This window comes from Roseateles agri (assembly GCF_034043675.1).
Classification (GTDB): domain Bacteria; phylum Pseudomonadota; class Gammaproteobacteria; order Burkholderiales; family Burkholderiaceae_C; genus KK5.
Window position 1 is genome coordinate 55,094 of the sequence record NZ_JAXCLA010000002.1, and the last position, 56,696, is coordinate 111,789.

Consider the following 56,696-nt stretch of genomic DNA (forward strand, 5'->3'; position numbering starts at 1 on the left):
CGGCGCTGCCGGTGACGGCCATCGCCTTGGCCATGCCGGTGGCCGACGGCTGGGCATCGGCGCTAGCGCCATCGCTGCCGCTGCCGCCACCGCAGGCACTCAAGCCCACGGCCAGGGCGATCGGCAAAAGGCGCAAGCCGGCCTCGCGCATTGCGTTGCTGTTTTTCCTCATCGTTGTTTCCCTCGTCAATGACCTTGTGAACGGTTTGCGTCTATCCTCCGCCGCCTCGCCGCGTCGACAACAGACCAATCCGATGGCCGACCACCAGACCATTCCCCGCCGCGCTTCCATGGATCTCGCACCGCAAGCCGACTTCCTGGCCCTGGGAGAGCCCGCTGCCGGTCTGCCTCTGCAGCAGTGGCTGCACGCGGCCTTGCTCGGCGCCATGCAGGATGGACGCCTGCCGACCGGCAGCCGCCTGCCCCCGTCGCGCAGCCTTGCGCAGGCCCATGGCATCTCGCGCTCGACGGTGACCGCCGTCTACGAGCGGCTTCTTGCAGACGGTTACCTTGTGGGCCAGGTCGGCCGCGGCACATTTGTGGCGCCGCAACGCGGCGGGCCGGAGCCGACAAGAAACAACGGCACCGTCATCAAAGCTTCACTGTCGCAGCGCGGCACCGCGATGGCCGAGGCCGGCGCCGGGCTGCGCGGCTGCACGCGGCTGTTCCAGACCTTCGAGCCTGACCAGATCGACCTCGGCCTGATGCCGGTGGGCATCTGGCAGATGCTGGCCGGCAAACGCGCGCAGTTGCACGAGGCGCGGCTGCTGCAGGACGGCATGCCGCTGCTGGGCTATCCGCCGCTGCGCGAACGGCTGGCCGAGCTGCTCGCGACGACACGCGGCCAGCGCTGCGACCCGGGCCGGATCGTGATCGTCGGCAGCGTCGCCAAGGCCATCGACCTGCTCGGGCGGCTGCTGCTGGATCCGGGCGACAAGGCCTGGGTGGAGGATCCGGGGCCACCGGGAGCGCAGGCCCTGCTGGCCACGGCTGGCGCATCGCTCGTGCATGTGCCGGTCGACGAACAGGGCCTGCGCGTCGACGAAGGATTGCGGCTCGCGCCCGAGGCCCGGCTCGCCTACGTGACGGCAGACGTGCAGATGCCGCTGGGCCACCCGCTCTCGGCCGGACGCCGCGCCGCGCTGCTGCGCTGGGCGGTGCGCGCGCAGGCCTGCGTGATCGCCGAGGAGCGCGACGGGGACTTCATCTTCGGCGGAGCGCCGTCGGTGCCGCCCTCATCGAGCGCCGATGAAGACGACTGGCTGATCCGCATCGGCAACCTGTCCTTCAATGTCTCACCCGGATTGAAGCTCGCCTACATGATGCTGCCGGAGCGCCTGGTCGACCCGATGCGCGCCCTGATCGGCCTGACCGGCGCGATGGCCTCGGTGTTCGACCAGGCGGTGCTGCACGACTTCATCGCCCAGGGCCACTGGGCACGCCACCTGCGGCTGGCGCGAGAGATCTACGGCACGCGCTCAGCCTTGCTGCGCGAACAGCTGGACAAGCACTTTGGCCGCTGGATCGAGATGCCGCCGCAGCAGCGCGGCCTGAGCCTCGTGTTGAAACTGCGCGCCGACGTGCCCGACACCGAGGTCGCTGCGCGGGCCGCGCAGGGCGGCGTCATCGTCGCGCCGCTGTCGCCACTGAGCCGCCAGCAACACCCGCAGCTCAACGGCCTGCGCCTGGGCTTCGCTGCATTCTCCGAAGCCAGCATCCGCGGCGGCGTGGAGAAACTGGTCGCCGCACTGGACCGCCGCGACCGGAATGCTGCCGACAGCAGCACGGGCCCGCGGCGCCGCCAGTCCGACGAATTATTTGGGCGCGGCTTGCCGGCTACAAAAAAGTACGGCTAGAATAGCGGGCTTCACCGCCGGTGTAGCTCAGTTGGTAGAGCAGCGCATTCGTAATGCGAAGGTCGAGGGTTCGACTCCTTTCACCGGCACCAAGACAAGAAGGGCCCGTTCATTCGAACGGGCCCTTTTTCATTGTCCTTGGCGTTGCGCTTCGCATTGGGGAGTCCACCTCTCCCGACACAATCCAGCCAACATTCCCCGTTCAGAATCGTCTAAGCCGGAGCCAAGAGACTGGCTCTCCACTCGATGCAAAGACAGGGACGACGATGAAGATCGAAGATGTTCGCAAGGCCTACGCGATGCCCGCCACCAGCCCGGCCTTCCCGCCCGGCCCCTACCGGTTCGTGAATCGCGAGTTCGTCGTCATCACCTACCGCACCGACATGGACGCGCTGCGCGCCGTGGTGCCGGAACCGCTGGAAGTCGTGGAGCCGCTGGTCAAGTACGAGTTCATCCGCATGCCGGATTCGACCGGCTTCGGCGACTACACCGAATCGGGCCAGGTCATTCCGGTGCAACTGCGCAAGCCCGACGGCTCCGTCGAGCAAGGCGGCTATGTCCACGCGATGTACCTGAACGACCATCCGCCGATCGCCGGCGGCCGGGAGCTGTGGGGCTTCCCGAAGAAGCTGGCCTCGCCGACCTTGGACTACGAGATCGACACCGTCGTCGGCACCCTGGACTACGGCAAGGTGCGCGTCGCCACCGCCACGATGGGCTTCAAGCACAAGACGCTGGACACCGGCCCGATCCTTGCGAGCCTTGCGATGCCCAACTTCCTGCTCAAGGTGGTGCCGCACGTGGACGGCACGCCCCGGATCTGCGAGCTGGTGCGCTACTACATGACCGACATCCACATGAAAGGTGCCTGGACCGGCCCCGCCGCGCTGGAGCTGCATCCGCATGCGCTGGCGCCCGTGGCGGAACTGCCAGTGCTGAAGATCGAATCGGCGGTGCACTACATCGCCGACATGACGCTGGCGCTCGGGACGGTCGAACTCGACTACCTGGCCAGCAAGTAGAGTTGCCCTGCCTCCACATCCCTCCTCTTCAACCTCGACCGCAAGGAAACCCGTCATGCCTCAATTGAAAGACAAAGTCGCCTACGTCACCGGTGCCGCGAGCGGCATCGGCAAGGAGATCGCCACCCTCTTCGCGCAGGAAGGCGCCAAGGTCGTCATCGCCGACCTGAACAAGGCGGCGGCCGATGCGACCGCCGCCGAGCTGAAGGCCACCGGCGCACAGGCGATCGGCGTGGCGGTCGACGTCACGAACGAAGAGCAGGTCAACGCCTCTGTGGAGGAAGCGGTCGCGGCCTTCGGCGGCATCGACGTGCTGGTCAGCAATGCCGGCATCCAGATCGTCCACCCGGTCGAAGAGTTCGAATTCGCCGACTGGAAGAAGCTGCTGGCCATCCACCTCGACGGCGCCTTCCTCACCACCAAGGCCTGCCTGAAGCACATGTATGCCCAGGGCCGCGGCGGCAGCATCATCTACATGGGCTCGGTGCACTCGAAGGAAGCCTCGGTGCTGAAGGCGCCCTACGTCACCGCCAAGCACGGCCTGATCGGCCTGGCCAAGACGGTCGCCAAGGAAGGCGGCAGCAAGGGCGTGCGCGCCAACGTGATCTGCCCCGGCTTCGTGCGCACGCCGCTGGTCGAGAAGCAGATTCCCGAGCAGGCGAAGACCCTGGGCATCAGCGAGGACGACGTCGTGAAGAAGGTCATGCTGAAGGAAACCGTCGACGGCGAGTTCACGACCACCGACGACGTCGCGCGCGTCGCGCTGCTGTTCGCCGCCTTCCCGAGCAATGCCCTGACCGGCCAGTCGCTGATCGTCAGCCACGGCTGGAACATGCAGTGACGGCCAGCAGCGCCGAGAGGCGCGGCAACGCCGCGGCGCGCAAGAAGACCGCGACCCAGCTCGCGCCGCCGCCGCGCGCCTGCCTGAACATGATGGACAGCGCCCGCAAGGCGCTGGTGTTGCAGGGCGGCGGCGCTTTGGGCTCCTACCAGGCCGGCGTCTACGAGGCGCTGAGCCGGCGCGGCCATCATCCGGACTGGGTGGCCGGCGTGTCGATCGGCGCGATCAACGCGGCGCTGATCGCCGGCAATGCCCCGAGCAAGCGCGTCGAACGCCTGCACGAGTTCTGGAACCTCGTCTCCAGCGCCCCGCCGCAGCAGTTGCCGAGCTGGTTCGGCGACCGCGCCATGCAGAACCAGTGGAGCGCCAACGCGGCCACGATGTTCGGCATCCCGGGCTTCTTCCGCCCGCGCGCCTCGCCGCTGCTGCTGATGGGCAATGCGGCGCCGGAGCTGAGCTACTACGACACCTCGCCGCTGCGCGAGACCTTGGAGCGCCTGGTCGACTTCGACCGCATCAACGCGCCGGGCGGCATGCGCCTGTCGGTCGGCGCCGTGGACATCGTCAGCGGCGATTCGCGCTACTTCGACAGCGGCGAGACCAAGATCGGCCCCGAGCACATCATGGCCAGCGGCGCGCTGCCGCCGGGCTTCCCGCCGGTGCAGGTCGGCACGCACTACTTCTGGGATGGCGGCCTGGTCTCCAACACCCCGCTGCAGTACGTGCTCGACGCACAGCCCCATACCGAGCCGCTGATGGTGTGGCAGGTGGACCTGTTCAACGCCCGCGGCGCGATGCCGACGACCCTGTCCGAGGTGATGGAGCGCCAGAAGGACATCACCTACTCCAGCCGCACCCGTCGCAACACCGACGCACTGGCCGCGAACCTGAACCTGCAGCAGGCCATCGCCGACTTGATCGACCGGCTGCCGCCGGCGCTGCGCGAGGACCCCAGCGTGGCCGCCGTGCAGGCGCAGCTGACGCACCAGCCGATCGACGTCTTCCACCTGATCTACCGCGACAAGCCCTACGAGACCGAGTCCAAGGACTACGAGTTCTCGCGCGCCACCGTCGAGGAGCATTGGGCCGCCGGCCTGCGCGACATGAACCAGACCCTGGCCCACCCGGAGGCGCTGCGCAGCGAGGTGCAGACGAACGGCGTGACGACCTTTGACCTGGCCGATCCGTCGAACGAGCGCGTCGAGCGCCCGATCTGATCTGGCGGCTTTGATCGAGCTGTTTAAGCGGGTGCCGAAGCAGCCTTGACGGGCGGTTTCGGCGCAGCCGGCGCCTGGCAATGCTGGGCCAGCCCCACGCCCTTCAGGAACGAGCGCCGCACGGTGCCGGCCGCGATGGCCGCGGCCACTTCCTTCGAATGACGCTCGGCACCGCTGAGCCGGCGCACCCAGCCGCGGAACGGGATCAGGCCCTCGGCGGCGCCGCGCAGCGCGCCCGTGGCAGCGTTCTCCAGCTCGTCGGAGCCGCGTTCGATCAGGCCGGGATTCGCGGCCGTCGGCGGCGTGTCCAGGTCGGCGCCGAGCGCGGCATCCAGCGCCTCGACCTCCGCCTTCAGCGCATCGCAGCCAGCCACCGGCGGCAGTGCATAGGGCGCGGCCCTGGCCGAAAGCAGCGCATCGGGGATCTTGCCGCGGACCAGGTTCAGGTCGTTGAACGGCGACATGGCCGCCTGGCCGACGGCGTTCTCGGCCTTGTTGCCGCCCTTGCCGCCCGTACCGGGTTCGGTGCTCGCGCAGCCGGCGGCGAAGACCACGGGCAGCGCGAGGGTGAGGAGGGTCAGGTGTCTCGTCGTCATGGGGCGCGAGCATAGCCCGGCCCCGGACGCAGCCCGCCCCTTACTTCGACGCCGGCGTGCTTTCCAGCACCATGCCTCGGCGCTCCAGCAGCGGCCCGATCTCCGGCTCATGGCCCACCACGCTGCGGAAAAGGCCCAGCGCATCGGCGCTGCCGCCGCGCGACAGCAGCTTGGCGCGGAACACGTCGCCGTTCTCGCGCTTCAGGCCGCCGTTGGCCTTGAACCACTCGACAGTGTTCGAGTCCAGCACCTCGGCCCACAGATAGGCGTAGTAGCCGGCGGCGTACTCGCCCATGAAGTGGCTGAAGTACGGCGTGCGGTAGCGCGGTGGCACCGGCGCGTAGTCGAAGCCCGATTCGGCCAGCAGCTTCGCCTCACCGGGCATCACGTCGGCCGCCTTGGGCAGTTGCGCGGCCGGCAGCTGGTGCCAGCGCTGGTCCAGCACCGCGGCGCTGATGTAGGAGGTGGTGGAGAAGCCCTGGTTGAACTTCTTCGCCGCCAGCACCTTGTCGACCATCTGCTGCGGGATCTGCTCGCCGGTCTGCCAGTGTTTGGCGTAGTGCTGCAGCACCTGCGGCCAGCTGGCCCACATCTCGTTGACCTGCGACGGGTACTCGACGAAGTCACGCGGCGTGTTGGCTCCGGAGAAGGTCTGGTACTTCACGTTCGAGAACAGGCCGTGCAGCGCGTGGCCGAACTCGTGGAAGGCCGTCGTCACCTCGTCCCAGGTCAGCAGCGTCGGCTTGCCGGCCGGGGGCTTGGGGATGTTCAGGTGGTTCGCGACCACCGGCATCTCGCCGAACATGCCGCTCTGGTCCACGTAGTTGCTCATCCACGCGCCGCCGTTCTTGCTCGGACGGGCGTACATGTCGGCGATGAAGATGCCCAGCTGCTTGCCGTCGGCATCGAAGACGTCGTAGGTGGTGACGTCCTTCTGGTAGACCGGCAGGTCGGTGCGCTGCTTGAAGGTGATGCCGTAGAGCTGGTTGGCCGCGTAGAACACGCCGTTCTCCAGCACGTTCTTCAGCTCCAGGTAGGGCTTGAGCTGCGACTCGTCGAAGCCGTACTTGACCGCGCGGAGCTGCTCGGCCTCGTACTGCCAGTCCCAGGGCTGCAAGGTGAAGCCGGGCTTCTCGTTGGCATCGATGCGGGCCTGCAGCTCGGCGCCCTCCAGGCGCGCGGTGGCCACGGCCGGGCCGGACACCTGCGCCAGGATGCGGTTGACGGCCGGCACGTTCTTCGCCGTCTCATCGGCCAGCGAGTAGTCGGCGAAGGTCGCGAAGCCCAGCAGTTGTGCTTTCTCGGCACGCAGCGCCAGCACGCGCGCGACGACGCCAGTCGTGTCGTTCGCGCCACCGCGGCTGCCGCGGGCGATCGAGGCCTTGAACACGCGCTCGCGCAGCGCGCGGTTCTTCAGCTGGGCCAGCACCGGCTGGTCGGTCGTGTTCAGCAGCACGATGACGAACTTGCCCGCCGGCAGCTTGCGCTCCTCGGCGGCGCTCGCGGCGGCGGTGATCTGCTCGTCGGTGAGGCCGTCCAGCTCCTCGCGCGAATCGACGACGACGGCCGAGTCGTTCACCTCGGCCAGCACGCGGCGCGTGAACTCGGTCTGCAGCGAGGCCAGCTCGCCGTTGATCGCCGTCACCCGCTTCTTCTGCGCGGCCGTCAGCTTCGCGCCGGCCAGCTCCATGTCGCGGTGCCAGCGTTCGATCAGGCGCACGCTTTCGGCGTCCAGGCCCAGTTGCTCACGCTGCTGGTAGAGCGCGTCGACGCGCGCGTAGACCTTGGCGTTCGTGTAGATCGCATCGCCGTGCGCGGAGAGTTTCTCCGCGTAGCCGGCGGCGGTCTTCTGCCGCGCGTCGTTCGAGTCGGCGCCGAGCAGGTTGAAGAACACCAGGTTCACGCGGTGCAGGGTCTGGCCGGACTTCTCCAGCGCCAGCACCGTGTTGTCGAACGTCGGCTTGGCCGGGTTGCGCGCGATCGCGTCGACCTCGCGGCGCTGCTCAGCCATGCCGCGGTCGAAGGCGGGGCCGAAGTCGCTGTCGCGGACCTGGTCGAACGGCGGATAGTGCAGCGGCAGCGGGCTGGGCTTGAGCAGCGGGTTGGCGCGCGGCGCTGCGAGCGCATCGGCCGCGAGCATCGGGAAGGCCAGCGCCGCGGTGGCGATCAGCAGGCTCAGCTTCATCTTCTTGGTCGTCGTCATCATCACTTCTTGCCCTCGGTCGTCAGCACCATGCCGCGGCGTTCCAGCAGCGGCTCGATGTCCGGCTCATGGCCGACCAGGTTGCGGAACAGGTCCATCGCATCGACGCTGCCGCCGCGCGACAGCAGCTTGGCGCGGAAGGTGTCGCCGTTGGCGCGCTTCAGGCCGCCGTTGGCCTTGAACCACTCGACGGTGTCGGCGTCCAGCACCTCAGCCCAGATGTAGCCGTAGTAGCCGGCCGCGTAGCCGCTCATGATGTGGCTGAAGTACGGCGTGCGATAGCGCGGCCACACGGCGGCGTAGTCATAGCCTTCCTCCTTCAGCACCTGCGCTTCGAAGGCCATGGCCTTGTCGCCGGCGGGCACCTTGCCGGCCGGGATCTGGTGCCAGCGCTGATCCAGCATCGAGGCGCTCAGGTACTCGGTCGTCATGAAGCCCTGGTTGAACTTCTTGCCGGCCATCAGCTTGTCCAGCAGTTGCTGCGGCATCGCCTCGCCGGTCTGGTAGTGCTTGGCGTAGTTGGCCAGCACGCTGGGCCAGGCGGCCCACATCTCGTTGACCTGCGAGGGGTACTCGACGTAGTCGCGCGGCACGGCCGTGCCGGCCTGGCTCGGGTACTGCACGTTCGAGAACATGCCGTGCAGCGCATGGCCGAACTCGTGGAACATCGTGTTCACCTCATCCCAGGTCAGCAGCGTCGGCTTGCCATCGGGCGGCTTCGGGATGTTCAGGTGGTTGGCCACGACCGGCATCTCGCCGAGCAGGCCGCTCTGCGAGACGTAGGCATTCATCCAGGCACCGCCGCGCTTGCTGGGCCGCGCGTACATGTCGGAGATGAAGATCGCCAGCTGCTTGCCGTCGGCGTTGAACACGTCGAAGACCTTGACGTCCGGGTGATAGACCGGCAGGTCCTTGCGTTCCTTGAAGGTCAGGCCGTAGAGCTGGCCGGCGGCGTAGAACACGCCGTTGCGCTGCACATTGTTCAGCTCCAGGTAGGGCTTCAGCTGCGATTCGTCGAAGCCGTACTTCGCTGCGCGCAGCTTCTCGCTGTAGTAGGACCAGTCCCAGGCTTCCAGCGTGAACGTCGGCTGCTTCTTCGCGGCCTGCTCGGCGTCGACCAGCTTCTGCATCTCGCCGCCCTCGCGGCGCGCGGTGGCCACGGCCGCCGGCGCCAGCTGGCGCAGCATCTTGTTGACGGCTTCCTTGTTCTTCGCCGTCTGGTCGCTCAGCGCGAAGTCGGCGTAGGTGGCGAAGCCCAGCAGCTGCGCGCGCTCGGCACGCAGCGCCATCGTGCGGGCGACGATGCCCGTCGTGTCATGCGCATTGCCGCGGCTGCCGCGGGCGATCGAGGCCTTGAAGATGCGCTCGCGCAGCGCGCGGTTCTCCAGCTGCGCCAGCGGCGGCTGGCCGGTGGTGTTCAGCAACGCGATCAGGTACTTGCCGTCCAGGCCGCGGGCCTTGGCGGCCGCGGCGGCACCGGCGATCTGCTCATCGGTAAAGCCGGCCAGCTCTTCCTTGGTGTCGACGACGACGGCCGAGTCGTTGACCTCGGCCAGCACCTCGGTCGTGAACTTGGCCGACAGCGCGGCCAGCTCGGCGTTGATCGCCTTCATCCGCGTCTTCTGCGCCTCGTTGAGCTGCGCGCCGGCGCGCACGAAGTTCAGGCGGTAGCGCTCGATCAGGCGCACGGCGTCAGGCTGCAGGCCCAGCTTGTCGCGCTGCTGGTAGAGCGTGTCGATGCGGGCGAACAGCTTGTCGTTCAGGCTGATCGCATCGCGGTGCGCGGCCAGCTTGGCGGCGTAGTCGGCCTGCACCTTGCGGCGGGCGTCGTTCGAATCGGCGCCGAGCAGGCTGAACAGCACGGTGCTCGTGCGGTCCAGCAGGCGGCCGGACTTCTCCAGCGCGACGATGGTGTTCTCGAAAGTCGGCTCGGCCGGATTGCCGGTGATCGCGCCCACCTCGGCCAGCTGCTCGGCCATGCCGCGCTCCAGTGCCGGGCCGAAGTCGCCGTCCTGGATCTTGTCGAACGGCGGGTAGTGCAGCGGCAGCGGGCTCTGCGTCAGCAGCGGGTTGACGTGCGCCGCGTCCTGCGCAAAGGCGGGTAGCGTCAGCACGGCAGCCAGGATCAGGGAGATCTTCATCGTGGAATCCGTCGGAATTCGAAAGGCCGCAAGCGTAGCCGACGCGATGGCCCCGGGCCATTCGTCATCGCCCGAAGCACCCCTGCGGCGCCGGGCGCTGCTCGCCCATAATCGCGCCGCCTATGAACAAGCTCCTGAATTCCGCCCTCTTCGGCACCCGGCTGGCGCCGCTGCGTGCGCTGGTCTTCGTCGCGCTGGTGATCGTCATCAGCTGGCTGGCCTTCAGCCCGGCGCCGCCGCCGGGCGCCAGCCTCGGCTGGGACAAGGCCAACCACGCCAGCGCCTTCGCCGCGCTGATGGTCAGCGGCCGGCTCGCCTGGCCCCGGCTGTCTTGGCGCACGCTGATCATCGGGCTGCTCGCCTACGGCGGGGCGATCGAGCTGATCCAGACTCAGCTCCCGCCCCGCGAGGGCGACTGGCTGGATCTGCTGGCCGACACGGTGGGCCTGGGGCTGGGCACCCTCGTCTTCCTCGGCCTGCGGCGCGGGCTTGGCGCGAAGTAGGCGTCTGCTGACACACCGGTGGCGGCAATTTGCGCTACCGTTGACGGATGGATGCAGCCCCACACCCATCCCCGGCGCTTGCCGCACGCTACCGCGCGGTCCGCGCTCACACCGAGAAGCTGGTCGCCACGCTGTCGGCCGAAGACCAGGCGCTGCAGTCGATGCCCGACGCCAGCCCGGCCAAGTGGCACCAGGCTCACACGACCTGGTTCTTCGAGACGCTGATCCTGCAGCCGCTGTTGCGTGGCTACCAGGCCTTCGATCCGAGCTTCCAGTACCTGTTCAATTCCTACTACGAGGCGCTGGGCCCGCGCCATCCGCGGCCGCAGCGCGGCATGCTGAGCCGGCCCTCGCTGGACGAGGTGCGTGCCTACCGGCGCCACGTCGACGCCGCGATGCTGGATCTGCTCGGCAGCGCCGGTACTGGGCAAGACTTGACCCTCGTGGAGTTGGGCCTGCAGCACGAGCAGCAGCACCAGGAGCTGCTGCTGACCGACATCCTGCATGCCTTCTCCTGCAACCCGCTGCTGCCGGCCTGGCGCGCAGAGCCACCGCATCGCTTCCCCGAACAGCCGCTGCGCTGGCTTCCGCACGCCGGTGGCGAAGTGCCGATCGGCCACGAAGAAGGCGCCGGCTTCGCCTTCGACAACGAAACCCCGCGCCACAGCGCGCTGCTGCAACCCTTCGAGATCGCGAACCGGCTGGTGAATTGCGGCGAGTTCGCCGACTTCATCGCCGACGGCGGCTACCGCCGGCCCGGCCTGTGGCTGTCCGACGGCTGGGCGACGGCGCAGGCCCAGGGCTGGCAGCACCCGCCCTACTGGCTGGCGCCCGGCGACCCGCGCGCGCCGTCCGAGCACTGGCAGGTGTTCGGCCTGCACGGGGTGCAGCCGCTGGACCGCGCGGCACCGGTGACGCAGCTGAGCTTCTACGAGGCCGCCGCCTATGCCGAGTGGGCCGGCGCGCGCCTGCCCACCGAGTTCGAATGGGAGGCGGCATGCCGCTTGCCAGGATTCGCGCCATGCAGCGATCAAGCCTGGCAATGGACCCGCTCCGCCTACCACCCCTACCCCGGCTTCCGGCCGATGGCGGGCGCCGTCGGTGAGTACAACGGCAAGTTCATGGTGGGCCAGCTGGTGCTTCGCGGCGGCAGCGTCGCCACGCCCCCGGGACATGCGCGGCCCAGCTATCGCAACTTCTTCCCGCCAGCCGCGCGCTGGCAGTTCAGCGGCCTGAGACTGGCCAGGGACAGCTCCAAATGAACATGCCCATCTCCGCCCGCCAGCAATTCGCCGCCGATCTCCACGCCGCGCTGAGCAGCCGCCCTCGCAACATCTCGCCCAAGTACTTCTACGACGAGATCGGCTCGCGCCTGTTCGAGCAGATCTGCGAGTTGCCCGAGTACTACCCGACCCGCACCGAGCTGGCACTGCTGCAGAAGTACGGCCGCGAGATGGCCGAGTGCATCGGCCCGCATGCGCAGCTCGTCGAGTACGGCGCCGGCGCGCTGCGAAAGGTGCGCCTGCTGCTGGATCACCTGCGCGAGCCCGAGGCCTTCGTACCGGTGGACATCTCCGGCGCGCACCTGCTGGCCGCCAGCGCCGAGCTGGGCCGCGCCTATCCGGGCCTGAAGATCGCGCCGCTGGTGGCCGATTTCACGCAGCCGCACGACCTGCCCCCGCGGCGTGAGAGCGGCCGCCGCGTCGGCTTCTTCCCCGGCTCCAGCATCGGCAACTTCACGCCCGCCGAAGCGCGCGACTTCCTGCGCATGGCGGCGCAGGAACTGCGCGGCGGCGGCCTGCTGATCGGCATCGACCGGATCAAGGAACCGGCGCTGCTGCACGCCGCCTACAACGACTCTGCCGGCGTCACCGCCGCCTTCAATCTGAACCTGCTGGAGCGGGCGCGGCGCGAGCTGGGCGCGGAGTTCGATCCCGACGGCTTCCTGCACAGCGCGTTCTACAACGCGCCGCTGCAGCGCATCGAGATGCACCTGCAGAGCCGCCGTGCGCAGACGATCCGCATCGGCGAGACGAGCTACGACTTCGCCGGCGGCGAGACCCTGCACACCGAGAACTCGCACAAGTACAGCGTGGACGGTTTCCAGGCGCTGGCCGCCGGCTGCGGCTTCTCGGCCGGCCCCGTCTGGAGCGATGAGCGTGATTGGTTCACGCTCCTGTGGCTCCAAGCACCCGATTGAAGGGGCGCGCCGCCCGGGGGTGACCCCTAGCTTCGGCCTAGACTCCGCGGTTGTTACCAGGAGTCCGCCGATGCGAATCGCCGTTGCCGCCGCCGTACTGGGCGTCACCCTTCTCTCCACGGCCGTCCATGCCGACGAGCCGGCCGCGATCGGCCGCGTCAAGCGGGTCAGCGGCAGTGTGCTGCTCGACCGCGCCGGCAAGACCGTGCCGGTCACGCCCGGCATGGCGCTGCAGGCCGGCGACCAGATCCGAACCGGCGCGGACGGCCTCGTCGGCGTCACCCTGGCGGACGACACCCTGCTGTCCGCCGGCAAGGGCAGCCGGCTGCTGATCAACGATTTCCGTTTCGACGCGACGACGCACGACGGCGGCATGCTCGCCACGCTCTCGCAGGGCAGCCTGCACGTGGTCACCGGCCTGATCGCGAAGAAGGCGCCGGAGAAGGTCAACTTCAAGACCCCCAGCACCGTGCTGGGCGTGCGCGGCACCGATTTCGTCGTCGAAGTGCCTGAAGCGGGCGCCTTGTGAGCGCGCCCGTCTTTCGCTGGCTTCTTCGCGGGCTGTTGGCCCTGCTCGCCGTCCTCGCGTTGCAGGGCTGCGCTTCGCGCCCCGAGCGGGTGATCCTGCTGCCCGGCTCCGAAGGCCACGCCACCGGTGCGCTGCTGGTCCAGCGCGGCACCGATTCGCTGCGCCTGGCCCAGCCCTATGCCCAGGCGCAGACCTCGGCCCAGGGGACGCCGCAGGCGAGCGTCAGCGATGCGGCGACGGTGCAGCGCGACTTCGGCTCGCTGCTGGCCATCACGCCGCCGTTCCCCCGCTCCTTCATCGTCACCTTCCTGCCCAACTCCAACACGCTGACGCCCGCCACCCTGCCCGTGCTGAAGCAGGTGCGAGAGGCACTGGACGCGCAGCCGGCCGGCGAACTGGTCGTGATCGGCCATACCGACAACGTCGGCACCGCGGAGCTGAACGACCGCCTCTCGCTGGACCGCGCGCAGAAGGTCGCCGACCTGCTGGCCGGCATGGGCGTGGCGCGCGAGCTGATCAGCGTGCAGGCACGCGGCATGCGCGAGCCGCTGGTCGAGGTGCCGCCGCAGACGGACGAGCCACGCAACCGTCGTGTCGAAATCAAGCTTCGCTGAGCGGCTGCTGCTGCGCTGGGCGCTGCCCGGCCTGCTGCTCGCGGCGCTGCTGGGCCAGGCCACGCGCTACTGGGAGCTGCCCGGGCTGGCGACGCTCGAGCGCCAGCTATTCGACCTGCGCGTGCGCCTGACCGCGCCGGCCGAGCCCGACCCGCGCATCGTCATCATCGACATCGACGAGCGCTCCCTCGCCGCGCTGGGCCGCTGGCCCTGGAAGCGCAGCCTGCTGGCCGACCTGCTGGAGAAGGTCTTCGACCGCCAGGGCGCACTGCTGGCCGGCATGGACCTGATCCTGGCCGAACCCGACGACAGCTCCGGCCTCGCCAGCCTCGACGCGCTGGCCCGCGGCCCGCTGCACGACGACGAGCGCTTCGCGGCGCAACTGCAGCGCCTGCGCCCGGCGCTGGACCACGACACGCGGCTGGCCCAGGTGCTGCAGACTCACCCGGTCGTGCTCGGCTTCCACGGCTCCAACCGGCGCGGCGCGGTCGCCAGCGGCGCGCTGCCGGCGCCGGCGAGTTCGGCCGCCGGCTTCGGCCAGCCGCAGGCGGACAAGCTGCCGAACTGGTCGGGCTACGGCGCCAGCCTGCCGCAGCTGCAGCAGGCTGCCACCGGCGCCGGCTTTCTCAACGTGCCCAACGATCCCGATGGCGTCGCCCGCCGCGCGCCCCTGCTCAGCGTGATCGGCGACCAGGTCTACGCCTCGCTGCCGCTGGCGCTGATGCAGACGCTCAGCGGCGCGACGGGGCTGCAGCCCCGCCTCGGTGCCGTCGCCGGTGGGGTTGCCGCGCCCCTGGTCGGCCTGGCGCTGCAGACGCCGCACGGCGAGCTGCGCGTCGCCACCGACGCCCAGAGCGCGGTGCTTCTGCCCTACCGAAGGGATCGCGACGCGTACCAGCACGTCTCGGCCGTCGACGTGCTGCAGGACAAGATCGCTCCCGACGCACTGCGCCGCCGCATCGTGCTGCTGGGGGCCTCGGCACCGGGCCTGCAAGACCGGCACACGACGCCGCTGGGCGACGACTTCCCCGGCCTCACGCTGCACGCCAGCGTGCTGAGCGGGCTACTGGACGGCCGCCTCGCCAGCGTGCCCGCCTACACGCCCGCGCTCGAAGCGGGGCAGCTGCTGGCCGTGGCGCTGGTGTTGACGCTGGCCCTGCCGCGCCTGAGCCTGGGCCGAGGCCTGCTGCTCGGCGGCGCCCTGGCCGCAGCGCTCGTCGCGGTCAACTTCCTCGCCTACACACAGGCCCGCGAAGCCTGGCCGCTGGCCTCCGCCCTGCTGCTGGTGGCCGCGCTGCTGGGCCTGCACCTGCTGTACGCCTACTTCGTCGAGCACCGCACCCTGCGACAGCTCAGCGCGCTGTTCGGCCAGTACGTGCCGGCCGAACTGGTGCAGCAGATGAGCCGGCAGCCGGAGCGGTACACGATGGCCAGCCGCAATGCCGAGCTGAGCGTGTTGTTCGCCGACGTGCACGCGTTCACCGGCATCGCCGAGCGCCTGACACCGGAAGAGCTGTCGCTGCTGATGCACGAGTTCTTCACCAGCATGACCGAGATCGTGCAGGCGCACGGCGGCACGCTGGACAAGTACATGGGCGACGCCTTGATGGCCTTCTGGGGCGCGCCGGTCGCCGCACCCGGCCACGCGCTGCAGGCGACCGGGGCGGCGCTGGCGATGCAGCGAGCGCTGGAGGCGCTGAACCGCCGCTTCGTCGCACGGGGCTGGCCCGCGCTGTCGGTCAACATCGGCATCAACAGCGGCACGATGGTCGTCGGCGATCTCGGCTCGCGCCAGCGCCGCGCCTACACGGTGCTCGGCGACGCGGTCAACCTCGCCGCGCGCCTGCAGCAGCTGTGCAGCGAGCGCGAACTGGGCCTGCTGATCAGCGAGACCACGCGCGAGCGCATCGGCACGGCGCTGCCCTGCGAGGAACTGGGGGAGCTGCAGCTGCGCGGCCGGGCAGCGCCGGTGCGTGTCTTCCGCATCGCCACGACAAGCCCGCGCAACCTCGCAATAGCCCTGCCATAACCCCTCAATTGAGCGGAAGTCGCTGATTCAAGGGTATTTTCTTACCCCCCTAATTCAACTTAGTCCCCGTAGACTCCGCGCATGGATCCCAACCAGCACCGCATTCGCGCGCGAATGGTCGAGGCCCTGCACGGCAGCGCCGTCTTCGGTTCACTCGCCGATGGCGTGATCGCCGAGCTGGCCGACGCCGTGCAATGGCGGCGGGTCGAAAGCGGCGAAACCGTTTTCAGCGAAGGCGACCGGGCCGACAGCACGATCTTCGTCATCAGCGGCGGGCTGCGCGTTTCCCGCCGCGGGCGCGACGGCAAGCTGCTGGTCTACAACCAGATCCAGCCCGGCCAGAGCATCGGCGAGATGGCGATGATCCTGCAGCAGCCGCGCTCGCAGGACGTCACCGCGGTGCGCGACTCCACCCTGGCCCAGCTCGACCGCAGCGCCTTCGAGGCCCTGCTGACGCGCCATCCGGTCGAGCTGAACCGCGTCTTCCTGAAGGCCGTGCACGATCAGTTCCGTGTCGGCAGCGAGGTGCAGGAGAAGTACCTGGCGCAGACGATCGCCATCGTGCCGCTGGACGCCAAGGCCGGCGCCGATACCTTGACGCCCTCGCTGGTCGCCGCCCTGAGCGAGCTGGCCGGCCGCGGCGGGCAGCGGGTGGGCCACCTGCGCGGCGGCTCGCCGGAGGCGCTGCGCCTGATGCAGGGCGACTCGATCGACGGCGGCGTGGACATCGGCGATGGTGGCCGCGAGCGCCTCGAGGAAAGCTACGAGGTGCTGGTCTTCGAGGCCGGCATTGCCGACGACGCCTGGGCCCGCTTCGCGATCCGGCAGGCCGACCAGGTGGTCTTCGTCAGCTCGGCCGATCGCTCGCCGGCGCTGACGCCACTGGAGCGCCAGTTCCAGGCCGTGCCCGGCTACGCCCTCAAGCGCAAGCACCTGGTGCTGATGCACGCGGCGAACGCGTCGCGGCCGACATCGCCGCTGCCCTGGATCGAGGGCCGCGACCTGGAGCGCATCTACTCGCTGCGCTCGGGCCTGCGTGCCGACGCCGAACACCTCGCGCGCTTCCTCACCGGCAATGCCGTCGGCGTCGTGCTGGGCGGCGGCGGCGCGCGCGGCTTCGCGCACCTGGGCGTGCTGCGGGCGCTGTCGGAATCCGGCGTGCCGGTGGACCTGATCGGCGGCAACAGCATGGGCGCGCTGATCGGCGCGCAGCTCGCCTGCGGCCACTCGCTGGAGCAGATCCTCGAGCAGACCCGGCGTTTCGCCAAGGGCGGCGAACGCCTCACCGTGCCGCTGGTCTCCATCGTCGCGGGCCGCCGCGTCGAGCGCGACCTGCAGCGCATGTTCGGCGACCTGATGATCGAGCAGCTCTGGCGGCCCTACTTCGCCGCGGCCTGCAACCTCACCCGCGGCTGCACCACCGTGCAGGCGCAGGGCCCGCTGTGGCGCGCCGTGCTCGCCAGCAACTCGCCGGCCGGCCTGTTCCCGCCGGTCGTCATCGACGGCGAGCTGATGGTGGACGGCGCCATCCTGGAGAACGTCCCGGTGCAGCCGATGCGACTGCGCCTGGGCACGCCGCTGGAACGCCGGCGCGGCAACGGCACGATCATCGCGGTGGACGTGGACGTACCCGAGAACCTGCGCGCCCACCCTAGCCTCACCCGCGTCACGCCGATGAGCACGCTCAAGCGCAAGTTCATCGCCAGCGCGCCCGCTTCGCCGAGCATCGCCGGCATCCTCTACAGCGCCGGCCACGTCGGCAGCTTGAACCAGCGGCCGCGCACGATCGCGCAGGCCGATCACTACCTCGAACCTCCCGTTGGCAACTTTCCTTTAATGGCCTATCAGAACGGCGCAGAGATCGCCGCAGTCGGCTACCGCTATGCGATGGAGAAGATCGCGTCATGGGACAAGCAACTGAAAATGGTGCCGGCGTCCTGACCCCAGGGGCGCTGGAGCTGGCGGCTGACGCCGCACTGCCGCTGGCGATGAGCCAGCGCGAGGTCTGGCTCGACCACTGCGCCTGGCCCGGCAGCGCGCACCTGAACATCGGCGGCGGCTGCTTCCTCGTCGGCCCGCTCGACCTGGGCTTGTTCCGCCGCGCATTGCGCGATCTGGTGGCCGAATGCGAGGCGCTGCGCCTGGTGCCGCAGCCCGACGGCACGCAGCGCCTGCTGGCGCAGTACGAGCCCCCGCTGGAGGAAGCCGACCTCAGCCACGCCCCCGACCCACGCCGCGCAATGCGCGACTGGGGCTCGCGCCGCATCCGTGCCGAGTACACCTTGGGCACGACCCCGCCCTGGCGCTTCGCGCTGCTGACGGCCGGTCCCGAGCTGCACGGCGTGACCATCCTGTTCCACCACACGATCATGGACGGCTGGGGCACGACCCTGGTGCTGCGACGCTGGGCCGAGCACTACAACGCGCTGCTCGCTGGCACGGCGCCACCGGCGCGCGGGGCCGACTACCTGCAGTTCGTCACCGACACGCAGAAGTACCAGGCGGGCCCCGGCTACCAGCGCGACGCCGATTACTGGCTGAAGCAGCTCGGACCCACGCCGCCCGACTCCGTCACCGAGCGCCGCCACCACGCCGCCGCTGCCCATGGCCTGCCGCCGGCACACCTGATCAGCCACGGCATGGAGCGCGCGCGCTACGCGCGGCTCAGCGCCTCCGCCACCGCGCGGGGGCTGACGCCCTTCGTCTGCTTCCTGGCCGGCCTGGCGTTGTACCTGTCGCGCAGCTCCGGCCGGCAGGACCTGCTGATCGGCGTGCCCTGCCTGAACCGGCTGGGCCAGCGCTTCAAGCAGACGCTGGGCATGTTCGTCGGCGTGATGCCACTGCGCATCACGGTCGGCGCCGACATGAGCGCCAGCGAGTTGCTGGCCCATGTCGCCCACCAGCTGCAGGAAGGCCTGCGCCATTCCCGCTACCCGCTGAGCGAGCTGGGCCGCCAGCTGCAGCTGATGCGCCTGGGCCGCGACAGCCTGCTCGAAGTGATGATCTCCTTCGAGCGCCAGGACTACGACCTGCATTACGGCGAGGCCCGGCTGACCGACCCCTACCAGCTCTTCAACGGCTGGGCCCGCTACCCGCTGGCCATCACCGTCTGCGAATTCGCCGCCGACGACGCCGAGCTGGCCCGCGATCCGGCGCTGGTGATCGAGGCCAGCGCCGCCTGCTTCACGCTGGACGAGACGGCCATGCTGGCGCACCGCCTGTGGTGGACCGCGCAGCAGCTGATCGACGGGTCGGCCGAGCGAGCACTGGCCGACATCGTCGTGATGCCGCCCGCCGAGGCCGCCGCGCTGGTGAACGGCCTGCACAAGGACCTGGCCCAGATCGCCTCGCCGCAAACCTACATCGAGCAGTTCGAGCAGCAGGCCGCGCTGCGCCCGCATGCGCCGGCTCTGATCTGGGACGAGGGCGAGCTGAGCTATGCCGAGCTGAACCAGCGCGCCGACCGCGTCGCCATCGCGCTGCACGCGGCCGGAGCCGGGCCGGAGCGCATCGTCGCCGCGGCGCTGCCGCGATCGCCGGAGCTGGTCGTGGCGCTGCTGGCCATCGCCAAGGCCGGTGCCGCCTTCCTGCCGATGAATCCGGAGACGCCGCCCGCGCGGCTGCGCGAGATCCTGCAGGACAGCGGCGCGCTGGCACTGATGCTGCCGCTGCACAGCGACGCGGCGCTGAACGAGCTGCATCCGCTCACCCTGCGCGTGCGGCCCGTGCTGATGCCGGCCGAGACGCCGTCGACGACCGGCGCCAGCGCCGCGCCGGTGGCCGAGCCCGCCTGGCGCCGCGCGGCGCCGCACGAGTTGGCCTACGTGCTCTACACCTCCGGTTCCACCGGCGGGCCCAAGGGCGTGCTGATGCCGCATGCGAGCCTGTCGCGGCGGCTGGCCTGGCTCGCGCGCACCTGGGGCATTGACTCGCGCGACCGCGCCGCGCAGACCACGCAGCCCAGCTTCGACCCTGCGCTGATCGAGCTGCTGCTGCCGCTGACCGTCGGCGCCAGCGTCGCGTTGCCGCCCGCCGGCCGGCTGCATCCGCGCCGCCTGGCTGAGTTCATCCTGCGCCACGGCGCCACCTTCTGCGCGCTGGTGCCGTCCACGCTGTCGGGCCTGCTCAGCGGCATCCAGAGCCGCGAGGGGCGCGAGAGCCTGAAGCTGCGGGTCTGCTGCTGCGGCGGCGAGGTGCTGCCCGCCGAGCTGGCGAACCGCTTCATCGCCGAGACCGGCGCGCGGCTCTACAACGTCTACGGCCCGACCGAAGCCGCCATCTTCGCCACCGCCTGGCCCTGCGCCAGCAACAGCCCCACCGATGCCGCGCTGCCGCTCGGCCGCCCGATCGACGACACACGCATCTACGTGCTCGACGAGGCGCTGCGCCCGCAGCCCTTCGGCGTCGGCGGCGAGATCTACATCGGCGGCGGCGCGCTGGCGCGCGGCTACCTGGGCCGCCCGGAGCTGGACCGCGATGCCTTCGTCGCCGATCCTTTCGTGCCCGGCGCGCGCATGTACCGCAGCGGCGACCGCGGCTGGCTCGATGCCCAGGGCCTCTTGCACTTCGCCGGCCGCGCCGACCGCCAGATCAAGCTGCGCGGCTACCGGATCGAGCCGGGCGACATCGAACTCGCCTGCCTGGCCGTGCCGGGCGTCGAGCAGGCCTTCGTGCGCAAGGTGGAGCGCAACGGCGCGCCGCGCCTGCACGCCTGGGTGGCCGCCAGCCGCTCGCTGACGCAGGCGACCCTGCTGACCGCGCTACACCAGCGCCTGCCCGACTACATGGTGCCCGCCGGTGTCACCGTGCTGCCCGATCTGCCGCTGACCGCCACCGGCAAGATCGACGCCCGCGCGCTGCCCGAGCCGCTGGCGATGAGCCTGGTCGCGCCGCCCTCGCGCGCGGTGCTGAGCACCCTGGAGCAGCAGCTGCGCGAACTCTGGCAGCAAGCGCTGGGCCGGCCCGAGATCGGTCCGCACGATAACTTCTTCGACCTCGGCGGCGACTCTCTGGCGGCGCTGGAGATCCTCGGCACGATGGAGCAGAAGCTGGGCCGCAGCCTCTCGCTGCAGCTCGTCACCCAGCACCCGACGATCGAGGAAATGGCCCGGGCGCTCGGCCACCCCGAGCCGCTGCCCGGCATGATCCAGGCGCTCGGTTCCGGCAGCGCCACCACGCCGCTGTACATCTGCGCCTCCGGCTATGGCGACGTGATGCGCTTCCAGACCCTGGCGCGCGCGCTGCACGGCCTGCTCGACGTCCACATGCTGCAGCCCGCGCGCGACCACGCCGCGCGTACGCCGCGCGAGCTGGCCGAGCGCTATGCCGACTGCATCGCCTCGCGCGGCCTGCCGCCCGGCTGGCTGGCCGGCTTCTCGGTCGGCGGCATCGCCGCGCTGGAGACCAGCCGCGTGCTGCAGGAGCGCGGCCAGGGGCCGCTGGGCCTGCTGCTGCTGGACACGATCCACCCCGACGCCGTGCTGGGCGGCACCAGCTCCTGGCGCACGCTCGGCTGGCTGGTCCACCGCCTGCACGTCGAAGACCTCAGCATGAACGGCCGGCGCCTCGGCGCCATGTTCAGCGACCCCGGCCTGGTCGCGCAGGTGATGGCGCTGCGCGGCTACCGCTGTGCGGGTGTCACCGGGCCGACCCTGCTGGTCAAGTCCAGCGGGCTGGACGGCTGGGGCGGCCTCTTCTTCCGCACCTGGCACCGGCTGCTGCCGCAGCTGAAGACCACCGAGGTGCGCGGCCTGCACGGTTCGATCTTCGAGGCCGCACGCGTCGGCGAACTGGCCCGCGCGATCCAGCAATTCACCTTGGCACGGGCCGTCATCAGCGGTGAGAAGTCATGAGCCCCTCGCCCAGTCTCGCCCCGCTGAACGCGGGCAAGCCTGGTCGGCCCCCCGAGGGGGCGGCGATGCTTGCGGCATCGAGCCGCAAGCACATCGCCATCGCGGGCCGGCTTGGGGCGGCCCGGCGCTCGGCCCGAAATGCCGAATGCGGGCAATGAAGAAAAGTTTCGCCGAGCCGCGCCTGATCGGCCTGGGCCTGCTGATCGCGCTGCTGCTGGGCCTCTCCGCCGCGTGGCAATGGTCGCCGCTGCGCGAATACCTGACGCCCGAGCGGCTGATCGACACCCTGCGGGGCATGGGCGACGCGATCGGTCCCTGGGGCGCCGTCGTGGCGCTGGCGCTCGCGCTGACGGTGGCCGTGCCGCTGGGCCTGCTGATACTGGTCAGCCAGCTCGCGCTCGGCCCCTGGGTCGGCAGTGCCTGCGTGCTGGCCGGCGCGCTGCTGTCGGCGCTGGCGAGCCAGATGATCGGCCGCCAGCTCGGCCACGCGGTGCTGCTGCGCATGGCCGGCCCCAAGATCGTGAAGGTCAGCGAGAGCCTGGAACGCCGCGGCCTGGTGGCGGTGATCGCGCTGCGCCTGGTGCCGGCACTGCCCTTCGCCATCGTCAACATGATCGCCGGCAGCACCCACCTGCGCCGGCGCGACATGCTGCTCGGCTCCGCCCTCGGCATGCTGCCCGGCATCGTGCTGATCGCCGTTTTCACCGACCGGATACTTGACGCGTTGCAGAACCCCGGGCCGGAGCGCTACCTGCTGATCGGGCTGATCGCGGCGCTGGTGATCGTCGGCAGCTGGGCGCTGAAACGCTGGCTGGGCGCGCAGGCGCGCTGAACTTCCGCCGCTGCGAACCACCCACGCGACTTTCGGTACTCACGTCAGAATCGTGCGCATCGACACCCATGCCCGGAGGCTTCCCATGCAAGTCCGCTCAAGCGCCCTCGCCCTGATCTACCTGCTGGCTTCGGCCGCCACGGCCGCCGAGATCACGCTGCCGCTGAAGGAGGCCTGGTACGAAGGCAAGCAGGTGCACTACATCAGCACCGATGTCTCCGACCAGAACCTCGCCCGCAAGCAGGGCCTGAACTACGTGCCCGCGCTGGCCGATGCGCTGAAGGCCGGCCCGGTCGAGAAGGCCTACAAGTTCCCGGGCGAAGAGCAGGGCTCGGTGCTGCCCTCGATCCCGCAGCCGGTGGGTGCCGAGAACACCGACCGCAACTACCACCCGCTGTGGGTGCTGGTGATGGTGCGCTGGAAGCCCGGCGTTGCGCAGCACGTGCTCAAGTCCGAGGAGGCGGTGCTGGCTGCCGAGGAAAAAGGCGAGGTCGAGCTGACGCGCACGAAGATCGTCGTCAACTGGCCCGTCGTGCGTGTCGAAGGCACCGCCTTGCCGGGCGTCCGCTGAGCCCTTCAGGTGTCAAATCGCTGCGCTACAGTCGCGGCGCAATTACCCTCCCCCGACACTTCTCCCTAGCGCGACATGGCCCAGCGTCCCACCGGATCCTCTCCCGCCCGCCCGAACCGCCGCTCCGCGAGCAAGAAGACGCCAGCGGTCGCGGCAATCTCGGTGTCCGCCGTGCTGGCGCGGCTGCGCACCTTGCGGCCCACGCTCGGGCCAGCGGTCCAGCGCATCGCCGACTTCATCGTCGAGCATCCGCAGGAGGTGGTGCACATGTCGGTCAGCGAGGTGGCCGAGCGCACCGGTGCCAGCGAGGGCAGCGTCGTGGGCCTGTGCAAGAGCGTCGGCGCCACCGGTTTCCAGCAGCTGAAGATCGTGCTCGCGCAGGAGATCGTGCAGCCGGTGCAGCTGATCCACGAGGACCTGGAGGAGAAGGATCCGGTCGCCGACGTGATGGCCAAGATCTTCCACAGCAATGTGCAGACGCTGGAGGACACGCAGTCCACGCTCAGCGCCGCGAGCGTGGAGAAGGCCGTCAAGCTGATCCGTGCGGCCAAGCGCATCGAGATCTATGGCATCGGCAGCGCCGCGCCGATCGCCGAGGATGCGCACTACCGGATGCTGCGCATCGGGCTCAACGCCAAGTCGGTGCTGGACTCGCACGTGCAGGTCATCAGCGCCGCGCTGACCGGGCCGGACGTCGTCGTCATCACCGTGACGCACTCGGGCAGCACGCACGAGACCGTGACGGCGACGCGGCTGGCCAAGGAGGCCGGCGCCAAGACGATCTGCATCACCAACTTCGGGCGCTCGCCGATCCAGCAGTACGCCGACGTGCTGCTGCTGACGATGGCCCGCGAGACGCAGTTCCGCACCGAGGCGATGACGAGCCGGCTGGCGCAGCTGGCGATCATCGACGTGCTGATCGCCTGCCTCGCGCTGGCGGACTACAGCCGCGCGGTGAAGACCATCCGCAAGACCTTCGACGTGCTCTCGCTCAAACGTTATTGATCCATTACTTTTGATATTCGCTCAATCCATAGAGCGAACGGACTGAACAAACTTCACCTCCCTGTCACGCGCCGGGCCTAGTCTGGGGCTACCGCGGCATTCGTCCCTGCCGCGGACCATCCCCACCTGGAGTGACACCATGAAGACCCCGTTCCTCGCCCTGGCCCTCGCCGCATCGGCCTTGCTCTCCTCCCAAGCCAACGCCACGGTCTACGCCGGCGTGAACTTCCCGGCCGGCTCGATCTCGTTCGCCGACGAGTTCGTCTCGCGCTCGTATCCGACGGCCGCTCAAGCCCCGGACCAGTACAACAACCACCCCGAAGCCAGCCTCGGCGTGCCGAACTACGTCTCCGGCGGCGGCTGCACCGCCAAGACCCAGCCTTGCACCTTCATGTCGCTGGGCAACGGCGGCAGCGCCATCTGGCGCTTCACCGACAACGTGCTGGTGCCGGACGGCACTTCGAACTACGACCTGGCCGTGTTCGAAGTGGGCCCCTCGGTCGAACCGATGTACGTGGCCGTCAGCAAGGACGGCGTGAACTGGTCCAACGTCGGTGCGCTGGGCGGCTCGACCTCGGCCGTCGACCTCGACTCCTACGGCTTCACCGCGGCCGACCACTTCTCGTATGTGCGCCTGACGGACGCGAACCCGAACCACCTGACGACCGGCGGCGGCTCCTCGGGCGCCGACATCGACGCCATCGGCGCGATCTCCACGCTGCCCGTGGCCGCCGTGCCGGAACCCGCCACCGTCGCGCTGATGCTGGCCGGCCTGGTCGGCATCGGCTTCAGCGCTCGCCGCAAGGCACGCTGATGCGTGGGCCGCGCTGCGGCCCTGCCTTCAAGGTAGACGCAGCATTCAGGGCAGGCGCAGCAGCGCGGCCGGCGTGAGGGCGCGGGCCTGCGGGTCGCGCCCCAGCAGCAGGAAGCGCATGCCCAGCCGGGCGGCGCCCAGGGCATCGGTCAGCGGGTTGTCGCCGATCACCAGCGTGTCCGCAGCCCGGGCGCCCAGCCGGCGCAGGCCTTCTTCAAAGAGGCCGCCCTCGGGCTTGCCGATGACATGGGCCGGCTCGATGCCGGCGCACGCGGCCAGCGCGCGCATCAGCGCGCCGGTCTCGGGCACCACCGCGCCGTGCGGTGCCGGATGAGTGAGGTCCGGATTGGTGACGACCAGGCGCGCACCCAGGCGCAAGTCGTTGGCCGCGGCGGAGAGGGTCGCGTAGTCGAAGCGTTCGTCACGAGCGAGCACGACGAAATGCGGCGATGCCTCGACCAGGTGGCAGCCCAGCGCCTGCGCATGGCGCCGCAGGGCCGCGCTGGCGAGCAGTCGGATGCGCGCGCCGGGATGCTGCTCGGCCATGAAGCGCAGGGTCTGTTCGCCGGCCAGCACGAGGCGTTCGGCCGACAGCGGCAGGCCGCGTGCGCGCAGCGCACGGGCGAGTGCCTCAGCGGTATGCGTCGAGTTGTTGGACACGACCACATAGCGCCCGGCCAGCAGTTCGAGCAGTTCGATGGCGCCGTCCAGCGGCTCGCTCTGCGAGTGCACCAGCGTGCCGTCGAGGTCGATCAGGAAGTGCTGCGCCTGCCGCCAGTGCAGCGGCGCGAGAGGGAGATCGGCAAGGAGTGCGCTCATGGCGCCGATCGTAGATTGAATTTAGTTCAAATGTTTTGACAAATATTCGTGAATTCATTTCACGCACCTGTCACTTGGCGTTCCTAGCATGGACGCATCCATCCCAACGAGGTGATCTGCAATGAACAAGCTTTTCTTCGCCGCGGCGCTGGGCGCCGCACTGACCATCGGCGCATCGGCGGCGCAGGCCTCCACCGTGCTGAACTTCGACGACATCGGTGCCGGCGGCGCCGTGCCGGCGAACTACGGCGGCCTCGACTGGTCGGCCGGTGGCTGGTCCTACTACGCCGGCGACAACGCGCCCTACACGCCGCACTCGGGCGATTTCCGCGCCGCGCTCGGTTGGTATGACGACAGCGAGGCCGCCGCCGGCCAGGCCAGCAGCGCCGTGCGCTTCAACACGCCCAGCGTATTCGACGGCGCCTGGTTCTCCGGCCTGCAGGGCGCGACCGTCAGCGTCGACCTCTACCTGAACGGCAGCAAGGTCTGGAGCTCCAGCACCCTGGACCCGAGCGCGACGCCCAGCTTCCTGTCCAGCGGCTACGCCGGCCTGGTGGACCAGGTGGTGTTCCGCGGCCCGGCGCTGTACGCCGCCACGATGGACGACTTCACCTTCACCGCCGCCGTGCCCGAGCCCGCCGAGTACGCGCTGCTGGCCGCCGGCCTCGGCGTCGTGAGCTTCGTCGCGCGCCGCCGTCGCCAGCGCTGAGCAAGCGCTCACCCCAGATTTCCCCGATCCAGGAGATTCCCATGACCCAGCAAGACCGCCGCAGCTTCCTGCGCAACCTCGCCACCACCGCCGCCGCCGGTGCCGCCACCAGCGCGATGCCACCCGCCATCGCCCGCGCATTGGCCACCAAGGCGTTCAACGCCACCGGCACGATCCAGGACATCCAGCACGTCGTGATCCTGATGCAGGAGAACCGCGGCTTCGACCACTACTTCGGCACGATGCGCGGCGTCCGCGGCTTCGGCGACCGCTTCCCGATCCCGCTGGAAAGCGGCAAGCCCGTCTGGTTCCAGTCCGACGGCACCAAGGAGATCCCGCCGTACCACCTCGACAGCACGAAGAACAACGCGCTGCTGATGCCGGACACGCCGCACTCGTTCTCCGACATGCAGGCCGCCTGGAACCAGGGCAAGATGGGCTTCTGGCCCAAGTACAAGACCCAGTATTCGATGGGCCACTACGAGCGCGCCGACGTGCCCTTCCAGTTCGCGCTGGCCGAGGCCTTCACGCTCTGCGACGCCTACCACTGCTCCGTCACCACCGGCACCGACCCGAACCGCATCGTCTTCTGGTCGGGCAGCAACTTCGATCCGAAGCTCGGCGCCCAGGGCATCAACTGCCAGTCCGACAACAGCGAGCCGAACAACCTGCGCTGCTGGCCCAACCCGTCGAACTGGGTGCCCAACGCCTGGCCGCAGACCTACGTCTACCCGGGCAGCTCGTTCACCTGGGACACGATCCCCGACGTGCTGCAGCGCTCCGGCGTGAGCTGGCGCTTCTACCAGAACATGAACGACAACTGGACGGGCGCGATGAACGGCTGCCTGGCCTTCGCCAGCTTCCGCACCGCCCAGCCGGGCTCGCCGATCTACGTGAACGGCATGACCGATCGCAGCCTGGACGACCTGAAGAAGGACGTGCAGAACAACACGCTGGCCCAGGTGTCCTGGATCATTACCACCTCGTCCAACTCCGAGCACCCGGGCGCCAGCTCCAGCCCGACGCACGGCGGCTACTACATCTCCCAGATCCTGGACGCGCTGACCTCCAACCCGGACGTCTGGAGCAAGACCGCCTTCTTCATCACCTATGACGAGAACGACGGCCTCTTCGACCACCTGCCCGCCCCTGCGCTGCCCTCGTACAAGGCCGACGGCACGCTGGCCGGCAAGTCCACGACCAGCCTGGCGGGCGAGTACTTCTACGACCCCAAGCGCAGCTACCTGAACGCCGCCGACACCATCAGCGGCACCACCCGCCCCTGGGGCATGGGCCCGCGCGTGCCGATGTATGTGATCTCGCCGTGGAGCAAGGGCGGCTGGGTCAACTCGCAGGTCTTCGACCACACCTCGATGGCGATGTTCCTCGAGAAGCGCTTCGGCATCACGATCAACACGATCAGCCCCTGGCACCGCGCCGTGGCCGGCGACCTGACGAGCTGCTTCGACTTCGTCAACCCGAATGACCCGACCCTGCCCACGCTGCCGGACCAGAGCAACTACGGCCTGTCCGACGCGCACCAGCGCTCGCTGCCGGCCGCCACCGCACCGGCGACGCCGCAGCCGCTGTTCCAGGAGACGGGCACCCGCTTCTCGCGCGCCCTGCCCTACGAGCTGCACGTGACCAGCCAGATCACGCCCAACACCGTGACGCTGGGCGGCACGCAGGTCTCGCTGGTGTTCGCCAACACCGGCGCCAAGGCCGCCGTGTTCCACGTCTACGACCGGCTGAACCTGGCACAGATTCCGCGCCGCTACACGGTGGAGCCGGGCAAGCAGCTGAGCGATGTCTGGACGCCCGCCACCAGCGGCGCCTACGACCTGTGGGTGCTGGGCCCGAACGGCTTCCACCGCCATTTCATCGGCAACGCCAAGCGCGTGGCCGCGGCGGCCCAGCCCAACCCGGAGATCAGCATCAGCTACAGCCCCGCGGCCGAGCAGCTCAGCATCACGCTGGGCAACACCGGCGCGACGCCTTGCAACTTCACGATCACGCCCAACGCCTACAGCAGTGCGGCACCGCTGAACGTGAGCGTCGCGCCGCACGGCCAGAGCAAGATCGACATCGCGCTGCACGACACGGGCCGCTGGTACGACTTCAACGTGACCGTCGCCGGCGCGCCGGAGTACCTGCGCCGCATCGCCGGCCGCGTCGAGAACGGCCAGCCCTCGGTCAGCGACCCGGCGATGGGCATCGCGCGCTGATCCCATTCCACCGCCTCCAGGAGCACGACATGATCCGTCGCCACACCCTCGCCCTGCTGACCGGCCTGCTGGGCCTCGTCTCGACGGTGGCCCACGCACAGACCCGGGAAATCAGCTTCGGCTTCATTTCCACGGAGTCCTCGGGCAACCTCAGGACGGCCTGGCAGCCGCTGCTGCAGGACATGGAGAAGGCGACGGGTCTCACCGTCAAATCCTTCTTCGCCACCGACTACGCCGGCATCATCGAAGCGATGCGCTTCAACAAGATCCAGGTCGCCTGGATGGGCAACAAGTCGGCGATGGAGGCGGTGGACCGCTCCAACGGCGAGGTCTTCGCCAAGACCGTGGGCAAGGACGGCACCGAGGGCTACTACTCGCTGCTGATCGTGCACAAGGACAGCCCGCTGAAGTCGCTGGACGACGTGCTGCGCCAGCACGCCGCCCTGTCGCTGGGCTTCGGCGACCCGAACTCCACCAGCGGCACAGCCGTGCCGGGCCTGTTCGCCTTCGGCCAGAACAAGCTCGACCCGCTGCGCGACTTCAAGCGCACGATCCGCGCCAGCCATGAGGCCAACCTGCTGGCCATCGTGAACCGCCAGGTCGACGTGGCCACCAACAACACCGAGAACACCAGCCGCTTCGAGAAGACCCATCCCGAAGAGGCGAAGGTGGTGCGCGAGATCTGGCGCTCGCCGCTGATCCCGAGCGATCCGCTGGTGTGGCGCAAGGACCTGGACGCCGTGACGAAGAAGCAGATCCGCGACTTTCTCGTGGCCTATGGCCGCGACGCCCGTGAGAAGGCCATCCTGGCCAACATCGAGTACAGCGCCATCCGCCCGTCCAGCGACGCGCAGCTGGTGCCGATCCGCCAGATCGAGCTGGCCCGCGAGCGCGCCCGCGTCGAGACGGACTCGACGCTGGACGCCGAGGAGAAGACCCGCAAGCTCAAGGAGCTGGACAGCCGTCTCGCCGAGCTCAGCCGCGCCTCGCAGGGCTGAGTTCAGACCTGTGCCATGCCGCCATCGACGAACAATTCAATGCCGGTGACGAAGGAAGCATCGTCCGAGGCCAGGAACACCGCGGCCTTGGCGATGTCCTCCGGCTGCCCGATGCGGCCGATGGGCACCTGCGCCGTCAGGTAGTCCAGCAGGCCCTGCTGGTTCGCTGCGTCCGGCCCGGCAAGATCGACCAGGCCCGGCGTGTGGATCGGGCCCGGCGACAGCGTGTTGACGCGGATGGCGCGGCCCTTGAGGTCCAGCGCCCAGCTGCGCACCAGGTTGCGCACGGCGGCCTTGGTGGCGCTGTAGATGCTGAAGTTCGCCGTGCCCATGATGCTGGTCGTCGAGCCCGCGAGGATCACCGACGCGCCACTCGATGCCTTGTCCAGCAGCGGCAAGGCCTTCTGCACCGTGAACACCACGCCCTTGACGTTGCGGTTGAAGGTGTCGTCGAAGTGCTCCTCGGTGATCGCACCGAGCGGCAGCATCGAGCCGCCGCCGGCATTCGCGTACAGCACGTCGATGCGGCCGTGACGGGCCTGGATCGTGTCGTAGAGGCGGTCGAGGTCCGTCAGGCGGGACGAGTCGGCCTGCACGCCGGTGGCATTCGGCCCGATGGCCGCCACGGCGGCGTCCAGCTCGGCCTGGCGGCGGCCGGTGATGTAGACGAACGCGCCTTCCGACGCGAAGGCCTTGGCGGCCGCGAGACCGATGCCCGTGCTGCCGCCGGTGACGACCGCGACCTTGCCTGCGAGTTTGTTGCTGTTGCCCATGTCTTTGCTCCGTTGATGAAAGGGTGAGCGAAGCTTAAAAAATTCATGGGAATGAATAAATATTCATTCCACTGCTTCTTATTTCATGCTGGTGAATAATCGGGGCGATGGACCAACTGCTTGCCCTGCGCGTGTTCGTGCGCATCGCCGAGACCGGCGCCTTCTCCCGCGCCGCGGACTCGATGAACATTCCGCGGCCGACCGTCACCAAGCTGGTCCAGGACCTCGAGCGGCACCTGGGCGCCAAGCTGCTGCAGCGGACGACGCGCAGGGTCAGCGTGACGCCGGAAGGCGCCGCCTACTACGAGCGCGCCACCCGGCTGATCGCCGAGCTGGAGGACATGGACGAGAGCACGATGCAGGCGCGCGCCCAGCCGCGCGGCCGCATCCGCGTGGACATCGGCTCGGTGCTGGCGAACATGATCCTGCTGCCCGCCCTGCCGGGCTTTCGCGCGCGCTACCCGGAGCTGCAGGTGGACCTGGGTGTCAGCGATCGCCCGCTGGACCTGATCGGTGAGGGCGTCGACTGCGTGATCCGCGGCGGCGAACTGGCCGACACCTCGCTGGTGGCGCGGCGCATCGCGGAGCTGGACTGGGTCACCTGCGCGAGCCCCGTGTACCTGGGCGCCCGGGGAACGCCGAAGCACCCGCTGGACCTGCTCCCCGGTGAGCCCAAGCCGGGCGACAAGGCCCGCGTGCCGGGCCATGCCATCGCCGGCTATTTCTCCTCGCTCACCGGCCGGGCCTTCCCGCTGGAGTTCCACAAGGCGGGCGAACGACTGCTGGTGCCAGGACAGTCGGACGTGGCCGTCAACGAGAGCACGGCCCACCTGAGCACGCTGCTGGCCGGCCTGGGCATCGGGCAGACCTTCAAGTTCGCGGTGGCGCCCCATCTGGCCAGCGGCCGGCTGCGCACCGTGCTCGACGACTGGACGCGGCCGCGCCATCCGCTGCACTTGGTCTATCCCAGCAATCGGCACCTGAGTGCGAAGGTGCGGGCCTTCGCGGACTGGGTCGCGGAGGTGTTCGCGCCCTTCGACGACCGTTGAGCAGCCGCCCGCCCCCTCAGTGCACCGCCGCGCCTTCCGGCCGGTGGCTGCGCACGCGGTTGCGGCCGGCCCGCTTGGCCTCGTAGCAGGCCGCGTCGGCGGCGGCCATCACCGCGGCGATGTCGGGCAAGCTGTCGTCCATCTCGACCACGCCGATGCTGGCGCCCACCTGCAGGGTCAGGTCTCGCCAGGGCAGGCGGAAGGCCGCAATGCGGCTGCGGATCTGCTCGGCCACCGCCTCGGCGGTGGCGCGGTCGCAGCCGGCCAGCAGCACGGCGAACTCGTCGCCGCCCAGCCGCGCCACCGTGTCGCCATCGCGCACGCGGCTGCCCAGCAAGGTGGCGACGTGCTGCAGCATCGCATCGCCGGCGGCATGGCCGGCGCTGTCGTTGACGGCCTTGAAGCCGTCGAGGTCGATGAACAGCGCCGAGGCCGGGCCGTGGCGGCGCCGATCGTTCAGCAGCGCATGCATGCGCGCCTCGAACTCGCGCCGGTTCACCAGCTCGGTCAGCGGATCGTGCGTGGCCGACCAGGACAGTTGCTCGCGGTGCTGGCGCTGCGAGGAGATGTCGGCCACCAGCCAGATCACGCCGGCCTCGGGCGTGCCGGCGTTGACGGCCGCACCCTGCAGCGCGGCCCAGAAGCGCCGGCCGTCGCGGCGCTGCAGCTGCACCTCGTCGGAGAAGAGCTGGCCGGCGGCCAGCGCGGCATCGGCCTGCGCCATCAGCTCCTCGCTGCCCGGCCCGCCGGGGAAGATGATCTGCTGCGGCGCGCCGACCAGCTCGGCCTCGGTGTAACCCAGCAGCTCGCCGAGCCGGCCGCTCGCCAGCTCCACCCGGCCCTGGCGGCTGATCGCGATGCCCACCGGCGCATTGCGCATCACCGCGCGCAGCCGCGCCAGCATCTGGCGGCCGTCGCGCTGCACCGCCGCGCGCTCGACCAGGACCTGCCGGAACACCGCCGACAGGCGCCCGATCTCGCCGCTGCCCACCGGCCAGCCGGCATCGATCGGCAGGCTCTCGTCCAGCAGGCGCCGCGCGCGGCGCTCCAGCAGGCGCATCGGCCGCAGCAGCCAGATCGTGGCCAGCAGCATCAGGGTCGCACCGGCGATGGCCACCAGCGCGCCGAGCCAGATCGCCTCGGCCCGGCCGCGCGCCGGGCCACCCAGCAGCAGATCGGCCGAGGCGACGCGGAAGACCATCCAGTTCCCCTCCGGCACCGCCGCCATGGCCACGAACTGGTCGCCGGTGCGCCAGGTCCAGGCCTGCGCTTCCATCGGCGAACCCTCGCTGCGCCAGCGGGCGGCAGCAGCAGCCAGGCGCGGGTCCTCGCCGACGTCATGGCGCAGCCAGGCAGGGTCCGGGTGCGAGACGATGCGGCCCGCGGCGTCGGTGATGATGGTCTCGATCGGGTCCTGGCTGAGGCTGCTGGCGCGGGTCGAGTCGGTCAGCACGGTATCGGTCTGCGGGCGCAGCACGCCGCCCAGCACGGCCACGACCTTGCCCGCGGCATCGCGCAGCGGCACGGCCAGCACGACGTGCAGCTCGCCGGCCGTGCTGCCGCCGTCGTCCATGATTTCCGAGACGGACAGCTCGCGCCCGCTGACCGCCTGCCGGAAGTAGGACCGGCTCAGCAGCGAGCGGCCCTCCAGCGCCGCGACGGTGGCGTCGTCGTCCCCAACCGCGGCCAGCACGCGGCCATCGCGCGCCGCGGCCACGAAGGCGTGCGGGAACAGCACGCCCAACACCGCCTGCTGCTTCAGGAAGGCGCGCGCGACGGCGCGGTCCGGCGCGGCCGCCGTGCGCGGCCACTGCATCGCCACCCGAGCGAGCGCCTGCTCGCGGTTCAGCAGCCTCGACGAGATCGTGCTGGCCACCGTGTCCACGTCCAGCGCCGAATCCTTGATCGAACTCTCGGCCCGCAGCGCCGTGTCGCGGGTGACGAGGAACACCGTCATGCCCACGCTCAGCGCGATCACCGAGACGGCCATCAGCGCGATGCGCAACTTCAGCGAACCGAACAGGGTGGCCATCATCGTCGGACCTCGTCAGGCAGGAGGGTGGGGATCGGTCACAGGTAACCGCAGGTGAACCGTCGTGCCCACGCCCGGCCGGCTCTCCACGTGGATCTCGCCCTGCATCAGCCGCATCAGCTGCTGCGCCAGCACCAGGCCGACACCGCTGCCCGCCACCGGGCCCTTCTCGCGGCCGAGGCGGTTGAAGGGCTCGAACAGGCGCGCGAGCTGCTGCGCATCCATGCCGATGCCGTCGTCGACCACGCGCAGCTGCATCAGGTCGCGGCCCGCCTCCAGCTCGATGCGCACCCGGCCGCCGGGCCGGCCGTACTTGATCGCGTTGCCGATCAGGTTCAGCAGCACCTGGCGCAGGCGCAGCAGATCGGCCAGCACGCGCAGGCCCTCGCCGCCGTCCGCCGGCAGCAGCCTCACGTCGGCGCGCTCGGCCAGCGGCTGCAGCAGGCGCAGCGCATCGGCGACCAGCGGCGCCAGGGCCAGCGGCTGGATCTTCAGCCGCAGCCCGCCGGCCTCGATGCGCGCGATGTCGAACAGGTCCTCGGTCAGCGCCTGCATGTGCGCGGCTGCCTCGACGATGCCGCAGACCCAGCGGCACGGCAGCTCGCCCCCTTCCATCTGCAGCAGCTGCGCGAAGCCGCTGATCGCATGCAGCGGCACGCGCAGCTCATGGCTCAGCTGCGTGAGGAAGCGCGTCTTGGCATCGCTGGCGGCCAGCGCCTCGTCGCGCTGCCGTCGCAGCTCCAGCACGAGCTGTCGAGTGCGCGCCTCGCTGCGGCGGGCCTCGCGCTCCTGGCGCAGCAGCCAGCCGCCGGCCAGCACCGCGCCCAGCAGCAGCACCAGCGCGAGCAGGCCCGCCAGCCAGGGCAGCAGCCCGGCGGGTGCGCCGAGCACCAGTTGCAGGCCCAGCACCGCCGCGGCGACGAGCAGGCCCAGCAGGGTCGCCAGCAGCAGCGCCACGCGGCGGCGCAGCAGGCCACGCGGCGTGGGCGCCGGCGCCAGCGCGTCGGCGATGGCGTCGGGAAGGGTGGAGGCCGGGGCTTGCATCGTGGCGCGATGCTCCGGCCGCGCCGCTACGCGGCGGTTACTTGCCGCGTTTCAACTGAAACCGTGGCGCGCCAGTGCCTCGGCGATGTCGCGCATCGCAAGCGGCTTGGACAGCAGCGCGCGGGCGCCGGCGGCCTTCACCCGCGCCTCCAGCGGCGGGCCGCCGTAGCCGCTCATCACGATCACCGGCAGGCCCGGCCGCAGCGCCTGCAGCTCGGCCGCCAGCGCGGTGCCGGCAAGCTCGGGCATGGTCTCGTCGGTCAGTACCGCGTCGAAGCGCTGCGGGTCGTCGCGAAAAGCCTGCAGCGCGCCCGCGGCGGAGCAGAAGCCAACCGGCTCGTAGCCCAGCTGCGCCAGCATCTCCTCGGCCGATTCGAGCAGCGCGGCCTCGTCGTCGACCAGCATCACCGTCTGGCCCTGGCCGCGCGGCATCTCGGCGTCGGCCGGGCGGGCTCCCGTCTCGGCCTCGCCCGCGTCACCGGCAATAGGCAGCCAGATCGAAAAGCGGCTGCCTTGGCCCGACGCGGTGCGCACGTCAAGCGCGCCGCCCATCTCGGCCACGATGCTGTGGACCACCGACAGGCCCAGGCCCGTGCCCTCGCCGACACGCTTGGTGCTGAAGAAGGGATCGAACATCCGCGCATAGACCTCGGGCGCGATGCCGGTGCCGGTATCGGCGATCGCCAGGCAGGCGAACACGCCCGGCCCGACGCTGCCGTGGCTCAGACGCAGCGCCTGCTCCAGCTCCGCGCATTCGAGGCCTACCGTCAGCACGCCGCCGTCCGGCATCGCGGCGACGGCGTTGGCGCAGAGGTTGCTGACGAGCTGGTGAACCTGCGTCGGATCGCCGCGCACCGCGACGCGGTTGGCCCGCAGGCTGGCGTCCAGCCGCACCGTCGCGGGCAGGCCCGGCGCCAGCAGCGCCAGCGCCTCCTCGGCCACCGCCTTCAGCGGCACCAGCACCCGCTCGCGCACGCTGCCGCGGCTGAAGTCGAGGATGCGCCGCACCAGCAGCCGCGCACGCTCGCCGCCCTGCATCACGCGATCGACGTGGCGGCGCAGCGCGCTGCCCTCGGGCGCCTCGCGCTGCGCCATCTCGCCGTGGCCGAGGATGGCGCCCAGGATGTTGTTGAAGTCGTGCGCGATGCCGCCGGCCAACGTGCCCAGCGCCTCCAGCTGCTGGGCCTGGCGCAGCTGCGCCTCCAGTTGCGCACGCTCGGCCTCGGCCGCTTCCAGCCGCGTCAGTTGCCGGATCAGCACGGCCATCGTCAACAGCACCACGCCGGTCAGCAAAACGGTGCGCACGGCCACCGTCACCAGATCGTCGCGCCAGGGCTGCAGCGCGCCCTGCACGTCGCGCGTGACGGCCAGGATCAGCGGCCGATCCGCCACCGAGGCGGCGACGATGAATTTCTCGCGCCCGTCCACCGGGCTGATGCGCCGCGCCACCGGCTGGTCCTTCAGCGCGACGACCTCGGGGAACATCGTGTCGGGCTTGATCACCTCGTGCACCGGGTGCCGCACGACGACGCGCCCGTCGTCGAAGGTCAGCAGCAGCGCGCTGTGCTCGCCCAGGCGGATCGCGTCGTAGACCTCGCGCAGGTCGTCCAGGGTGACGCTGGCGGTGACGACGCCGTCGAACTCGCCGTTGTGCTCCAGCCGCCGCGAGACGACCAGCGAGATCTTCTTGTCGGTGCGCGTGACGATCGGCGGGTTGATGAACAGGCCTTTGGCCAGGCCGTCGCGCTGGGCGATGAAGTAGGGCCGATCCGCCACGTGCGCCAGCGGCACGGAGCGCGTGCGCGAGCGGAAGCGCTGGTCGCCCTCGGCGTCGACCACGGTCAGCATGCTGACGTAGGGCGTCGCGCTGCCCCGCGAGGCCAGCGCCCGCTCGATCTCCAGGCCGGTCAGAGAGCGGCCGGTGCTTTCGTACCAGAGCTGCGTGTCGGTCAGCAGCAGGTCCACGGCCTGCAGGCTGCGCTCGGCCTCCTCGGACAGCGCCCGCGCCAGGTTGGTCAGCTCGCGCTCGGTCGATTCGCTCAGCTGGTCGTAGAGCCGCCAGGCGTCGTAGACCGATGAGCCGACGAAGGCGGCGATCACGGCCAGCCCCGTCGCCAGGATCCAGCGCCGCAAGCGCAGGCGCGGGTTCGCTACGGCCACCGCAGCGCCTCGGCGACGGCGGCGAGCAGTTCCTCGCGCGAACAGGGCTTGGCCAGCAGGCCCACCAGACCCAGCTCGCGCACCACCGGCGAGGCGGGCGGCAGGCTCGCGCGCACCTGGGTGGACAGGCCCAGGAGGCCCGCATCCGGCCAGGCGGCGCGCACGCGCCCCAGCAGTACGCGCGGACTCTTGCGCGGCAGGTCGATCACCACCAGCTCCACCCACCCTCCTCCAAGATCGGCGCCGAGCTGGTCCGGCGCCAGCTCGCGCGCGTCCGCGTGGCCCGCCGCCACCAGCCACTCCACCAGCAAGGCACGCAGCGGCTCGTCTTCGTCGATCACGATCACCATGCTGCCGATTGAACGGCCTGCCGGTGCGGCGATCATTTTGCTGCGCTACGGCTGCGTTTCAGCTGTAATGATGCGACACCGCTGAAATAACGCGTTACGTGCTAGCGTAGCTGCATCATGAACCGGCAAGCCCACATCCTGGCTGTTGACGACGACGCGGCGATGCGCGAGCTGATTGCCGAGTACCTCACCGAGAACGAGCTGCGCGTCACCGCGGTGGCCAGCGGTGCCGAGATGCAGCAGGTACTGGCCGAGCAGTTGGTCGACCTGGTGGTGCTGGACCTGCGGCTGGGCGGCGAGGACGGCATGACCCTGGCGCGCCGCCTGCGCGAAGGCAGCCAGATCCCGGTCATCATCGTCACCGGCAAGACCGAGGAGGCCGACCGCGTGATGGGCCTGGAGCTCGGTGCCGACGACTACATCACCAAGCCCTTCAGCCCGCGCGAGCTGCTGGCGCGGATCCGCGCGGTGCTGCGCCGCTTCGAGCTGGCGCGCGAGCTGCAGCGCCAGCCGCGCGGGCCCACGCGCGACGAACGCACGCTGCGCGCTTACCGCTTCGCCGGCTGGGAGCTGAACCTGCGCAGCCGCCGGCTCAGCTCGCCGGAGGGCCGGCGCGTGGAGCTGTCGAACGGCGAGTTCAACCTGCTGCAGGCGCTGTGCGCGGCGCCGCAGCGCGTGCTCTCGCGCGACCAGCTGCTGGACCTCTCGCGCCTGCACGGCGCCGAGGTCTACGACCGCTCGATCGACGTGCAGATCCTGCGGCTGCGCCGCAAGATCGAGGCCGACCCGGCCTTCCCACAGTTCATCCGCACCGAGCGCGGTGCGGGCTATGTGTTCGACACGCCGGTGGACGTGCTGGGCTAGGAGCCCCGCGTCATCTCGTCGATGCCGGCGCGGCGCTGGCGCAGCGACGAGGCCGAGTGCTGGAAGGTGATGTTCGGACCCGCCTTTGCGCTCGTCTTCGCGAAGGCTTTCGCGCCGGCCGATGCCGGCTGCAGCATGCGGGCGAAGGTCGCCTGCACCGTCGCCATGTCGTCGTCGAAGTCACCATGGTGGCGGGCCTGCGAGGCGCGCAGCGAGCCCTCCGGCTCGTTGTTCGGCGCCAGCACCAGTTCGCCGCCGCCGCCGTCCTTGAACAGGGCCACCAGTTCCGCGTCGCGCTCGATGAACTTCTGCATGCCCAGCAGCGGCACGCCGTCGCGCAGCAGCGGGATGCGCGGCTTCGCCTCGAAGGCATCGGACACCAGGTACAGCAGCGACTTGTTGTAGATGCGGGCGCAGTTGTCGTCCTGCTCGGCCTTGTCCGTCAGCGCGAACATCGCGAAGCGGCCGATCGCGCCGGCCTTTATCGCCGGCAGGTAGGCCTTCTTGAACAGGTCCACCGTGCAGGCCGGCGCCCACAAGGTGCAGGTCCGCACCTTGAGCCCCAGCGGGCCGGTCAGCCGCTGCAGCAGCGGCGCATGCAGGATCGATCCGGCGCTGTGGCCGACGACGTGGATCTCCAGCCCCGGCATCTTCGCGGCCAGCGCCTTCAGCTGCGCCGCCACCAGCCAGGCCGCGCCGCCCTCGTTGCTGGCGGCCAGGCCGTTCTCCTTCATCTCGTCCCACTGCAGCTTGCCGGTCAGCGCGCGGGCCAGCGGCTCCAGCGCGTCGTCGAGCCGGTCGAGCATGAAGTCCTTCGCCGAGTCGAGGAAGCCTTCGGGGCGGCGGCGGCGTATCGCGTCCTGCAGGATGTTGGTCAGCGTGGTCCAGTAGTCGGTGCGCCAGATGAAGGCCAGCGGATACACGCCCGAGGCCAGCAGCGCCGGCCGGTACTCGGCCAGCCGCTGCACGGCGGCCTGCTCGCCGACCAGGCCGCCGTGCGCGTACAGCAGCACGCGCTTGACCGGCCAGTCCTTCATCACGCGGGGCATGTCCTCGCTGAAGATCTGCGCCAGCTCCTGCTCGGTCGTACCGTACTCGCCACCGGGGCGCAGCTTGCCGTCGTTGCCGACGCTGACGATGTGAGGCCGCAGGTCCGCATAGGCGTAGGCGACCGACTGCGCCGCCGTCGCGGCATGGGCCTGGGCCGTGCCTTCGAGGCTGCGCAAGGTGACCGGCGCGCCGAGCCGCGCCACCCAGATGTCGGTGCCGTTGTCGAGCCAGTCGTCGTAGCTGATGTGGCAGAAGCCCTTGCGGCCCCAGTCCTTGCCCCAGGAGTTCTGAATCCAGAAGCCTTCGGCGTCGTAGGCGACGATCGCGAAGGCGTGGCCGCCGGTGATGTTCGGCGACTGCTCGATCAGGCCGTCGGCGCCGACGTCGTTCCAGCCTTCATGCACCGAAGCGGTCGCGTACAGCACGCCGACCTCGGCAATGGCCGCGTGCATCGCGATCAGGTCCTTGTGATTGACGCGGAAGTAGGCGCCCAGCGGCCGCCGCCGCGCGGCGGAGGTGCGCGCATCGGTCATGCCCTGCGGGTCCTTCTTGGCCAGTTGGTAGGGCCAGTCCTTCTCCGCGCAGACGCCGTGCTTGTGCCAGCCCTTCATCGCGCCGCGGGCGCTGGAGCCGGAGTAGTTCTCGCCGGGCCACTCGTCGTAGCGCTTGGCGTTCTCGTAGAACATCCGCGGGCTGACGGGGATCTTGTCCGACACGACGCGGCGGCGGATCAGCAGGTAGTTCGCCACCGTCGCGAGGCCGAAGCCGGTGCAGGCGCCTTCCTGGCCCTGGTCGAGCACCGGGACTCGGTACTTCATGTAGTCGGTGAGCGGCACGTGCGTCGGCACCTCGATCAAGGTCGGCACGTACATCAGGTCCCGAAAGTCCATCGTGTCGGGCCGCGCGTCGAGCTGACGCTTCACCGGGGCCGCTGCCTTCTTGCCCTTTGCCTTCGTCTTTGCCGTTGCCATGCTGCCTCCCTGTGATCGGGAAGGCGATCTTCGGAACCGGGGCGGCCCCGGTCATCACCTATTTTGTGGAGCGGCTAGCTCAACCTGAAAACACCGACCACCTCGTTGAGCCGCGCCGCCTGCTCGCGCAGGCTCTCGGTGGCCGCCGAGGACTGCTCGACCAGCGCCGCGTTCTGCTGCGTCATCTGGTCGAGCTGGCTGACCGCGACGTTGACCTGCGCGATGCCCTGGCTCTGCTCACCCGCGGCCATCGTGATCTCGCCGATGATGTCGTTGACCCGTTGCACCCGCGTCACCAGTTCCTGCATCGAGCCGCCGGCCTGGTTCACCAGCGCGGAGCCGGCCTCGACCCGTTCGACCGAGGCACCGATCAGCGACTTGATCTCCTTGGCCGCCTCGGCGCTGCGGCGCGCCAGCGAACGCACCTCGGAGGCGACCACCGCGAAGCCGCGGCCCTGCTCGCCGGCTCGCGCCGCTTCCACTGCGGCATTCAACGCGAGGATGTTGGTCTGGAAGGCGATGCCATCGATCGTGCCGATGATGTCGGCGATGCGGCGCGAGCTGCTGTTGATCTCTTCCATCGTCGCGACGACCTGGCCGACGACGGCCCCGCCCTCGCCCGCCGCCTCGGCGGCGGAACTGGCCAGCTGGCGCGCGGTGCGGGCGGAATCTGCCGTCTGCGCCACCGTGCCGGTCAGTTGCTCCATCGAGCCGGCCGTCTCCTCCAGGTTGGACGCGGCCTGCTCGGTGCGGCTGGACAGGTCGTGGTTGCCGCTGGCGATCTGCGTGCTGGCGGTGGAGATGCCATCGGCCACGCCGCGCACCTCCTGCAGCGCCCGCTGCAGCGCGCCGCGCATCGCGTCCAGCGCGCGCAGCAGCCGGCCGGTCTCGTCGCCGGCGTAGTGCGATTGCGGCGCGCCGCTGAGGTCCATGTCGGCGATGCGCAGCGCCATCTGCTCGGCATTGCGCAGCGGTTGGGTGATGCTGCTGGCGAGCGCCCAGGCCAGCAGCCCGCTGATCGCCAGGCTCAGCGCGGCGCTGAGGGCCAGCAGCCGCGTCGTGCGTTCGCGCAGCTCGTCGACGCGGCGGGCGCCAGCGTCCAGCTGTTCGCGCTGCGCGTCGACCAAGCGGCGCACCATCGCGAGATAGGCGGCCGAGCCGGGCTCGAACTGCTCGGTGAACACCTTCAGCGAGCCGGCCGAGTCACCCTCCTTCTTCAGCCGGTAGACCTCGTCGCGCGATGCCAGGTAGACCTTGCGCGCGGCGCCGATCTTCTCGAACAGCGCCTTCTCGGCGGGCGTGTCCATCTGCTTCTCGAGCTGCTTCTGCAGTTCGTTGGTCTGCAGCACGGACTCGGCGCTGGCCGGCGCGAAGTAGTCGGCCAGCGAGGGGTCGCTGCTCTTGGCGATGGCCGCGGCGCGCTGCACGCCACCGTAGACGTTCAAGTACCAGTCGCTGGCGCGGCGTTCGGCCAGCAGGTCGTTGCCGACCATGGTGTCGACCTCGGCGCTGACGGTGCGCAGCTGCGCGATCGCGAACAGGCTGCCCAGCAAGGCCAGCAGCAGCATCAGCCCCAGCACCAGCGCCAGGCGCTTGCCGATGGAGAACTTGTTCATGAAGTGATGGATCACGGTCGGCTCTCAGAGTTTGGAGAAGAAAGTTAGGACGGCCGGTTTGCGGCAGCGTTTGCACGGCGCGCACCTGCGTTGCAGCCGAAACCCCGGGTGTTTCAGCTGTAACCCGGGCTGCATGCACGCACGCTGCGCGGCCGGCAGCATCGGCAGCAAGCCAGGAACGACGCACGGGAGCCCCTCATGCCGGAACGCCGATCAACGCAGCCACTCGTCGAAAGGCAGCAGGACACGGCCGCCGGCCAGGTCCGGTGGCCGCCAGGTGATGGCCGACGCCGCCGCCAGGCAGCTGGGCGTCATGCCGCAGGGCGACAGCAGCACGCGTTCGCCCTCGATCCGCTCGCGCACCAGCGTCATCTCGGCCGAGGCATCGCCGCCGGGCAGGACTCTCACCGCGGGCAAGGCGTCCCCGCGGCCCTGCAAGCGACGGACCAGCGGCACCGCGTGGGTGACGAAGGCCGCGAGCGCGCTGCCCAGCCGCGGCGCGAGGAACATCACGGTCGTGGTGCCGAGCCGGGTGCATGGCGGCCCGCCGCCGGGCCCGCCGGCCACCATGGGCCAGCACTGCAGGGCCGGATCGGCCACGACGAAGATCAGCTCGCAGCGCTTGGCACACATCTCCAGCGCCAGGCACAGCCGGTGCGCGGGCTCCGCTGCGGCGGCGGGCAGCGCGCGGCCGCCCATCTGCTCGAAGGCGGCGACGATCAGCGGCGCGCTGGCCTCGGCCTGCTCGCTGCCACTGAGCGCGACGATGCCGGCCCGCACGCGCGGCCGCACGACCAGCGTCTTGCAGCCGGCCGCCACCAGCAGCGGCAGGTGCCGCCACTGCACCAGCGCGCCGGCCGCCAGCGAGCCGGCCCCTTCGGCCAGCACGCGGCCGACCGCCGCCGCCAGCGGCACCTGCTCGCGGCCCTGCGGCGCGCTGCCGAGCTCGCGGATGGCGGCCAGCGACGCGTGCCAGTCGGCAAGGCTCGGCGCGGCGGCGCTGATAGGGGTGATCGTGGGCGTATCGCTCATGGTCCGATGGTCGGGGCGGGCTCGGCCATCACAAAGACACAGACGGTCGGTCCGTCGAGGCATACAGTTAGTGCACCGAGGCCACGGCGCCTTCGGAGGACCCTGCGATGACCGGCATCCCTGCCACCGCCACTTCCTCGCCGCTGTTCGAGCAGCTCTTCAGCGACCTGGCCCAGTCGATCGCCGACGGCGTGCTGCGCCCCGGCAGCCGCCTGCCCTCGCTGCGCGACACCAGCCGCAGCCGCCGGCTGAGCATCACGACGGTCAAGCGCGCCTACCAACTGCTGGAGACCCAGGGGCTGATCGAGGGCCGGCCCAAGTCAGGTTACTTCGTGCGGGTGCGCCGCGTCGTGGCCGATCCGGTCTGCATCACGCCGCGGCTGGCCGATGCGGAGTCGCCGAGCGAGGAACAGGACGTCAGCCGCATCGTGCTGTCCACGATGAAGGCCATCAGCCTGCGCGATGCGACGGGCTTCGGCTCGCCCTTTCCGAACCCGGCCCTATTCCCCTGGCGACGAGTCCACCAGCGCATGGGCGAGGTGGCGCGGCGTAACGAGGTCTGGGATCCGCTGGACGACATCCCGCCGGGCCGGCCCGAGCTGATCCGCGAGATCGCGCGGCGGCACCTGCACAACGGCCTGGACGTCGACCCGCAGGAGATCATCGTCACCGTGGGCGCCACCGAGGCGATCCACCTGTGCCTGCATGCGGTGGCCCGGGCGGGCCAGGCGGTGGCCGTCGAGTCGCCCTGCTACTTCGGCGTACTGCAGGCGCTCGAGGCGCTGGACCTGCGCGCGGTGGAGATCCCGGCCGACCCGGTGGACGGCATCGACCTCGCGGCGCTGGAGGCGGCGCTGCAGCGCGAGCCGATCGCAGCACTCGTCTCGATGCCGAACTTCCAGAACCCGCTGGGCTTCGTGATGCCCGATGCGCGCAAGCGTGCGCTGGTCGAGCTGGCGCGGCGGCACGGCATGCCGATCATCGAGAACGGCGTCTACAACGAGCTGTACTACGGCGCCAGCCCGCCGACGACCTTGAAATGCCACGATACCGACGGCTCGGTGCTGCACTGCGGCTCGTTCTCGAAATCGCTGGCCGCCGGCGTGCGAGTCGGCTGGGTACTGCCGGGCCGCTGGCGCGCGGAGGTGGAGAAGCTGAAGTTCCTGAACACCGTCTCGAACTCCGGCATCGGCCAGATGTCACTGGCCCGTTACCTGGTGAGCGACGGTTGGGACTACCTGCTGCGCGGCGTGCGCAAGACGCTGGAGCAGCGGCGCGACATCCTGCGAGCGATGGTGATGCGCTTCTTCCCGGAGGGCACGCGCTGCTCGCAGCCGAGCGGGGGCTATGTGCTGTGGGTGGAGCTGCCCGGGCACGTGGACGGGCTGGCGCTGCACCGGCAGGCGCTGCAGGAGGGCATCGCGGTCACGCCGGGCCGCGTGTTCGGCACGGCCGATCGCTATCGCAACTGCCTGCGCCTCAACTACAGCTACGAATGGACGCCGGCGGCCGAGGCGGCCTTCCGGCGCCTGGCCGCCCTGGTGGCGGCGGCCACACCGGCGCGTACGTAGTAACTCTCGATACGGTTTGCACGTATCGAATTTGCATCGAAGCGGTGAAGAATTTGTAGAGCCCCCGCTACACAGGCGGCCGGCAGCAGATCACTACAAAGGAGATACCGCATGAAGACGATGCCCACCGTCCTTGCCGCGCTGATGTTGGCAGCCGGCCTCACCACCGCCGCCGCCCAGGCCGCGGACGACCCGATCAAGATCCTGTTCGTCGGCAACAGCTACACCTTCGGCCGCGTCGATCCGGTGATGAGCTACAACGCCGCCAATGTGCACGACCTGACCGCCGGCTTCTACGCCGTCAACCAGACCGGCACGAACCCGTGGGAGCCGCATCCCTGGGGCGGCGTGCCGGGCATCTTCAAGCAGATGACGGTGGAGGCCGGGCTGAACTACGACGTGTCGATCTCGGCACGCAACGCCGCCACCCTGCGCGGCCAGTTCCTGCAGACCACCACGGGCTGGAACATGCGCGAGAACGTGGCTTCGCAGGACTGGGGCGTCGTGGTGCTGCAGGAGCAGAGCGACGCGGCGCTGCCGGCCGGCAAGGGCGCGAACGCGAACATCGCGCAGTTCCAGGCCTATGCGAACCAGTTCGAGACCTTCATCCACAACGGCGCCGCGCAGAGCTACACCGAGACGCAGCTCTATGGCGGCCTGGCCAACTGCATGGCGACGGGCCTCTCGCAGACCTCCTGCGGCATCACGCGCAAGATCGCGGCCAACACGAAAGCGGACGCGAACACCAAGGTCTACCTGACCGACACCTGGGCGCGGCCGGACATGGCCTTCGCGCACAAGAACATCGTCAGCGACCCGAACACGCCGGACGGCGCGCCGATCGTGGACACCAGCGGCGGCCCCAACGGCACGGCCGCGACGCTGTACTACTCGAACCTGCAGGACATGACGACGGACCTGCACAACACGATCTACGGCGTGGCCGCCGCGAACCCGAACTTCGCCGGCGTGATCGCCGCCGGCGACGCCTTCCAGCTCGCCATGAACTCGGGCCTGGCGATGAGCAGCGGCTTCTACGACGCCAATGGCGTGTTCGTGCCGGCCTCCAGCACCGGCCCGATCGACCTGTTCTGGAAGGACGGCCTGCACGCCAGCATGTACGGCAGCTACCTCGACGCGCTGGTGCAGTTCGGCACGATCACCGGCGTGGACCCGCTGTCGCTGGGCGTCGGCGAACAGGCGGCGAAGGACCTGGGCATCGACCCCACGATCGCGCTGGCCCTGGAGCACGTGGCCAGCGAGCAGCTGGGCTTCGCCGCGACCGTGCCGGAGCCCTCGACCTGGGCGCTGCTCGGCGCCGGCCTGGGCTTCGTCGGCCTGCGTTCGCGCCGGCAGCGTCGCCAGCAGGACTGAGCCTCAGCGGAGGGTTCGCCGGGTCGCGTAGAGTGCGGCCCGATGAACCCGCTGCTGCAAGCCCAATGGCAACGCCTTTTCCGCACTGAAGGCGAAGGCCGCACCCGCGCCGCCCGGCTCGAGCTGGCGCGGCCCGCCGACTGGGACGCGCTCGGCGCGCTGTGGCGCGGCGTGCAGGCGGACCTGGGCCTGCCCGCGCCGGCGATCGCGGTCAACGGCGTGGACGGCTACCAGCTCTGGTTCTCGTTCGCCACGCCGCAGCCGCTTGACGAGATCGCGGCCTTTCTCGATGCCTTGCGGCAGCGCTGGCTCGCCGGCATCGCCGAGGCACGGTTCTCCACCAGCCTGCGCCCGGACGAGGAAGAGCTGCCGCCGCGCCAGACCGGCGACGAGCAATGGTTCGCCTTCGTCGCGCCGGACCTGGCGCCCGTCTTCGCCGAGACGCCCTGGCTGGACCTGACGCCGAATCCCGAGGGCCAGGCCGAGTTGCTGTCCCGCCTGGCGAGCATCGCGGACGCCGACTTCCGCCGGGCGATGCAAGACCTGGCACCGGCGCCGACCACGTCAGCGGCGCCTGCCGGCAAGGCGACCGAATCCGATCCCCTGGCCTTCCTCAGCCGCGTGATGAACGACACCGCGGCGCCGCTGGCGCTGCGCATCGAGGCGGCCAAGGCCCTCCTCCCCTACACCACCCGACGCCAGCCATGAGCGATACCGCCGTCCTCGTCATCGACGTCCAGCAAGGCCTGTGCAGCGGCGAGTACGCCTGCCCCGACCCCGCCGGCCTGATCGAGCGGATCAACACCGTCACCGCCAAGGCCCGCGCCGCCGGCGTGCCGGTCGTGCTGATCCAGCACGAGGACGACGGCCTGCTCGCCCACGGCGGCGCGGCCTGGCAGCTGGCCGAAGGCCTCGTCGCCGAGCCGGCCGACATCCGCCTGCGCAAGACCATCACCGATTCCTTCCACCGCACCGATCTGCACGAGCGCCTGCAGCAACTGGGCGTGCGCCGGCTGGTGATCTGCGGCCTGCAGAGCGACTTCTGCGTGGACACGACGACGCGCAGTGCGATGCGGCTGGGCTACCCGGTCACGCTGGTGGCCGACGGCCACTCGACGATGGACAACGGCCTGCTCACGGCAGAACAGATCAGCCGCCACCACGGGCTGACCTTGTCGAACATCGAAAGCTTCGGCCCGCGCACGACCCTGGTGGCGGCGCGGGACCTCGCCTTCCCCGTCAAGGATTGACGATCGCCTTGATCGGCGACAGCTGCATCTGGTTGGTCGCCGGCAGCGCCAGCACCGACAGGTTCATGCCGCGCATGCCCAGCGCGATGAACTCGGCCACATTGCTGGTGGAGCCGTCGCTGGCGGTCACGCCGGTGGCGGGCAGGCGGCGCACGTAGCCGTCGCGCAGGCTGTTGATCACCAGCGTCTCCGGCCGGGTCGCGCCGGTCGTCTGGTTGATGACGTTCTGCCGCAGGTAGCTGCCGGCCGCCGTGTCCACCGATTCGACGGTGTTCTTCGAGTTCGAGATCGCCGATGGCGCGGTGTACTGCGCCGTGATGGATACGTTCCAGTTCTGCTGTACGCCGCCGACCGGCGGCATCGCCACCGCCGCCTTGCGCGTGACGAAGCTGATGTGGCCGTTGGGCGAGATCGTCACCACCATCAGCTCGCCGCCGCCGGCGCGGTAGGCGAACAGGCGATCGGTCCAGCCCTCGGTCTTGCTGGTCCAGTCGAAGCCGCCCTCGGCATTGGGCGTGGCCACGATGTCGGGCAAGGTGGCCGGCACGCTGCAGTTGCGCAGGTCGTCGCAGAAATTGAGGGCTGTGACCTTGCCGGCGGCATCGATCGTCACCGTCGCGCTGGTCAGGTGGATCGGGCCGTTGTCCTCGGTGCGGTCGAAGGCCATCGTGTTCCACTCGCCGGCCAGTTCGGCCACCGTGTGCGTCTGCTCGGGAAAGAGCACGGCCGCCTGCAGCGGCGGCGCATCGCGGTGCGCAACACGGGCGACGATGACGCCGGCCGCGGTCACGACCAGTTCGGAGCCGCCGGCGTTGTCGAGCGTGTAGCTGCAGTCGCCGGTGGCCGTCAGCGTGTAGACCTGCTGCGTGTCGTCGGTCAGCTTCAGCGCGGCGGCGTCCAATGTCAGCAGCGCGGTCTGCGGCGATTCGCTGTCGTTGACGATCAGGCGGTACTTGCCGCTGCGCAGCGCCGGGCAGTTGGGCGCGGCCGGCGCCAGCAGCAGCTCCGGCGGCAGCGAGGCGACCGTGCTGGTTGTGGTCGATGCGCTCGAGCCGCGTGCCACCGTATGCGCCAAGGTGGCCAGGGTCGTGCCGGCGGCGTCCAGCTTGGCCTTCAGCGCGAGCAGGGCCTGGTCGTAGGCATCGCCACTGGCGGAAGGCACCAGCGTGCCGGCGATCGGGTCGCTGGCGGTGCCGAGGTCGACGCCAGCGGATTTCAGCATCGCGCCGACGCTGCCCGCGGCGCCCTGCACCTGCGCACTGGTCACCGCGCTGCTGGCGCCGAAGGCGTCGTAGTAGCCGGCCGTGTCGGCACCGGCGAGGCTGGCGACGACCAGCTCGGTCACCGGCGTCAGGTGCGCTGTGACGGCGGTACTGCTGGCGCCGCTGCCGGCGGCCACCGTGTGCAGCACCGTGCCGTCGGCCGCAGTGACACGCGCAACGCAGGGCAGCTCGCCGCCGCTGATCGCGATCGCGTAGACGCCGGCGGCCGATGTCGTCGCGCTGCCGCTGCCGGTCTTGCACTTGGCCTCGACGGTGGCGCCGGCGATTGCCGCGCCGGTGGCGGCGGTGCCGCCGATGTTCAGGCTGGCGGGCGTGGGCGGGGTCGGCGGCGCGCTGTCGTCGCTATCGCTGCCGCCGCAGGCGGCCAATGCAGCGGTGGCCAGCACGGAGATGGCGCAGACACGGGGAATTCTTCGCATGGTGCAGCTCCTCGAAGGGGTGAGAGGGAGCCACAGCATTCGGCCAAGCAGCCGCCTTGAGATCCCCAGAACCGACGAGGCCGCCGGGGAAGCTGCTCAGAATTGATGAGGCCGAAGTATCTAGCTAGATACCTTCAGGAACAGCTCGCGATCCGGCGCGTAGTTCGCGTAGAGCGGCAGCAGCGCACCGCCGAGCGCGCGCGCGTCGGCGCCGACGGTGCCGGCCAGCAGCGCGGGCCGGGCCACGCCCTCCCAGTCGCAATGCGTGCCCAGCGTGCGCTCCAGTTCGGCGAGCAGTTCGTGCAGCAGCGCCGGTGCGCAGTTGCCGTCGATGACGACGGTCTCCAGGTCCAGCAGGCAGGCGGCGCTGTGGATCGCGTGGGCCACGGCGGGGCCGACCTCGCGCAACCATTCCTGCGTCAGGCCCGCCCAGGCCGGCGCCAGTGCGCGGGCGTCGTAGACGGCATCGCTGTCCAGGCCCGCAGCGCGAAAGCGCGCCTCGAGCTTGAACAGCGAGGCCGCGCCGAGCAGTTGGCCGGGTGCCGCGGCACCGGCCTGCATCGAACCCACGGCGCCGGCGTTGCCGTGCGGGCCGGCGCGCAACTGCCCGTCCAGCACCAGCGCGCCGCCGATGAAGGTGTCCAGGAAGATGTAGAGATAGCTGTCGATGCGTCGGCCGTGGCCCATCACCAGCTCAGCGACGCAGGCCGCGGCGGTGTCCTTGACGAACCGCACCGGCAGCCCGCCGGCCATGGCCTCGACGCGCGCGCGGATGTCGATGCCGGCCCAGCGCGCCGCCTGATCCGGCGCCACGCCCAGCAGCGCCTGCCAGCCGTCCAGCGACAGCGGTGCGGCCACGCCGATGCCGTGCAGGCGCGAGCGCAAGACCGGCGCGAGGCTGGCCCGCAGCAGCGCCAACCGCTCGCGGATCGCGTCGAACAAGGTGGCGGGATCGGGGAAGTCGTAGCGCAGCGTCTGGCGCTCGCGCACCTGGCCGCAGAAGTCCACCAGCAGCAGGTCGAGGCTGCGACGACCGATCTTGATGCCGATCGAGAAACCGCCGTCCGGGTTCAGCGCCATCGGCACCGAAGGCTGGCCGACCTTGCCGCGCACCGGGTCGCCGCGCAGCACCAGCTCCTCGGCCTCGAGCCGGGCGATGATGATCTGCACCGTCTGCGCGGTCAGGTGCGTGAGACGGGCGATGCCGGCCTTGGCCAGCGGCCCGTGCAGGCGGATCGCCTGCAGCACGACACGCTCGTTGAACTGGCCCAGGCCGACGCTGTTGGACCCGCGCGGGGCGGCGGCCTTGGTCCGCGTAGTCACGGCTGCAAGGGCGCGGCGATCACACCTTTCTTGAACAGCACGTTGCCGTAGGGCTGCAGCTCGCCGGTCTGCACGATCGCGAAGGCGTGGCGCGCGCGGTCGTAGAAGGCGAAGCGCTCCATCGCCTCGCAGGGCACCGGCGTCACCATCGCCGCCACCTCGCGCTGCAGCGCGGAAAGGTAGCCGGCCGGCTCGTGGCCGACCTGCATGAAGGCGACCGGCCGCTCGACGAAGGTGTCCAGCGGGAACAGCGACAGCACGGCCTTGCTGGCGCGCACCACGTCGATGCCGGGCAGCCGGATCACCGGCCGGCCCTGCGGCGACAGCGCGGCCAGTGAATCGGCGGTGAAGTTGGCGTCGGCGAGCACGATCTCGTCGCCGTGGCCCATCTGGGCCAGCACCATCAGCAGTTCGGGCGTGAGGGCGGGGTCGATTCCCTTGAGCATGATCGGTTCCTAGTGAGCGAGGGCTTCGGGTGGCAGGTCTTCCGGCCGAACCGCGCCGGTCATCACTGCCACTGTATCGCTCATGTTGATCTTCTTCGGATCGAGCACGCAGGCGCGGCGGCCCAGGCGGGCGACGTGGATGCGGTCCGCGATCTCGAACACGTGCGGCATGTTGTGGCTGATCAGCACGACGGAGAGGCCCTGGTCGCGCACGCGGCGGATCAGCTCCAGCACCATATTGCCTTCCTTGACGCCCAGCGCCGCGGTGGGCTCGTCCATGATGACGACGTGCCGCGCGAAGGCCGCGGCCCGCGCCACCGCCACGCACTGGCGCTGGCCACCCGACAAGGTCTCGACCGGTTGCGTCATCGAGCGGATGCCGACCTTCAGCTCGCTCATCCGCGCGACGCTCTGCGCCAGCATCTCCTTCTTGTCGAGCATGCGCAGCAGGCTGCCGAGGGGGCCCTTGCGGCGGATCTCGCGGCCGAGGAAGAGGTTCTCGGCGATCGTCATCGCGGGTGCGACGGCGAGGTCCTGGTAGACCGTCTCGATGCCGGCGCGGCGCGCGTCGATCGGGCTCCTGAAGTTGACGCCCTGGTCATCCAGCTCGATCGAGCCCTCGTCGGGAATCGTCGCGCCCGACAGGCACTTGATCAGCGAGGACTTGCCGGCGCCGTTGTCGCCGATGACGGCCAGGATCTCGCCCTCGCGCAGCTCGAAGTCGGCGCCGTCCAGCGCGGTGACCTGGCCATAGCGCTTGGTGAGGCCGCGGGCCTTCATCACCAGCCGGTGAGTAACTGTTGCGTTCATCAGCGGGCTCCTTTGCGGGAGAGTTGGTCGATGGCCACGGCCAGGATCACCAGGATGCCGGTGATGAGGACCTGATAGACCGAGGGCACGCCCGACAAGGTCAGGCCGTTGCGCAGCACGCCGACGATCAGCGCGCCGAGCAAGGTGCCCATCACGCCGCCGCGGCCGCCGAACAGGCTGGTGCCGCCGAGCACGCAGGCGGTGATCGCATCGAGGTTCTCGGTCTGGCCGGCGTTGGGATCGCCGACGCCGGTGCGTGCCACCGACAGCAGCGCCGCCACGCCGTAGAGCACGCCGGCGAACAGGTGCACGCCCAGCAGCACGCGCAAGGTCGGGATGCCGGTGAGCCGCGTGGCCTCCGGGTTGTTGCCGACCGCGTAGACGTGCCGCCCGGAAGCGGTCTCACGCAGCCAGAACCAGACGCCGAGGTAGAGCGCGATCATCAGCACGGAACCGAAGGCCACTTGCGTGCCCCCGATACCGAAGGTCTCGCCCAGCGCGCTCATCATCGGCGGCACGTCGGTCACCGTCTGCGCCTTCGAGTAGATCTGCGTGATCGCGAAGGCGATGTTCAGCGAACCCAGCGTGACGATGAAGGACGGCAGCTTGATCTGCGTGATCAGCAGGCCGTTGAACAGGCCGAACAGCGTCGTCACCGCGATGCCGCAGAGGATGGCCAGCGGCGCGGGCAGGCCCGCCTCCACGGCCATCTTGCTCATCACGATGCTGCCCAGCGCCATCACCATGCCGCAGGACAGGTCGATACCAGCCGTCAGGATCACCAGCGTCTGGCCGATGGCGATGACGCCGACGACCATCAGCTGCTGCAGGATCAGCGAGAAGTTCGCGCCGCTGAGGAACTGCGGGCTCTGCGTGGCGAACACGGCGCAGGCGATGAAGAGCGCGACCAGCGGCCCGAGCGTGCTCATCGCGGGCAGGCGGTTGTTGATGGAGTTGGCCATGGGCTTGATGCTCCGGGTATTGGCAAGCGCGGCGGCGGCTGTCACTTCTTGCCCCAGCAGAGGTCCAGCCCAAGTTTGGTGTCCTTGCTGTCGACACCCGCCACGGGCTTGGCGGAGATCAGCGTGACGCCGGTGTCCACGTAGCCGCTGGCCTTCTTGCCGCCCTGCGCGTAGGCGACGCCGGCGTCCACGCCCATCGCGGCCATCTTCAGCGGGTACTGCTGCGAGGTGGCGGCGATCTTGCCGGCCATCACGTCGCGGATGCCGTCGCAACCGCCGTCGATGGAGACGATCATCACGGCCTTTTCCTTGCCGGCCTTCTTCAGCGCGTTGTAGGCACCGGCGGCGGCGGGCTCGTTGATCGTGTAGACGAGGTTGATGTCCGGGTTCTTCTGGAGGCAGTTCTCCATCGCGGTCTGGCCCTTGGCGCGATCGCCGAAGCTGTCGGCCATGCAGACGACCTCGGCCGGCTGCGCCAGCGTGTTGTCGGCCTTCTCCTTGGTCGCCAGGCCGTAACCCTTCAGGAAGCCGTTGTGACGCTGCGCGCCGACCGGGTGGCCGGGCAGCAGGTCCAGCGTGGCGATCTTGGCGGGCCTGCCTGCCATCGCCACTTTCGCGTACTCGCCGATCAGGATGCCGGCCTTGTAGTTGTCAGTGGCGAACAGCGCATCGGTGGCGTCGGCCGGATCGGCCGGGCTGTCCAGCGCGATCACCTGCACGCCCTTGGCCTGCGCCTTCTTGATCGCCGGCACGATGGCCTTGGAATCGCTGGGCGTGATCAGGATGGTCTTGGCGCCGGCGCCGATCATGTTTTCCATCGCCGTCACCTGGCCGGCGTTGTCGCCGTCGGCCTTGCCGGCGCCGCTGAGCAGCTTCGCGCCCTTGGCCTTGGCCGACTCGGTGGCGCCTTCGATCATCTTGACGAAGAAGGGATTGGTCTCGGTCTTGACGATCAGGCCGATGACCGGCTGGTCGGCCGCGACGGCGGCAGAAGCTGCCAGGGCCAGGGTGGAAGCGGCGGCGATCGAGGAAAGCAGGAAGTAGCTGCGCATGGGTCTTGTCTCCATATATAGGTTGCCGCTCGTCCGTGCGGCGGTCGGGCCGGTGCGCATTCCGCACCGGCGTGTCGCCAGTCTATTTAATAAATCAATTTGATTGATTAATGGAGAACCCTTAGGCTGCGCGTCCATTCCTCGAGCAAAAACGGAGACAAAGCCATGTTCCTGGTCTGCGGCGAATCGCTGATGGACGTGTTCTCGGTCGGCGACACGCCGACCGGCGTGACCTTGGATGCCCGCGTCGGCGGCTCGCCGATGAACGTGGCGATCGGCCTGGCGCGGCTGGCGCAGCCAGTGGCCTTCTACGGCGGGCTGTCCCGCGATTTCCTCGGTGAGCGGCTGACCCGCGCGCTGCGCGCCGAAGGCGTCGACCTGGCGCACGCGCCGGTGGTCGACGCGCCCACCACCGTCAGCCTGGTCGGCCTGAATGCCCAGGGCGTGCCCAGCTACGCCTTCTACGGCCATGGCGCCGCGGACCGGCAGGTGACGATCCCGTCACTGCCGCCGGCAGGCCTGTTCCGCGCCATCCATGTGGGCAGCTATGCCACCGTCGTCGCGCCAGTGGCCGCCACACAGCGCGCGCTGATCGAGCGCGAGCAAGGCCGCGCGCTGATTGCCTACGACCCGAACATCCGGCTCAACGTCGAGCCGGACCTGGCCGTCTGGAAAGCCCAGCTCGACTGGATGCTGCCGCGCACGCAGTTGCTGAAGATCAGCGACGAGGACCTCGGCCTGCTGCTCCCGGGCACGACGCCGGAGGCTTTCGCCGCGACGGCGCTGGCGCAGGGCGTGCAGTTGGTTGTCGTGACCCGCGGCGGCGAAGGCGCGCTCGGCTGGACGCAGACGCAGCAGGCACGCGCCGAGGCGCGCAAGGTGACGGTGATCGACACGGTCGGCGCCGGCGATACCTTCCAGGCCGCCCTGCTGACCTGGCTGGCCGAGCGGGACCGGCTGTCGGCCGAAGCGCTGGGCCACTTGAATAGGGGGGATCTGCAGACGTTGCTGGACTTTGCTGGAGCTGCCGCTGCTATAACCTGCTCACGGCGCGGGGCGGACATGCCGCGACGCACTGAACTTGACTGATTTTTTCCATCTAGGTGCGCAACCTCTTGGCAATATCCAGTCACTAACACTACGATCCAGCAATTACTGCGCCTTCAGCAGTCACACGGAGACGAGCGATGACGACGACGATTCAACGCGGCCTGATCGGCGCAGGCCTGCTGGCCCTGTCGGCCGCTGCCAGCGCGCTGCCCAGCTTCACCTTCGACCCAGCAGCCGTCGGCCTGAACGGCAGCAGCTTCACTGCGGACAACCTGCTGATTACGGACTACGCCCGCGTCACTTCTAGTCCGAGCGGCGCATTCACTGAGACCGGTTTCCTGAGCATCTACGCCGCTCAATCGGGCGACGATTTGGCGGCCACAACCGGCCTGAACGTCGCCAACACCGGGTACTCCCTCTACATTTCCTTTAATGGCACCGGTCAGATCACTTCGGGCTCGAACCCGCTGACCGGCCCGACCAGCGGCGTGTTCAACACACTGGATTACACGCTGTGGGCTGCGCCGGGCAAGGCTACCTTCACCTTTACAAACAACACTCCGACGACTTCGGCCACGAACGCTATCGAGCTAGCCAGCGGCAGCCTGGTCGAAGGCAGCCTCGGCACCCGGGTGTCGGGCTCTTCGTTCTCGCCGTCGGCCGATGCAACGATGACCTTCGTCGTCAACCCGGCGAGCGCGGCCTTCTTCAGTTCGTTCGATTACAACCAAGCACTCACCTCGTTCACGAACACGAGTTCGCAAGTGACCGTGCTGGCCGATGGCTTCACGATCAACAAGGGCGGCGGCTCGATCAACTTCGCCAGCGCCGTGCCGGAGCCGGAAACCTACGCAATGATGCTGGCCGGCCTCGTGTCGATCGGCTTCCTGACGCGTCGCCGCGGTACGAAGCGCTAAGCAGCCCTTCCGCCGCAATGAAAGCAGCGCCCCGCGGGGCGCTGTTTCTTTTTCAGGCCTGGCGCGCCGCTAGGATCGTGCCGCTGCAGGCGCCGAAGCCGATGCGGCGCGCGTCGCCCCGCTGCGCGAAAGCCTTCAGCGTGACGGTGTCACCGTCTTGCAGGAAGGTCCGCGCCTCAGCGTTCGGCAGCGTCAGCGGGCGCTTGCCACCATCCGACAGTTCCAGCAGCGAACCACTCTCCTCCGCCGCCGCGCCGGACTGGGTGCCCGTGCCCAGCAGATCTCCAGGCTGCAGATTGCAGCCGTTGCTGGCGTGGTGCGTCAGCATCTGCGCGAGCGTCCAGTAGGCGCTGCTGCCGAAGTTCGAGCGCATCAGGCGTACAGCCGGCTCGCCGGCGGCGCGCATGGTGGCCGTCTGCAGCCAGACCTCCAGTTCGATCGCGTAGCCGCCTTCGGCGCGGTTCTTCTCCGAATCGAGATAGGGCAATGGCGCAGGATCCTCGGCCGGATGGGCGAAGGCGCAACGGAAGGGTTCCAACGCCTCCATCGTGACGATCCAGGGCGAGATCGTCGTTGCGAAGTTCTTGGCCAGGAAGGGGCCGAGCGGCTGGTATTCCCAGGCCTGGACGTCGCGGGCAGACCAGTCGTTCAGCAGACAGACGCCGAACAGGTGCTCATCGGCGCGTGCCATCGGGATGGGCTCGCCCAACGGGTTTCCACTCGCCACGAAGACGCCCAGTTCCAGTTCGTAATCCAGTCGCTGGCTGGGCGCCAAGGCGGGCACCTCCGCCTGCGGCGGCTTCAGTTGCCCCCAGGGGCGGCGGACGTCCATGCCGTCGACGCCGATCGAGGAACTGCGGCCGTGGTAGCCGATCGGCACCCACTTGTAGTTGGGCAGCAGCGGGTTGTCCGGACGGAACAGCTTGCCGACCGTCGTCGCGTGATGGATGCCGGTGTAGAAGTCCGTGTAGTCGCCGATGCGGCAAGGCACGGCCATCTCGACGACCGATTGCGCGACCAGGCAGGCCTGCAGCGCAGCCTGCTGGGAACTACCGGCAGCCAGCGCATCGAACAGCGCGTGACGCACCGCGCGGCGCGTGGCCGGGGGGGCGGCCATGAAGCCGTTCATGTCGCCGTTCGCCAGTGCCTGCAGTTGCACGCGAACCGGCGTATCCCAGCGGCCGGCAGCGGCGGCCAGCTTCAAGTCGAGGATGAACTCGCCGATCGCCACACCGGCGCGCAGCGACTCGTTATGGCCCGCGCGGCGGAACAGGCCATAGGGCAAGTTCTGCAGCGGGAAATCAGCATCGGCCGCGTTGGCGGATTCGACCCAGCTTTGCGCGGCCGGGTCATGGGTATGGTCGAGATTCATGGTCAATTCTTGAAGTTGTCGGCCAGGTTCGCCCAGCAGTTCGCATAGGTCGCTTCCAGCGCGCCGCCCGTGAGCGCGAACTCGGTCGGGCGCAGGCGCCAGCGCGTTTCGAACATGAACGCGAGCGTGTTGTCCAGCTTGTGCGGCACCAGCGGCGCGTTGCTGGCCTTGTCGAAGGCTTCGGTGTCGGGACCGTGCGGGACCATCGCGTTGTGCAGGCTGGCGCCGCCTGGCTTGAAGCCCTCGGGCTTGGCGTCGTACTGGCCGGTAACCAGGCCCATGAACTCGCTCATCACGTTGCGGTGGTACCAGGGCGGGCGGAATGTGTCTTCAGCGACCAGCCAGCGCGG

At 69.8% G+C, this 56,696-nt stretch carries 48 protein-coding genes and 1 tRNA gene (2 of these 49 running past the window's edge); 28 read left to right on the plus strand and 21 right to left on the minus strand.

Going from position 1 to position 56,696, the window contains the following annotated elements; all coding sequences use genetic code 11:
- Positions 1–172 carry the start of a di-heme oxidoredictase family protein gene (locus SNE35_RS04450; RefSeq protein WP_320421659.1) on the minus strand. The gene continues 3,080 nt to the left of window position 1, outside the view, so the window shows 172 of its 3,252 coding nt (coding positions 1–172); it begins with the start codon at positions 170–172; the stop codon falls past the left edge of the window.
- Between the two features lie 118 nt (positions 173–290).
- Between SNE35_RS04450 and SNE35_RS04455 the strand changes: the two genes are divergently transcribed.
- The 5 genes from SNE35_RS04455 to SNE35_RS04475 all read left to right on the plus strand — a co-directional run bounded on the left by SNE35_RS04455 (position 291) and on the right by SNE35_RS04475 (position 4,936).
- The gene (locus tag SNE35_RS04455; protein ID WP_320421660.1) at positions 291–1,856 is read left to right on the plus strand and encodes an aminotransferase-like domain-containing protein; all 1,566 of its coding nucleotides are present in this window, start codon (positions 291–293) and stop codon (positions 1,854–1,856) included.
- Between the two features lie 16 nt (positions 1,857–1,872).
- Positions 1,873–1,948 (plus strand) — tRNA-Thr (locus tag SNE35_RS04460).
- Positions 1,949–2,122: 174 nt separating this feature from the next.
- Positions 2,123–2,878, plus strand: a complete 756-nt coding sequence (locus SNE35_RS04465) for an acetoacetate decarboxylase (RefSeq protein WP_320421661.1) — start codon at positions 2,123–2,125, stop codon at positions 2,876–2,878.
- A 55-nt stretch (positions 2,879–2,933) separates the two neighbouring features.
- Positions 2,934–3,719 carry a 3-hydroxybutyrate dehydrogenase gene (locus SNE35_RS04470; protein WP_320421662.1) on the plus strand — a complete coding sequence of 262 codons (786 nt, stop codon included), beginning with the start codon at positions 2,934–2,936 and terminating at the stop codon, positions 3,717–3,719.
- A gap of 92 nt (positions 3,720–3,811) precedes the next feature.
- Positions 3,812–4,936: a patatin-like phospholipase family protein gene (locus SNE35_RS04475; RefSeq protein WP_320422355.1), complete on the plus strand. Its 1,125-nt coding sequence runs from the start codon at positions 3,812–3,814 to the stop codon at positions 4,934–4,936.
- A gap of 23 nt (positions 4,937–4,959) precedes the next feature.
- On the opposite strand, the gene SNE35_RS04480 is transcribed toward SNE35_RS04475, so the two are convergent.
- The 3 genes from SNE35_RS04480 to SNE35_RS04490 are packed head-to-tail and all read right to left on the minus strand — an operon-like array spanning position 4,960 to position 9,876.
- Complete coding sequence (locus tag SNE35_RS04480; RefSeq protein WP_320421663.1) at positions 4,960–5,532, minus strand: hypothetical protein; 573 nt, start codon at positions 5,530–5,532, stop codon at positions 4,960–4,962.
- A 40-nt stretch (positions 5,533–5,572) separates the two neighbouring features.
- A complete protein-coding gene (locus SNE35_RS04485; RefSeq protein WP_320421664.1) occupies positions 5,573–7,738 on the minus strand; it encodes a M3 family metallopeptidase in 2,166 nt (721 codons plus the stop codon).
- Positions 7,738–9,876: a M3 family metallopeptidase gene (locus tag SNE35_RS04490; protein WP_320421665.1), complete on the minus strand. Its 2,139-nt coding sequence runs from the start codon at positions 9,874–9,876 to the stop codon at positions 7,738–7,740. The genes SNE35_RS04485 and SNE35_RS04490 overlap by 1 nt, the downstream gene beginning before the upstream one ends.
- A 122-nt stretch (positions 9,877–9,998) precedes the next feature.
- Here SNE35_RS04490 and SNE35_RS04495 point away from each other — a divergent pair, with 122 nt between their 5' ends.
- The 12 genes from SNE35_RS04495 to SNE35_RS04550 all read left to right on the plus strand — a co-directional run bounded on the left by SNE35_RS04495 (position 9,999) and on the right by SNE35_RS04550 (position 24,825).
- Positions 9,999–10,379 carry a VanZ family protein gene (locus SNE35_RS04495; protein ID WP_320421666.1) on the plus strand — a complete coding sequence of 127 codons (381 nt, stop codon included), beginning with the start codon at positions 9,999–10,001 and terminating at the stop codon, positions 10,377–10,379.
- A 47-nt stretch (positions 10,380–10,426) separates the two neighbouring features.
- The gene (gene egtB, locus SNE35_RS04500) at positions 10,427–11,641 is read left to right on the plus strand and encodes an ergothioneine biosynthesis protein EgtB (RefSeq protein WP_320421667.1); all 1,215 of its coding nucleotides are present in this window, start codon (positions 10,427–10,429) and stop codon (positions 11,639–11,641) included.
- Complete coding sequence (gene egtD / locus SNE35_RS04505) at positions 11,638–12,579, plus strand: L-histidine N(alpha)-methyltransferase (protein ID WP_320421668.1); 942 nt, start codon at positions 11,638–11,640, stop codon at positions 12,577–12,579. The genes egtB and egtD overlap by 4 nt, the downstream gene beginning before the upstream one ends.
- A gap of 70 nt (positions 12,580–12,649) precedes the next feature.
- Positions 12,650–13,108 (plus strand): FecR family protein, encoded by a 459-nt coding sequence (locus SNE35_RS04510; protein WP_320421669.1) that lies wholly within the window; start codon positions 12,650–12,652, stop codon positions 13,106–13,108.
- Positions 13,109–13,143: 35 nt separating this feature from the next.
- On the plus strand, positions 13,144–13,722 hold the full coding sequence (locus tag SNE35_RS04515; RefSeq protein ID WP_320421670.1) for an OmpA family protein: 579 nt from the start codon (positions 13,144–13,146) through the stop codon (positions 13,720–13,722).
- Positions 13,700–15,751, plus strand: a complete 2,052-nt coding sequence (locus tag SNE35_RS04520) for a CHASE2 domain-containing protein (RefSeq protein ID WP_320421671.1) — start codon at positions 13,700–13,702, stop codon at positions 15,749–15,751. Before SNE35_RS04515 ends, SNE35_RS04520 begins: the two co-directional genes overlap by 23 nt.
- Positions 15,752–15,832: 81 nt before the next feature.
- Positions 15,833–17,692, plus strand: coding sequence for a patatin-like phospholipase family protein (locus tag SNE35_RS04525; protein ID WP_320421672.1), 1,860 nt, complete (start codon positions 15,833–15,835; stop codon positions 17,690–17,692).
- On the plus strand, positions 17,656–21,603 hold the full coding sequence (locus tag SNE35_RS04530; RefSeq protein ID WP_320421673.1) for a non-ribosomal peptide synthetase: 3,948 nt from the start codon (positions 17,656–17,658) through the stop codon (positions 21,601–21,603). The genes SNE35_RS04525 and SNE35_RS04530 overlap by 37 nt, the downstream gene beginning before the upstream one ends.
- A 154-nt stretch (positions 21,604–21,757) precedes the next feature.
- Positions 21,758–22,435 (plus strand): TVP38/TMEM64 family protein, encoded by a 678-nt coding sequence (locus SNE35_RS04535; RefSeq protein WP_320421674.1) that lies wholly within the window; start codon positions 21,758–21,760, stop codon positions 22,433–22,435.
- A gap of 85 nt (positions 22,436–22,520) precedes the next feature.
- Positions 22,521–23,006, plus strand: a complete 486-nt coding sequence (locus SNE35_RS04540) for a DUF7482 domain-containing protein (RefSeq protein ID WP_320421675.1) — start codon at positions 22,521–22,523, stop codon at positions 23,004–23,006.
- 75 nt (positions 23,007–23,081) lie between these two features.
- Entirely contained in the window at positions 23,082–24,011 is a 930-nt protein-coding gene (locus SNE35_RS04545) for a MurR/RpiR family transcriptional regulator (RefSeq protein ID WP_320421676.1), read from the plus strand.
- A gap of 139 nt (positions 24,012–24,150) precedes the next feature.
- Positions 24,151–24,825 carry a PEP-CTERM sorting domain-containing protein gene (locus tag SNE35_RS04550; protein WP_320421677.1) on the plus strand — a complete coding sequence of 225 codons (675 nt, stop codon included), beginning with the start codon at positions 24,151–24,153 and terminating at the stop codon, positions 24,823–24,825.
- Positions 24,826–24,870: 45 nt separating this feature from the next.
- Here SNE35_RS04550 and SNE35_RS04555 read toward each other — a convergent pair whose 3' ends face one another.
- On the minus strand, positions 24,871–25,644 hold the full coding sequence (locus tag SNE35_RS04555; RefSeq protein ID WP_320421678.1) for an HAD-IIA family hydrolase: 774 nt from the start codon (positions 25,642–25,644) through the stop codon (positions 24,871–24,873).
- 121 nt (positions 25,645–25,765) lie between these two features.
- Between SNE35_RS04555 and SNE35_RS04560 the strand changes: the two genes are divergently transcribed.
- The 3 genes from SNE35_RS04560 to phnD are packed head-to-tail and all read left to right on the plus strand — an operon-like array spanning position 25,766 to position 29,576.
- Complete coding sequence (locus tag SNE35_RS04560) at positions 25,766–26,353, plus strand: PEP-CTERM sorting domain-containing protein (RefSeq protein WP_320421679.1); 588 nt, start codon at positions 25,766–25,768, stop codon at positions 26,351–26,353.
- Between the two features lie 41 nt (positions 26,354–26,394).
- Positions 26,395–28,578 (plus strand): phosphocholine-specific phospholipase C, encoded by a 2,184-nt coding sequence (locus SNE35_RS04565; RefSeq protein WP_320421680.1) that lies wholly within the window; start codon positions 26,395–26,397, stop codon positions 28,576–28,578.
- Positions 28,579–28,607: 29 nt separating this feature from the next.
- A complete protein-coding gene (phnD, locus tag SNE35_RS04570) occupies positions 28,608–29,576 on the plus strand; it encodes a phosphonate ABC transporter substrate-binding protein (protein WP_320421681.1) in 969 nt (322 codons plus the stop codon).
- 2 nt (positions 29,577–29,578) lie between these two features.
- Here the strand turns inward: phnD and SNE35_RS04575 are convergent, their stop codons facing one another.
- Complete coding sequence (locus SNE35_RS04575; RefSeq protein WP_320421682.1) at positions 29,579–30,349, minus strand: SDR family NAD(P)-dependent oxidoreductase; 771 nt, start codon at positions 30,347–30,349, stop codon at positions 29,579–29,581.
- A 107-nt stretch (positions 30,350–30,456) separates the two neighbouring features.
- Between SNE35_RS04575 and SNE35_RS04580 the strand changes: the two genes are divergently transcribed.
- A complete protein-coding gene (locus SNE35_RS04580; protein WP_320421683.1) occupies positions 30,457–31,398 on the plus strand; it encodes a LysR substrate-binding domain-containing protein in 942 nt (313 codons plus the stop codon).
- Positions 31,399–31,414: 16 nt separating this feature from the next.
- Here SNE35_RS04580 and SNE35_RS04585 read toward each other — a convergent pair whose 3' ends face one another.
- Genes SNE35_RS04585 through SNE35_RS04600 form a run of 4 tightly spaced genes read right to left on the minus strand, consistent with a single transcriptional unit; the run spans position 31,415 to position 36,984 of the window.
- The gene (locus SNE35_RS04585) at positions 31,415–33,433 is read right to left on the minus strand and encodes a sensor domain-containing diguanylate cyclase (protein ID WP_320421684.1); all 2,019 of its coding nucleotides are present in this window, start codon (positions 33,431–33,433) and stop codon (positions 31,415–31,417) included.
- Positions 33,434–33,445: 12 nt separating this feature from the next.
- Positions 33,446–34,474, minus strand: coding sequence for a sensor histidine kinase (locus SNE35_RS04590; protein WP_320421685.1), 1,029 nt, complete (start codon positions 34,472–34,474; stop codon positions 33,446–33,448).
- 51 nt (positions 34,475–34,525) lie between these two features.
- Positions 34,526–36,634, minus strand: a complete 2,109-nt coding sequence (locus SNE35_RS04595) for an ATP-binding protein (protein ID WP_320421686.1) — start codon at positions 36,632–36,634, stop codon at positions 34,526–34,528.
- The gene (locus tag SNE35_RS04600; protein WP_320421687.1) at positions 36,625–36,984 is read right to left on the minus strand and encodes a DNA-binding transcriptional response regulator; all 360 of its coding nucleotides are present in this window, start codon (positions 36,982–36,984) and stop codon (positions 36,625–36,627) included. The genes SNE35_RS04595 and SNE35_RS04600 overlap by 10 nt, the downstream gene beginning before the upstream one ends.
- Positions 36,985–37,101: 117 nt before the next feature.
- On the opposite strand from SNE35_RS04600, the gene SNE35_RS04605 reads away from it, so the two are divergent.
- Positions 37,102–37,848 (plus strand): response regulator, encoded by a 747-nt coding sequence (locus SNE35_RS04605; RefSeq protein ID WP_320421688.1) that lies wholly within the window; start codon positions 37,102–37,104, stop codon positions 37,846–37,848.
- Here SNE35_RS04605 and SNE35_RS04610 read toward each other — a convergent pair.
- The 3 genes from SNE35_RS04610 to SNE35_RS04620 form a co-directional block, all read right to left on the minus strand.
- Positions 37,845–39,869: a C1 family peptidase gene (locus tag SNE35_RS04610; protein ID WP_320421689.1), complete on the minus strand. Its 2,025-nt coding sequence runs from the start codon at positions 39,867–39,869 to the stop codon at positions 37,845–37,847. The two genes, SNE35_RS04605 and SNE35_RS04610, sit on opposite strands and share 4 nt — an antisense overlap.
- Positions 39,870–39,943: 74 nt before the next feature.
- Positions 39,944–41,485, minus strand: a complete 1,542-nt coding sequence (locus SNE35_RS04615; RefSeq protein WP_320422356.1) for a methyl-accepting chemotaxis protein — start codon at positions 41,483–41,485, stop codon at positions 39,944–39,946.
- Between the two features lie 213 nt (positions 41,486–41,698).
- Positions 41,699–42,517 (minus strand): hypothetical protein, encoded by an 819-nt coding sequence (locus SNE35_RS04620; protein WP_320421690.1) that lies wholly within the window; start codon positions 42,515–42,517, stop codon positions 41,699–41,701.
- 107 nt (positions 42,518–42,624) lie between these two features.
- On the opposite strand from SNE35_RS04620, the gene SNE35_RS04625 reads away from it, so the two are divergent.
- The 4 genes from SNE35_RS04625 (at position 42,625) to SNE35_RS04640 (ending at position 46,712) form a co-directional block, all read left to right on the plus strand.
- Positions 42,625–44,088: an aminotransferase-like domain-containing protein gene (locus tag SNE35_RS04625; protein ID WP_320421691.1), complete on the plus strand. Its 1,464-nt coding sequence runs from the start codon at positions 42,625–42,627 to the stop codon at positions 44,086–44,088.
- Positions 44,089–44,199: 111 nt separating this feature from the next.
- Entirely contained in the window at positions 44,200–45,462 is a 1,263-nt protein-coding gene (locus SNE35_RS04630) for a PEP-CTERM sorting domain-containing protein (protein WP_320421692.1), read from the plus strand.
- Between the two features lie 42 nt (positions 45,463–45,504).
- On the plus strand, positions 45,505–46,170 hold the full coding sequence (locus SNE35_RS04635; RefSeq protein ID WP_320421693.1) for a hypothetical protein: 666 nt from the start codon (positions 45,505–45,507) through the stop codon (positions 46,168–46,170).
- Entirely contained in the window at positions 46,167–46,712 is a 546-nt protein-coding gene (locus SNE35_RS04640; RefSeq protein WP_320421694.1) for a cysteine hydrolase family protein, read from the plus strand. Before SNE35_RS04635 ends, SNE35_RS04640 begins: the two co-directional genes overlap by 4 nt.
- On the opposite strand, the gene SNE35_RS04645 is transcribed toward SNE35_RS04640, so the two are convergent.
- From SNE35_RS04645 to SNE35_RS04670, 6 genes are all read right to left on the minus strand, one after another.
- Positions 46,702–48,414 carry a hypothetical protein gene (locus tag SNE35_RS04645; RefSeq protein WP_320421695.1) on the minus strand — a complete coding sequence of 571 codons (1,713 nt, stop codon included), beginning with the start codon at positions 48,412–48,414 and terminating at the stop codon, positions 46,702–46,704. The two genes, SNE35_RS04640 and SNE35_RS04645, sit on opposite strands and share 11 nt — an antisense overlap.
- Positions 48,415–48,534: 120 nt before the next feature.
- Positions 48,535–49,737 (minus strand): ROK family transcriptional regulator, encoded by a 1,203-nt coding sequence (locus SNE35_RS04650; protein ID WP_320421696.1) that lies wholly within the window; start codon positions 49,735–49,737, stop codon positions 48,535–48,537.
- Positions 49,734–50,183, minus strand: coding sequence for an RbsD/FucU family protein (locus tag SNE35_RS04655; protein WP_320421697.1), 450 nt, complete (start codon positions 50,181–50,183; stop codon positions 49,734–49,736). Before SNE35_RS04655 ends, SNE35_RS04650 begins: the two co-directional genes overlap by 4 nt.
- A 9-nt stretch (positions 50,184–50,192) precedes the next feature.
- Positions 50,193–50,993, minus strand: a complete 801-nt coding sequence (locus SNE35_RS04660) for an ATP-binding cassette domain-containing protein (RefSeq protein ID WP_320421698.1) — start codon at positions 50,991–50,993, stop codon at positions 50,193–50,195.
- Positions 50,993–51,955, minus strand: a complete 963-nt coding sequence (locus SNE35_RS04665) for an ABC transporter permease (RefSeq protein WP_320421699.1) — start codon at positions 51,953–51,955, stop codon at positions 50,993–50,995. Before SNE35_RS04665 ends, SNE35_RS04660 begins: the two co-directional genes overlap by 1 nt.
- 41 nt (positions 51,956–51,996) lie before the next feature.
- Positions 51,997–53,007, minus strand: a complete 1,011-nt coding sequence (locus SNE35_RS04670) for a sugar ABC transporter substrate-binding protein (protein ID WP_320421700.1) — start codon at positions 53,005–53,007, stop codon at positions 51,997–51,999.
- Between the two features lie 165 nt (positions 53,008–53,172).
- On the opposite strand from SNE35_RS04670, the gene SNE35_RS04675 reads away from it, so the two are divergent.
- Together SNE35_RS04675 and pepA are read left to right on the plus strand one after the other, a co-directional pair.
- On the plus strand, positions 53,173–54,096 hold the full coding sequence (locus SNE35_RS04675; RefSeq protein ID WP_320421701.1) for a carbohydrate kinase family protein: 924 nt from the start codon (positions 53,173–53,175) through the stop codon (positions 54,094–54,096).
- Between the two features lie 98 nt (positions 54,097–54,194).
- Positions 54,195–54,974: a flocculation-associated PEP-CTERM protein PepA gene (gene pepA / locus SNE35_RS04680; protein WP_320421702.1), complete on the plus strand. Its 780-nt coding sequence runs from the start codon at positions 54,195–54,197 to the stop codon at positions 54,972–54,974.
- 52 nt (positions 54,975–55,026) lie between these two features.
- Here the strand turns inward: pepA and fahA are convergent, their stop codons facing one another.
- Complete coding sequence (gene fahA / locus SNE35_RS04685) at positions 55,027–56,346, minus strand: fumarylacetoacetase (RefSeq protein ID WP_320421703.1); 1,320 nt, start codon at positions 56,344–56,346, stop codon at positions 55,027–55,029.
- Between the two features lie 2 nt (positions 56,347–56,348).
- Positions 56,349–56,696, minus strand: partial view of a homogentisate 1,2-dioxygenase gene (gene hmgA, locus SNE35_RS04690; protein WP_320421704.1) — the final stretch only. It continues 948 nt past the right edge of the window; only the last 348 of its 1,296 coding nucleotides appear in the window; the start codon falls outside the window, past its right edge; its stop codon occupies positions 56,349–56,351.

Coding starts and splice junctions, on each gene's coding strand:
- SNE35_RS04655 (WP_320421697.1), bottom strand. CDS start 50,183: ATGCTCAAGGGAATCGACCCCGCCCTCACGCCCGAACTGCTGATGGTG.
- SNE35_RS04640 (WP_320421694.1), top strand. CDS start 46,167: ATGAGCGATACCGCCGTCCTCGTCATCGACGTCCAGCAAGGCCTGTGC.
- SNE35_RS04470 (WP_320421662.1), top strand. CDS start 2,934: ATGCCTCAATTGAAAGACAAAGTCGCCTACGTCACCGGTGCCGCGAGC.
- SNE35_RS04545 (WP_320421676.1), top strand. CDS start 23,082: ATGGCCCAGCGTCCCACCGGATCCTCTCCCGCCCGCCCGAACCGCCGC.
- SNE35_RS04580 (WP_320421683.1), top strand. CDS start 30,457: ATGGACCAACTGCTTGCCCTGCGCGTGTTCGTGCGCATCGCCGAGACC.
- SNE35_RS04615 (WP_320422356.1), bottom strand. CDS start 41,485: ATGAACAAGTTCTCCATCGGCAAGCGCCTGGCGCTGGTGCTGGGGCTG.
- SNE35_RS04630 (WP_320421692.1), top strand. CDS start 44,200: ATGAAGACGATGCCCACCGTCCTTGCCGCGCTGATGTTGGCAGCCGGC.
- SNE35_RS04605 (WP_320421688.1), top strand. CDS start 37,102: ATGAACCGGCAAGCCCACATCCTGGCTGTTGACGACGACGCGGCGATG.
- SNE35_RS04535 (WP_320421674.1), top strand. CDS start 21,758: ATGAAGAAAAGTTTCGCCGAGCCGCGCCTGATCGGCCTGGGCCTGCTG.
- SNE35_RS04620 (WP_320421690.1), bottom strand. CDS start 42,517: ATGAGCGATACGCCCACGATCACCCCTATCAGCGCCGCCGCGCCGAGC.
- fahA (WP_320421703.1), bottom strand. CDS start 56,346: ATGAATCTCGACCATACCCATGACCCGGCCGCGCAAAGCTGGGTCGAA.
- SNE35_RS04555 (WP_320421678.1), bottom strand. CDS start 25,644: ATGAGCGCACTCCTTGCCGATCTCCCTCTCGCGCCGCTGCACTGGCGG.
- SNE35_RS04610 (WP_320421689.1), bottom strand. CDS start 39,869: ATGGCAACGGCAAAGACGAAGGCAAAGGGCAAGAAGGCAGCGGCCCCG.
- SNE35_RS04585 (WP_320421684.1), bottom strand. CDS start 33,433: ATGATGGCCACCCTGTTCGGTTCGCTGAAGTTGCGCATCGCGCTGATG.
- SNE35_RS04455 (WP_320421660.1), top strand. CDS start 291: ATGGATCTCGCACCGCAAGCCGACTTCCTGGCCCTGGGAGAGCCCGCT.
- pepA (WP_320421702.1), top strand. CDS start 54,195: ATGACGACGACGATTCAACGCGGCCTGATCGGCGCAGGCCTGCTGGCC.
- phnD (WP_320421681.1), top strand. CDS start 28,608: ATGATCCGTCGCCACACCCTCGCCCTGCTGACCGGCCTGCTGGGCCTC.
- SNE35_RS04495 (WP_320421666.1), top strand. CDS start 9,999: ATGAACAAGCTCCTGAATTCCGCCCTCTTCGGCACCCGGCTGGCGCCG.
- egtB (WP_320421667.1), top strand. CDS start 10,427: ATGGATGCAGCCCCACACCCATCCCCGGCGCTTGCCGCACGCTACCGC.
- SNE35_RS04670 (WP_320421700.1), bottom strand. CDS start 53,007: ATGCGCAGCTACTTCCTGCTTTCCTCGATCGCCGCCGCTTCCACCCTG.
- SNE35_RS04480 (WP_320421663.1), bottom strand. CDS start 5,532: ATGACGACGAGACACCTGACCCTCCTCACCCTCGCGCTGCCCGTGGTC.
- SNE35_RS04575 (WP_320421682.1), bottom strand. CDS start 30,349: ATGGGCAACAGCAACAAACTCGCAGGCAAGGTCGCGGTCGTCACCGGC.
- SNE35_RS04550 (WP_320421677.1), top strand. CDS start 24,151: ATGAAGACCCCGTTCCTCGCCCTGGCCCTCGCCGCATCGGCCTTGCTC.
- SNE35_RS04600 (WP_320421687.1), bottom strand. CDS start 36,984: ATGGTGATCGTGATCGACGAAGACGAGCCGCTGCGTGCCTTGCTGGTG.
- SNE35_RS04525 (WP_320421672.1), top strand. CDS start 15,833: ATGGATCCCAACCAGCACCGCATTCGCGCGCGAATGGTCGAGGCCCTG.
- SNE35_RS04660 (WP_320421698.1), bottom strand. CDS start 50,993: ATGAACGCAACAGTTACTCACCGGCTGGTGATGAAGGCCCGCGGCCTC.
- SNE35_RS04565 (WP_320421680.1), top strand. CDS start 26,395: ATGACCCAGCAAGACCGCCGCAGCTTCCTGCGCAACCTCGCCACCACC.
- SNE35_RS04590 (WP_320421685.1), bottom strand. CDS start 34,474: ATGCAAGCCCCGGCCTCCACCCTTCCCGACGCCATCGCCGACGCGCTG.
- SNE35_RS04675 (WP_320421701.1), top strand. CDS start 53,173: ATGTTCCTGGTCTGCGGCGAATCGCTGATGGACGTGTTCTCGGTCGGC.
- SNE35_RS04635 (WP_320421693.1), top strand. CDS start 45,505: ATGAACCCGCTGCTGCAAGCCCAATGGCAACGCCTTTTCCGCACTGAA.
- SNE35_RS04625 (WP_320421691.1), top strand. CDS start 42,625: ATGACCGGCATCCCTGCCACCGCCACTTCCTCGCCGCTGTTCGAGCAG.
- SNE35_RS04490 (WP_320421665.1), bottom strand. CDS start 9,876: ATGAAGATCTCCCTGATCCTGGCTGCCGTGCTGACGCTACCCGCCTTT.
- SNE35_RS04540 (WP_320421675.1), top strand. CDS start 22,521: ATGCAAGTCCGCTCAAGCGCCCTCGCCCTGATCTACCTGCTGGCTTCG.
- SNE35_RS04645 (WP_320421695.1), bottom strand. CDS start 48,414: ATGCGAAGAATTCCCCGTGTCTGCGCCATCTCCGTGCTGGCCACCGCT.
- SNE35_RS04530 (WP_320421673.1), top strand. CDS start 17,656: ATGGGACAAGCAACTGAAAATGGTGCCGGCGTCCTGACCCCAGGGGCG.
- SNE35_RS04475 (WP_320422355.1), top strand. CDS start 3,812: ATGGACAGCGCCCGCAAGGCGCTGGTGTTGCAGGGCGGCGGCGCTTTG.
- egtD (WP_320421668.1), top strand. CDS start 11,638: ATGAACATGCCCATCTCCGCCCGCCAGCAATTCGCCGCCGATCTCCAC.
- SNE35_RS04465 (WP_320421661.1), top strand. CDS start 2,123: ATGAAGATCGAAGATGTTCGCAAGGCCTACGCGATGCCCGCCACCAGC.
- SNE35_RS04665 (WP_320421699.1), bottom strand. CDS start 51,955: ATGGCCAACTCCATCAACAACCGCCTGCCCGCGATGAGCACGCTCGGG.
- SNE35_RS04510 (WP_320421669.1), top strand. CDS start 12,650: ATGCGAATCGCCGTTGCCGCCGCCGTACTGGGCGTCACCCTTCTCTCC.
- SNE35_RS04485 (WP_320421664.1), bottom strand. CDS start 7,738: ATGATGACGACGACCAAGAAGATGAAGCTGAGCCTGCTGATCGCCACC.
- SNE35_RS04560 (WP_320421679.1), top strand. CDS start 25,766: ATGAACAAGCTTTTCTTCGCCGCGGCGCTGGGCGCCGCACTGACCATC.